The sequence below is a fragment of the Vibrio sp. 1F263 genome (genome assembly GCF_041439035.1).
Lineage (GTDB): Bacteria > Pseudomonadota > Gammaproteobacteria > Enterobacterales > Vibrionaceae > Vibrio > Vibrio tasmaniensis_A.
Window position 1 is genome coordinate 1 of sequence record NZ_JBGONI010000040.1, and the last position, 40,495, is coordinate 40,495.

The 40,495-nt window shown below is 43.0% G+C and carries 42 protein-coding genes and 1 pseudogene; 12 read left to right on the plus strand and 31 right to left on the minus strand.

Going from position 1 to position 40,495, the window contains the following annotated elements:
• Nucleotides 1-136: 136 nt before the first annotated feature.
• The 3 genes and pseudogenes from ACED25_RS19530 to ACED25_RS19540 all read right to left on the minus strand — a co-directional run bounded on the left by ACED25_RS19530 (nt 137) and on the right by ACED25_RS19540 (nt 2,224).
• On the minus strand, nt 137-931 hold the full coding sequence (locus tag ACED25_RS19530; RefSeq protein WP_017098996.1) for a phosphate/phosphite/phosphonate ABC transporter substrate-binding protein: 795 nt from the start codon (nt 929-931) through the stop codon (nt 137-139).
• A gap of 173 nt (nt 932-1,104) precedes the next feature.
• Nucleotides 1,105-1,308, minus strand: coding sequence for a hypothetical protein (locus tag ACED25_RS19535; protein WP_017098997.1), 204 nt, complete (start codon nt 1,306-1,308; stop codon nt 1,105-1,107).
• Between the two features lie 425 nt (nt 1,309-1,733).
• Nucleotides 1,734-2,224: pseudogene (locus ACED25_RS19540) on the minus strand (JAB domain-containing protein).
• 108 nt (nt 2,225-2,332) lie between these two features.
• On the opposite strand from ACED25_RS19540, the gene ACED25_RS19545 reads away from it, so the two are divergent.
• Nucleotides 2,333-2,482: a hypothetical protein gene (locus ACED25_RS19545; RefSeq protein WP_158008844.1), complete on the plus strand. Its 150-nt coding sequence runs from the start codon at nt 2,333-2,335 to the stop codon at nt 2,480-2,482.
• A 429-nt stretch (nt 2,483-2,911) separates the two neighbouring features.
• On the opposite strand, the gene ACED25_RS19550 is transcribed toward ACED25_RS19545, so the two are convergent.
• From ACED25_RS19550 to ACED25_RS19565, 4 genes are all read right to left on the minus strand, one after another.
• The gene (locus tag ACED25_RS19550) at nt 2,912-3,034 is read right to left on the minus strand and encodes a hypothetical protein (protein WP_371695902.1); all 123 of its coding nucleotides are present in this window, start codon (nt 3,032-3,034) and stop codon (nt 2,912-2,914) included.
• A gap of 8 nt (nt 3,035-3,042) precedes the next feature.
• Entirely contained in the window at nt 3,043-3,552 is a 510-nt protein-coding gene (locus ACED25_RS19555; protein WP_102495538.1) for a hypothetical protein, read from the minus strand.
• Nucleotides 3,553-4,046: 494 nt separating this feature from the next.
• Nucleotides 4,047-4,346 carry a hypothetical protein gene (locus ACED25_RS19560; protein ID WP_017099286.1) on the minus strand — a complete coding sequence of 100 codons (300 nt, stop codon included), beginning with the start codon at nt 4,344-4,346 and terminating at the stop codon, nt 4,047-4,049.
• Nucleotides 4,347-4,362: 16 nt separating this feature from the next.
• Nucleotides 4,363-5,136: a ParA family protein gene (locus ACED25_RS19565; protein ID WP_017099287.1), complete on the minus strand. Its 774-nt coding sequence runs from the start codon at nt 5,134-5,136 to the stop codon at nt 4,363-4,365.
• A 60-nt stretch (nt 5,137-5,196) separates the two neighbouring features.
• On the opposite strand from ACED25_RS19565, the gene ACED25_RS19570 reads away from it, so the two are divergent.
• Genes ACED25_RS19570 through ACED25_RS19580 form a run of 3 tightly spaced genes read left to right on the plus strand, consistent with a single transcriptional unit; the run spans nt 5,197 to nt 6,121 of the window.
• Nucleotides 5,197-5,373: a hypothetical protein gene (locus ACED25_RS19570; RefSeq protein WP_017083858.1), complete on the plus strand. Its 177-nt coding sequence runs from the start codon at nt 5,197-5,199 to the stop codon at nt 5,371-5,373.
• A complete protein-coding gene (locus tag ACED25_RS19575; protein ID WP_157937775.1) occupies nt 5,361-5,624 on the plus strand; it encodes a hypothetical protein in 264 nt (87 codons plus the stop codon). The genes ACED25_RS19570 and ACED25_RS19575 overlap by 13 nt, the downstream gene beginning before the upstream one ends.
• The gene (locus ACED25_RS19580; RefSeq protein ID WP_371695903.1) at nt 5,549-6,121 is read left to right on the plus strand and encodes a DUF2913 family protein; all 573 of its coding nucleotides are present in this window, start codon (nt 5,549-5,551) and stop codon (nt 6,119-6,121) included. The genes ACED25_RS19575 and ACED25_RS19580 overlap by 76 nt, the downstream gene beginning before the upstream one ends.
• A gap of 11 nt (nt 6,122-6,132) precedes the next feature.
• Here the strand turns inward: ACED25_RS19580 and ACED25_RS19585 are convergent, their stop codons facing one another.
• The 4 genes from ACED25_RS19585 to ACED25_RS19600 all read right to left on the minus strand — a co-directional run bounded on the left by ACED25_RS19585 (nt 6,133) and on the right by ACED25_RS19600 (nt 9,187).
• The gene (locus ACED25_RS19585) at nt 6,133-6,369 is read right to left on the minus strand and encodes a hypothetical protein (RefSeq protein WP_017100246.1); all 237 of its coding nucleotides are present in this window, start codon (nt 6,367-6,369) and stop codon (nt 6,133-6,135) included.
• 172 nt (nt 6,370-6,541) lie between these two features.
• Nucleotides 6,542-7,708, minus strand: a complete 1,167-nt coding sequence (locus tag ACED25_RS19590; RefSeq protein ID WP_017100247.1) for a replication initiation protein — start codon at nt 7,706-7,708, stop codon at nt 6,542-6,544.
• Nucleotides 7,709-8,332: 624 nt separating this feature from the next.
• Nucleotides 8,333-8,881 (minus strand): phage regulatory CII family protein, encoded by a 549-nt coding sequence (locus tag ACED25_RS19595; protein ID WP_371695905.1) that lies wholly within the window; start codon nt 8,879-8,881, stop codon nt 8,333-8,335.
• Between the two features lie 93 nt (nt 8,882-8,974).
• Nucleotides 8,975-9,187: a hypothetical protein gene (locus ACED25_RS19600; RefSeq protein ID WP_017100065.1), complete on the minus strand. Its 213-nt coding sequence runs from the start codon at nt 9,185-9,187 to the stop codon at nt 8,975-8,977.
• A gap of 90 nt (nt 9,188-9,277) precedes the next feature.
• Here ACED25_RS19600 and ACED25_RS19605 point away from each other — a divergent pair, with 90 nt between their 5' ends.
• Together ACED25_RS19605 and ACED25_RS19610 are read left to right on the plus strand one after the other, a co-directional pair.
• Nucleotides 9,278-9,904 carry a phage repressor protein CI gene (locus tag ACED25_RS19605; RefSeq protein WP_017100064.1) on the plus strand — a complete coding sequence of 209 codons (627 nt, stop codon included), beginning with the start codon at nt 9,278-9,280 and terminating at the stop codon, nt 9,902-9,904.
• Nucleotides 9,905-10,468 carry a hypothetical protein gene (locus ACED25_RS19610; RefSeq protein WP_017100063.1) on the plus strand — a complete coding sequence of 188 codons (564 nt, stop codon included), beginning with the start codon at nt 9,905-9,907 and terminating at the stop codon, nt 10,466-10,468.
• Between the two features lie 40 nt (nt 10,469-10,508).
• Here ACED25_RS19610 and ACED25_RS19615 read toward each other — a convergent pair whose 3' ends face one another.
• From ACED25_RS19615 to ACED25_RS19635, 5 genes are all read right to left on the minus strand, one after another.
• Nucleotides 10,509-11,423: a hypothetical protein gene (locus ACED25_RS19615; RefSeq protein ID WP_017100062.1), complete on the minus strand. Its 915-nt coding sequence runs from the start codon at nt 11,421-11,423 to the stop codon at nt 10,509-10,511.
• Nucleotides 11,424-11,425: 2 nt separating this feature from the next.
• Nucleotides 11,426-12,580, minus strand: coding sequence for a DUF3696 domain-containing protein (locus ACED25_RS19620; RefSeq protein WP_017100061.1), 1,155 nt, complete (start codon nt 12,578-12,580; stop codon nt 11,426-11,428).
• A gap of 2 nt (nt 12,581-12,582) precedes the next feature.
• Complete coding sequence (locus ACED25_RS19625; RefSeq protein WP_017100060.1) at nt 12,583-14,496, minus strand: DUF262 domain-containing protein; 1,914 nt, start codon at nt 14,494-14,496, stop codon at nt 12,583-12,585.
• Nucleotides 14,497-14,621: 125 nt separating this feature from the next.
• Complete coding sequence (locus ACED25_RS19630) at nt 14,622-15,743, minus strand: DNA cytosine methyltransferase (protein WP_017100059.1); 1,122 nt, start codon at nt 15,741-15,743, stop codon at nt 14,622-14,624.
• Nucleotides 15,744-15,914: 171 nt separating this feature from the next.
• Nucleotides 15,915-16,295: a hypothetical protein gene (locus ACED25_RS19635; protein WP_017100058.1), complete on the minus strand. Its 381-nt coding sequence runs from the start codon at nt 16,293-16,295 to the stop codon at nt 15,915-15,917.
• 133 nt (nt 16,296-16,428) lie between these two features.
• On the opposite strand from ACED25_RS19635, the gene ACED25_RS19640 reads away from it, so the two are divergent.
• Nucleotides 16,429-17,460, plus strand: coding sequence for a tyrosine-type recombinase/integrase (locus ACED25_RS19640; protein ID WP_069591724.1), 1,032 nt, complete (start codon nt 16,429-16,431; stop codon nt 17,458-17,460).
• 124 nt (nt 17,461-17,584) lie between these two features.
• On the opposite strand, the gene ACED25_RS19645 is transcribed toward ACED25_RS19640, so the two are convergent.
• The 5 genes from ACED25_RS19645 to ACED25_RS19665 form a co-directional block, all read right to left on the minus strand.
• Nucleotides 17,585-18,628: a GMP reductase gene (locus tag ACED25_RS19645; protein ID WP_371695906.1), complete on the minus strand. Its 1,044-nt coding sequence runs from the start codon at nt 18,626-18,628 to the stop codon at nt 17,585-17,587.
• Nucleotides 18,629-19,485: 857 nt separating this feature from the next.
• Complete coding sequence (locus tag ACED25_RS19650) at nt 19,486-19,923, minus strand: PAS domain-containing protein (protein ID WP_009844817.1); 438 nt, start codon at nt 19,921-19,923, stop codon at nt 19,486-19,488.
• Between the two features lies 1 nt (nt 19,924).
• Nucleotides 19,925-20,929 carry a response regulator gene (locus tag ACED25_RS19655; protein WP_012600962.1) on the minus strand — a complete coding sequence of 335 codons (1,005 nt, stop codon included), beginning with the start codon at nt 20,927-20,929 and terminating at the stop codon, nt 19,925-19,927.
• A gap of 399 nt (nt 20,930-21,328) precedes the next feature.
• A complete protein-coding gene (locus ACED25_RS19660) occupies nt 21,329-21,574 on the minus strand; it encodes a hypothetical protein (protein ID WP_009844815.1) in 246 nt (81 codons plus the stop codon).
• 221 nt (nt 21,575-21,795) lie between these two features.
• Nucleotides 21,796-23,148, minus strand: coding sequence for an MATE family efflux transporter (locus ACED25_RS19665; protein ID WP_371695907.1), 1,353 nt, complete (start codon nt 23,146-23,148; stop codon nt 21,796-21,798).
• A gap of 100 nt (nt 23,149-23,248) precedes the next feature.
• Between ACED25_RS19665 and ACED25_RS19670 the strand changes: the two genes are divergently transcribed.
• Nucleotides 23,249-24,259: a LysR family transcriptional regulator gene (locus tag ACED25_RS19670; RefSeq protein WP_371695908.1), complete on the plus strand. Its 1,011-nt coding sequence runs from the start codon at nt 23,249-23,251 to the stop codon at nt 24,257-24,259.
• Between the two features lie 42 nt (nt 24,260-24,301).
• Nucleotides 24,302-25,201 (plus strand): DMT family transporter, encoded by a 900-nt coding sequence (locus ACED25_RS19675; protein WP_371695909.1) that lies wholly within the window; start codon nt 24,302-24,304, stop codon nt 25,199-25,201.
• 214 nt (nt 25,202-25,415) lie between these two features.
• Here ACED25_RS19675 and ACED25_RS19680 read toward each other — a convergent pair whose 3' ends face one another.
• Nucleotides 25,416-25,832 carry a VOC family protein gene (locus ACED25_RS19680; RefSeq protein WP_009844811.1) on the minus strand — a complete coding sequence of 139 codons (417 nt, stop codon included), beginning with the start codon at nt 25,830-25,832 and terminating at the stop codon, nt 25,416-25,418.
• Between the two features lie 379 nt (nt 25,833-26,211).
• Between ACED25_RS19680 and ACED25_RS19685 the strand changes: the two genes are divergently transcribed.
• Nucleotides 26,212-26,478 carry a DUF3081 domain-containing protein gene (locus tag ACED25_RS19685; RefSeq protein WP_371695910.1) on the plus strand — a complete coding sequence of 89 codons (267 nt, stop codon included), beginning with the start codon at nt 26,212-26,214 and terminating at the stop codon, nt 26,476-26,478.
• A 30-nt stretch (nt 26,479-26,508) separates the two neighbouring features.
• Nucleotides 26,509-27,129: a CIA30 family protein gene (locus ACED25_RS19690; RefSeq protein ID WP_371695911.1), complete on the plus strand. Its 621-nt coding sequence runs from the start codon at nt 26,509-26,511 to the stop codon at nt 27,127-27,129.
• Nucleotides 27,130-27,279: 150 nt separating this feature from the next.
• On the opposite strand, the gene ACED25_RS19695 is transcribed toward ACED25_RS19690, so the two are convergent.
• Complete coding sequence (locus ACED25_RS19695; protein ID WP_371695912.1) at nt 27,280-28,305, minus strand: zinc-binding alcohol dehydrogenase family protein; 1,026 nt, start codon at nt 28,303-28,305, stop codon at nt 27,280-27,282.
• Between the two features lie 206 nt (nt 28,306-28,511).
• Between ACED25_RS19695 and ACED25_RS19700 the strand changes: the two genes are divergently transcribed.
• Nucleotides 28,512-29,444 carry a LysR family transcriptional regulator gene (locus ACED25_RS19700; protein WP_371695913.1) on the plus strand — a complete coding sequence of 311 codons (933 nt, stop codon included), beginning with the start codon at nt 28,512-28,514 and terminating at the stop codon, nt 29,442-29,444.
• A 144-nt stretch (nt 29,445-29,588) separates the two neighbouring features.
• Here the strand turns inward: ACED25_RS19700 and ACED25_RS19705 are convergent, their stop codons facing one another.
• From ACED25_RS19705 to ACED25_RS19740, 8 genes are all read right to left on the minus strand, one after another.
• Complete coding sequence (locus ACED25_RS19705) at nt 29,589-29,975, minus strand: hypothetical protein (protein ID WP_009844806.1); 387 nt, start codon at nt 29,973-29,975, stop codon at nt 29,589-29,591.
• Between the two features lie 152 nt (nt 29,976-30,127).
• Nucleotides 30,128-30,892 carry a Fe(3+) dicitrate ABC transporter ATP-binding protein FecE gene (gene fecE, locus ACED25_RS19710; protein ID WP_020477206.1) on the minus strand — a complete coding sequence of 255 codons (765 nt, stop codon included), beginning with the start codon at nt 30,890-30,892 and terminating at the stop codon, nt 30,128-30,130.
• Nucleotides 30,893-30,894: 2 nt separating this feature from the next.
• Nucleotides 30,895-31,866, minus strand: coding sequence for an iron chelate uptake ABC transporter family permease subunit (locus tag ACED25_RS19715; protein ID WP_371695914.1), 972 nt, complete (start codon nt 31,864-31,866; stop codon nt 30,895-30,897).
• Nucleotides 31,866-32,921, minus strand: coding sequence for an iron ABC transporter permease (locus tag ACED25_RS19720; protein ID WP_029225348.1), 1,056 nt, complete (start codon nt 32,919-32,921; stop codon nt 31,866-31,868). Before ACED25_RS19720 ends, ACED25_RS19715 begins: the two co-directional genes overlap by 1 nt.
• The gene (locus ACED25_RS19725) at nt 32,918-33,895 is read right to left on the minus strand and encodes a Fe(3+) dicitrate ABC transporter substrate-binding protein (RefSeq protein WP_371695915.1); all 978 of its coding nucleotides are present in this window, start codon (nt 33,893-33,895) and stop codon (nt 32,918-32,920) included. Before ACED25_RS19725 ends, ACED25_RS19720 begins: the two co-directional genes overlap by 4 nt.
• An 87-nt stretch (nt 33,896-33,982) precedes the next feature.
• Nucleotides 33,983-36,106: a TonB-dependent receptor family protein gene (locus ACED25_RS19730; protein ID WP_371695916.1), complete on the minus strand. Its 2,124-nt coding sequence runs from the start codon at nt 36,104-36,106 to the stop codon at nt 33,983-33,985.
• A gap of 224 nt (nt 36,107-36,330) precedes the next feature.
• On the minus strand, nt 36,331-38,367 hold the full coding sequence (locus ACED25_RS19735) for a TonB-dependent receptor (RefSeq protein WP_371695917.1): 2,037 nt from the start codon (nt 38,365-38,367) through the stop codon (nt 36,331-36,333).
• Between the two features lie 629 nt (nt 38,368-38,996).
• Entirely contained in the window at nt 38,997-40,190 is a 1,194-nt protein-coding gene (locus ACED25_RS19740) for an acetate/propionate family kinase (protein WP_371695918.1), read from the minus strand.
• Nucleotides 40,191-40,495: the final 305 nt, after the last annotated feature.

Here is a 40,495-nt window from a genome sequence, read left to right on the forward strand (position 1 = left end):
AGCTGATCAGATCGTAGGTTCTTGATTTAGTTCCATTGAATTACGCAACAAAGCCGCGAAAATCACCAGAAGAGCAAGAAAGAAAATTTCTATAAAAGCTATACCTAGGAAGGTTTTTGTTTGAAATTTCATAATGCTACTCTTCGATGAAGAGTTGTCTAACGTCATCCCAATCGCTGTCTTTTGCTTGTTCAAACCCTTTAATTTTTAGAGGAGACAAAAGTTCAGGGTGAGTGTCATCAAGAGTTATGATTGCTTGTTGAATGCGTTCTACAACATCTTGAGGGACATGAGGACTGACGGCAATAGCATGAGGGGTGTAGCCTTGACTCTCCCATAAAACAATCAGATTATCGGAAACTTCACCTTGCATAGCGTTTAAGGTTCGATAGATACCACCACCTGCCACAAAATTTCCTTGAGCGATATTATGATAGACCGAATCATGCGAACGTACATAAACGGGGTCAATATTGATATTGTTCTGCCCCAAGAAGCCTTGAGTTAAGAGACTTGCAGCAAAAGCGTCAGGGGAAGGGAACGCCAACTTTTTGCCAGCTAACTCTTGTATCGTTGATATACCGCTATCTTTTTTTACAACGATAATCCCCTTTATTTTTTTGTCTTCGGCTTTGGTTATTGCGATATAACCGTTGGATTCGCTAAATACGGTATAGTGATAAGGGTTCATATAACTTATATCATATAAACTCTTTGACAGTTCTTTTTCAAACAGAGGAATTGATGATTTGGTGGCAAACCTTACCTCCTGTCCAATTTCTTTCGAGATATATTGAAGAATTGGGAGCCACTGTTTGGCTAATCTTTCGGCTGATTGCTGCGGGACAATTCCAAAACTCAATGGCTTATCCGCGAGGCTAGGTTTAGAGATAATAAGGAGGCTTATTAATATAATTCGTATAGGAGCCATAGGGTTCAATTCTTGTTAAATGAAAAAATATGCCAGGACTATGAATGCCTAAACCAAGCTAGCCATGACCTATATCAAAACTTAATTTAGTTCTGGCTAAGTACCTATATCTCGATAAATTCTTAGAGAAACATCTATTTGAAATATAGATACTTAGTTTGATGAGGGGCGCCCTAGAGGTTCATGAGGCTTTCAATGGACTCCTCAACCGAGTCAAAATTATAAGAGTGAATATTATAACCATCGCTAGCATTGATTTTAACTTTAGAAATTCCATTGTTAATTTCAGCGTCTAGAAGGTCGAGAGAAATTTCGACCGATTGGCTAATCATAATTTTTTGATTCATTAAAGTGATGCTACATGATTGTAAAACCATAGTTTGTCCCTTCCTAGCCGAGGCAACAGAATCTTAATGTTCTGATTGCCGATTGATGACGTTGTTAGAAGAATCCCTTCTATTTTTAACAGTAGACTAAATTGTAAAAAAGCATATTTTATTTTTAAATGGGAACCAAAATTGTGACATTGAAAATATAAAGGCTCTGGTATCATGTGACTTAGCACTTTGTTAAACGAAGCTCCATTCGATTAACTACCAGTTAATGATATGAGAGGTGGCGATTCATTTTATAAGGCCCACAGTGCAATGGAGGGGCTTTATGATGCATGCTTAGGTTTACAAGACCCTAAACAATCCATTAATTGCTAATTTAGCAAAATCATTGACTCACTTTTTTTCCAAAGGTTTATTAAAGGATAGTCCCCTACCCTGTTTCAATCAGCGGCCATCAGCAGCTTTTTTTAAAAAATCCAGCCTAACTCAGAAAAAGACACCACACGCTCAAACGAAACCACAAAGTGGTCCAGCCAGCACTCAAATATCAACCAATGCCAACGCATCCGTCAGTTGAGGGTAATGCGTCGGTCAGCTTGACTTGGGGTGGCGTCGCTACTTGGGTGGTTATGATAGAGAATAACCACACTCGCATTCATGGCCAGTGACGCTTTCACGACTTCACGCGGATAGACCGAGGCGGCATTAACGGTACCGTAGAACATCTCTTTGGTGCGCACACTCGATGTTGATTATCAAGGAAGATAATCCCAAACACTTCAGACTCACAAGCGGCCAAGGACGTTTGGCAGAACGATTTCACCAATTCAGGCGAGGTTAATGGCGTTGGTTCTGAGATAAACAGTTTGGATCTGAGAATGCTTGCGGCCTGATCAAGGATGCCCTTTTCTTCTGAGTTGAATAACGAAACATTTGAGTATTGAACAAGTGCTGAGATGGTATTTCCTTTCGGTCTTGGTGAGCGTCTGACTGTCCGTACCCAGTTGCAGGTTCTGTAGCGCAAGGGCGCGCAGCGGCGAAGCCTCCCTAGCGCGAGGGTTCTCAAATGGGACGGTTTAAAGGAAGTCGCGACAACAAGCCAAAAGGACAGCCTAAGCCAGTACCTCAACCCAAAGCACGTCGCCCAGTTAGAAAGGTCCCTTCCCCACCAAGAAGGCGCCCTACTGGTTACTCGACTTACGCCACTCGATATTAATGCCTGCTCGTGACGAGCGCTTTTCCCGGTTTACTTGACTGGGTGATAACACACCGAATGTTCGCATCCCCCTCAACCAAGGACTCCCCCTCCGACGACGCGATCATATTTGTCATAAAAGGGCCTCAACACGCACACTCGATAACCTTGGTCACTTAAGACAAGACCGAACAAGGCGTTGCTCGTCGAAAAACATAACCCGTTTGAATGCCGCTAACGGCTAGAATATCGAAACAAAATCCAGACACACTAATGACCTTCTCTTATGAGTGTCTGATGACGTACACAATAAGCAGACTTCAGTCGTCATACAGACAAGAGAGTAAAGCCTTTGCCGATGCACGATGCTCGGAGGTTGTTTCTATCGTCCTTTCCGTTTTCTTCGCGTAAGCGTAGTCTTCTCGCATCTGCTTAATGGTGGTAGTGTTATCACACACACTGATACTCACCCCCCTTCCCTCGGTTGCCTTGCTCTAGTATTAAAGAGTCGGTTGAATTCACCCAAATCACGTGCATGGATATGTCAGCGGATACCGTAGAACGAACTGTCATGTGACCCCCTAAGCGCCAAAACGCACATCGAAACAAAATCCTGAGCACTTAAACGTTCCTTCCCCCGTTGTCACAAAGCGCAACGCTGGAAACACAGACCCGTAAGTGGTGTACAGAATGATGTGATCCGCTCGCTCGTGAAGAAACCATTCCCCAAAGCCAGCGCCATTTAATTCGATGAAAAAGTCACGGATTTCATGGAAAGCAAAACGACGCGATCCCAATAGCGGAAACTGCTGCTTGATAGCGTCAACGAACCCTTGCTCTTTTAACGCTGCAATATCAGCCTGTTGCTCTGTCGACTGACGACGACTGAACATTTTCAAACGCTGAATTCTGGAAACAAAATCAGACTTTCTTTTCGTCTCATCACGACACTTTTTGACTTGATAGCGTAACTTCAAGACCGCCAAGGGACTAGAGGCATCATTTTTTGGTGAGCTTTCGTGCCCCAGCGGCGAAACGCTGGTCGATGAATTTGAACTAGAGAGAGTTGGGGTTGAGTTTTGTTGCGCCATGAGAGTTTCCTTTCTGTTTGAGTATCACTTTTCGGAGCCGCTTGGCGGTCCGCTCTCTCAACATCGTTCTGCTTTGCAAGGGCGCGCAGCGGCGAAGCCTCCCTTGAAAAACAGGTTGTGGGGAGAGACGGTTAACAGCCTGCGAGCCCGAAAATGAGGCGAGTGAAAGAAATCGGCGCATAAGAAAACAAGCCCTTATTCGAACTTATTCAAAGACAGAGAGATCAACGAGGAGGGAACGACAAGGCGCTAAGACTCTTAGGACAAGCAGGCCTAGCCCACAGAGTGACGCCTAAGGCAACGATAAGAATCGTGATAAGACACATTTAAAGTGTTTGTCTTTACAAGGAAATGAGGCTCAGAACAGGTTACAAGATTCTTCAAGTTTCATGTTCATCAGTGTTTGAAGTTCAGTCCGAGGTAGGCCCTATGACATCGCTTAAAGTATATAACGAGCCTTTATATAAGATATGTAGTACATAGGTAATACATGTTTAATTCATTTTGTTGATCAACTCAATGAGATCTTCATCATCGATCTTATCTCGATATAAAGCCAAGGCTCGGTACAGTTTCGCTGCAGACACATTTCTCTCTGTCTGCTCTTGCAGATTTGCTACCCAATCAGATATCCGTTCTTTATCCGTCAATGACATTCTAAGAGTCAGAGGAGGCACCTTATAAGATGTCGTCACTTTCTTTTTGACAGTCGTAATTCCAGTCGACTTGCTTGAGCCTTCGTTCTTGTGAGTGGAGATAGTTGTTATAGCTCCTCGTTTCTTTAACTTACTCATGTGTATTACCTATGTATTACATTAAATTTAGAAGAAATGCAGCGAGTTTACGGTAATCATTATTAACAAGAGAGCCCGATTTATAAAAGCGCACAGGAGAGGAAACGGCATTAGCTTGTCCGACATGCTCAGAACGACGGACAGATACTGGTAGCAATTTATCTTGTACTACCTCCAATTCCTCATCAATGAACTCATTAATAAGAGTGTTTCTTGAGTCGACCTCGTTCCTCAGGATCAGATAATTGCATTCGTCCTCCTTAATTTCAGAGACAGCTTCGAGTAAAGGGCTAATGCCGTCTAATGAAAATGCACCTGAATCAACAGGGATCAAAATAAGGTCTGAGGCCTGGATTGCGTTAAGAGTCGTTAGGGATAAGTTTGGTGGCGTATCAAGAAGAATGAAATCATAGGTATCACCTAACTTCGCTAATTGCTTTTCTAAAATTCGTTCACGATTAATCTTTGTCAGTGATGTTTCGATGACACGTGACAACTGAACATCAGCGGGAACGACATAGAGGTTTTCAATAGAGTTCCCATTAATCTGTGCAGGTTGAATTAAATCGACAATGGACACAACTTTAGGCTTATCAAACAAAGCAGCCACCGTCTCTTCAAACTTAAAATCACGTTGTCCGGTTAACGTTTTAGAGCAGTTCCCTTGAGGATCGAGGTCAATCACTAACACTTTTCGTTTTCGTGCAAGCTCAGCCCCTAAATTGACAAGAGTCGTGGTTTTTCCAACGCCACCTTTTTGGTTCGCAGCGCTGATGATTTTAGTCTTCATAACAAACACCTCATGTATTACATGTGTAGTACACAATAAAAAACAAAAGGCGCCCTGTCAATGTATTACATATGTAATACACTTCTTCTATCAACGCCTAAAGTTATCCCTCCGTTACCAATCGATGATATCGAGACAGTAAAAATCCTAAAGAAAGTGACACCAGCAGCGAAAGCACTATCCGCGGAATTCAAATTATTAGGCTCCTCAGCAACCAAAACTTCTTGGTTAAGTTAATCCCAATACTAGAATCAAAGTCGAGTTCTGAAATTGAAAATATTGTGACTACGATGGGTACACGGTTTAAGCATAACAACGAACAACTAGCAAGTTACGTCATTTTGCTTTCAGCCTTAGAGCCTTGCTATTTTCATGATAAGATACCCTCATCAATAAATAATCCATGTGAACAATGTCAGAACCTTCATACCACCAACTTCTTAAGTCGACCTTCGAAAACACTCTTCTTCACCTTTACTTCAAAGTAAACATTGCCAGTCACTTTGTTAAAGAAGAGCAACGAAACAAGATCATCATTGACTTCTTGAAGCCAAAAATCAAACAAGCTCGATATAGCCTTATCAAGAAAAAGCTTAAAACGGTTTGTTTGATGAAGAATAAGTTTGGCTCAATCGAAAAACACTTAGAAAGCGTTCTATCTCAATATTCAGCGATAGAAAGTCAAAACGACGTTGATAAGCTTTATGCCTTGTTAGAACGCTTTGAGAAGAGCGGATTAGAAACAAAACTGATTGAAGAGACCCCTAAACAGGAAATGGACGTTGTTTATATCGACAGAGCACATATTGATAACTGCTTCGATAATGAAAACCGTCAGATTGCACCCATTTCGTTGTTTATACATACGAATGAATTAGACAGGTTCACTCAGTGTTTAGTCACCCAGCCTTATTTCACATTTGAATTGTGCCAAGCAAGTGAAGAGTTGAAGAACTATCACTATCAAGTTCACCCAATTAGCTAACACAACCAAATCTAAAAAGCAGGGCACTTCCAACCCATATCAAGATGTGTTTGACGCGATTTACCAAGTGGTACTACCACCCTTTTCCTTCTATCATCACAATCAAGGGAAATCTTTTGATCTTCGAGCAGTAAGCTGATCAGGTATAAACCTAACGCTGAATGATCTTGGCCATTTGTCTTCACCGCCACGGCTTCAACAATGAATTCAATTCCTGTCGACAGTGTCTCTGTATCTTTAAAAGACATAACTCCCCCTCCTATTTTACTGTATAAATATACAGCAAAATAAGGTGTGTAAATCCATATTTGCGCGAATTGAGACATTAATCGCATAAAATGGGTTATGTCGACTCAAACTCATTATTGAATTTACCAAGAGAGCTTATTTTGACTCGATAGTTACTCATTATTATTCAACTCAAGGAAAAGCTGACTCAAGTACCGCCTTCTTTTTCCCTACTTCATACTCCACCCAGTATAACGTTATAGTGGCAGATATCTGATGAACAGCATAATTACCACGATGCTCTGGCCCATTTTGCCTACTTTCGGATAAAGCAGACTTGACCCATTCAAACAAATAGACGTAACGACTGACGGTCTGGCGACACAGGTCCGCATTACGTGCCACCAAACCAATCGTGAGCTCCTGATTTTTGCGTAACAGAATCTGACATGCGCGGATAATTCGACGAGTGGTCTTCGTCCGACGAAGGTTATGGGTTCTTCTGGCCGCTCTACGCTGCCTTTCCTGTAAACTTAATCCACTATCCAATCTCATCACACCTCGCTGGCAGTCTGACCGTGCACAATATTTATCCCAGGTCCAACGAGAAACGCTTTTCACCACCGCCAACACCTCACTGCACTTCAAAGGCGGCTTATCCGCAGTCTCGGTATTTTTGTAATGAGCGAAACTCTCTACACGGCGTTTAAAGTTCGTATAACTGCCCTTTTCTCTTTCTTCGTCGACGATGTCATACGCGTATCGACGAGTGTGTTCGAATAAAGTACAGTTTCGAGAATAAGAGACATCAATATCTTGACGAAGCCATGGCCGCGTTGTCTCCAGCTCAAGAGAATCCGCTAACTCATTGAGTTCATAGACACTGCGGTGGAGTTCAGTTGTCTGCCACCAAGGATGAAAGGGCGTTTTGGCAACAGGTCCTGAATAACTTAAGTCCGCCTCAAGTCGTAAGGCTAAGGCGCGATAAATGGCTTTGAGGTACTGAATGGGTTTGGATCGGGCTTGATCGCTGGTGCAAACCGGCACAATAGCGTAAAAAAGGTGGGCTTTATTACTGGTGCGGTTTCGAACGATTAGATTAGGGGGTGGCAAGCCTTCATCTTGCCAAATATAGGGGTTGGGGACAGAGCGATGGTCATGATCGATGTCAAACACCATCCACGCCTGCATCTCTTTACGATTAACCTGCATATACGGCCATCTGACCGCGTAGTTTCGAGGTCTGATAAGCATCGCGGTTTTATTGTCACTGCACCTCGACAAATAAGGCGCTTCCTCAAGTAGCCTACTCAAACACGAAATGGATGAAGACGCAGCGTATTCAGAATGAGCCGTCATCGCCTCCCCCTTAAAGAAAAAGCAAAGCAAGAGAGATTGTCTTGAGCGTTGAGCGTCGTTACTGAGTCAGTACTCTTAACTCTCTCTAATAAGGTTCGAGAGTCGGTTAAAGTCGCTCCTTTCAAGCTTTCGGAGTCGCCACGGATGTCAATTTTTATTGCACCCCTTTTAGGATGACAACTGACTGCATCACACCACTCTTCTTTACTTTCTAAAACTAAATTGAAGACAGCTTCAAGACTGCTTTGAATGACCTTACCCTGTACGACCGCAAACACATGATGACTCATAAAGTAACCTCGGCTAAAAAACGCTCCCCTTCGGAGAAATCGATAACGCAACTCTGGAAGAGGAAAATGCGTCAAAGCCAACGTTGTCTGATTCTTTGTATTCGCTTCTCAAGGCCGAATAAACGAATTCGCAGTCGCATTTGTTCAAACACATGATTCGAACGCCTTAATTGGGTCATTAACCTCGCCTGCTCAACCCATAAGGAAGAAAGTTGACGATCGCATAACTCGCGTCGAATGATCCTGATATACCTAAGGCCTCTACGCTTATCTTCCTCCGTCAATCCATGACCAGACGTTTCTGGGCATGACTTATGGCACGGAGTAACAGACATCACTCCTCCGAATTGATCTGTGAAGCAGAAAAACCATTAGTGGCCGCCTCATCCTCTATGGCTTTATGCAGACAACCACCTTGATTCAGTTTTTCTAGGCTCCTGATGAGTTTTACCTGAACGCTGATACTGGCGTGTGCGTTATGAATAATCTTATGTTTTTGAGTCCTTGTAAGACGATGCTCTCCTGCATAATCCAACGCCATTCGAGACAATTCACCCGAATGGACCGAGTTCTCTAATACGCTTTGGACAAAGGTGTCATCCGTGTTCTCAGATGTTATATGAGCGGTGACCACGCCCAACCCAAGAAGCAAGCTGTTTACGATGGTGTGATTACCGCTTACTTTTGCGAGAGTAAGCGCGTCTACACAACTCAGAACATGAGGCTGAGCAGGATTGAGCTTATTGCGTAGAATAGTCGGGGTCATCCCTATTCCAGCAGCCAAGCTACTTATATTCTCTGAGGTTGCAAAGACACAGCACGCTTCATCAAAGGCTAATTGCTTTGTGCGATAAAATTCGCTTATCAAGTCAATGTCATTCATAACAAATACTCAATTGAAGAAAAGTGGAACAAAACGAAGCCCAACCGGGCAACGCTCTTTGGTCGAAATAAGGGAAGATAAACGCATGAGCGACTAACCCATTCTCTCCATCGTTTCACGAGTTGCCATTTCGTGTAGTGCGATCATATTAATTAATGGTGTTTCTTTAGCTTTTGCTTTCTTTTTAATAGGTAAGCGACCATCTTTAACCCAATCTATGATGGTGCGCTTTGGCATACCAGAGAATTGAGAGTATTGGTCGTACGTCATGAAAGGCGTATTTAGGACTACTTGATATGAGAGCATAATGATATCCTGTCTAGTCATTGATGTTTAATTTCGAAATGACGAGTTGCACCTCACCATTTCGACCTCAATTGCGATTATTGATCACATATGAATGATAAGCAACTTAAAATAGACCAGATATCGTATTTGGGAGGTAAAGATATTATCAAGAAATTGATAGATATCACGAATTCAGACCGTCAACAGGACGTTGCAGACGTGTTTGGTATCCCAAAATCAACAATCGCAACTTGGCGACAACGAAATCTAACTCCATTCGAGATTGCAGTAAGAACTCATTTGAGCACAGGCGTCTCACTTGAATGGTTACTTCTCGATAAAGGCGACCCGTATCCTAAAACACCAACTCAAAAGCACATTAATAAGAAGAACGAATCGAAGACTCTCTTCGATATAGACTGCTTCTCTATTGATGACGGTAAATTGGTTGGGAAAGGGATACTTGCATTCGATAAAGCTCTCCTAGACGAACTTGGCGTTATCAATGTGATGGCAATTAAAGATGGAACTACTACGTTCCTTATAAATAAAGAATCCCATCAAGCAGTAAGTGGCACATACTTAGTGGATATGGATGGCTTACTCTCGTTAAACGACATACAACGTTTACCAGGCAAGAAACTAGCAATCAGCTTTAATGGCTCGACTCTAACAGTCGAGGAAGATGAAGTAAGGGTTGTCGGTAGAGTGGCGTTAGTGATGGAGAAGAAGTGAGTGGAAGAAAAGCTAACAACACTTGCGGCCTATAAAATCGCAATTGAGACTCGTAATTTTGAAATTGACCTTTATTGGAAACGCTCTTTATTCTTTTGGGGATTCATTGCGACAGCATTCATCAGTTATGGCTCTCTTACCGTTGAATCGAAACATAATTTTGCTTTAGCGACAGCTTGTTTTGGCTTCATCTGCTCCTTATGCTGGAGCTTAGTTAATCGCGGTAGCAAATATTGGCAAGAGCACTGGGAAACAATGGTAGCCAAACTAGAATCAGACCTAGGAAATATTGACTTATTTCGCGCTGAAGATACACAACAACATAAGTCACATTGGTTAAATTCACGGAAGTTCTCCGTAAGCCGGACTGCCATTGCCCTTAGTGATTTCACAACCCTTATTTGGTTTGGCTTAATACTAAACCACCTCAGTACAATGTTTTTCGGCCACGTTTCAGTGAGTTCTCAAACAAAGGGTATTATCCTGATTATATTTACTATTATTTATGTTGGATTGATACTAAAAGAATGTGCGTCAGGCAAATGGAAAAAGTTTAGTGATTAGTGTGAGTTCGCATAAAAAAGCGGCGGTATGCCGCCCTTTTTTATAAATGATCACCTATATGCGCTATGGCAATTTTTGGTTTATCAGGATCGATTCGATTAAAAAAGCCAAAATATATACGATTAAAATAATACGTACCGTTTCCATTAGCACCATCTACTCGTTCTAGCTTGTAATGGTACTCACAGTTAACATTTTTGTACTCGATCTGTTCAATAAAAAAATCTCGCTTTAGAGCTGCTATTTTTCTTTTATTTTTACCTTTACCTTCAGGGGTAACAGGGAAATCCAACTCTGCATTAAGATTGTCAATGTTCCTTTGTGAGTCATGAGGAGTAATTTCGTACTGATCCATAAACATGAGGCTACCCGTGATGCCATCAATAAAAGATTGGTAGCCTCCCTCGATTTTTCGAATACTGTCGAAACTCTTGTTCACTGCATGCTCAGGATAGTCTAAAAAAATCAAATTCTTATATAGATGAACAAAGCTTTCAGCATATTGTTTATGAGTCCTTGGATTCTGTACTAATACATCAGAACCAAACTTAACTAAAGTCTCTTCATCGACGACATTACGCAACGGTTGTGTAGTTAAGCTAATACTTGGAACCGATGAATATAGAGACAACCATGCCCCTTCATGCTCAGGCCTATCGGTATCAACCAAGCGAACTATCTGTATAGAATCTAACTCGTTTATGGTGCTAGCCCTTCCCATATTGGCATCATAGAGTAGGCTCATGATAGTACCTGCATCTAAATGTGCAGGTTGCTTGAATAGTTCAGTGGCGGCATTAACATCAAAATCACTTGATTTGGCAAATGAAATAAAGCCTTCATCTTCAAAATATTTTTCAATTATATCTGAGGACGCCTTAATCGAAAGAGCTACAGCATCTTGCTCTTTCGAGAAATCAAAACTTTGAGGTACAAAACAAATGTTAGCTTTCATGTTCAATCCCTTTTAGGCGGAAGCTGTTCTTGCCCTGTCATGATCATGAACATATCTTGAGCTTGTTGATCAAAAAAGCCATCTGGCCAGCTAGACAATTTACCATCTTTAGTGATAGTAATTTTCTCTACATTACTCTGCTCTTCGCCTTGTGATATGTAGTAAAGCGTAAACAATTTTGGATCAAAGTCTTCTTTAAGCCTAGTGATCACACGTATACCATTGAGTAAGTGATCACTGTGTGTTTCAACTACCACTTGAACATCGGCTTGAGCTGTCAAGGCAATCAGACGCCCTAGAAAGCTTTGACCTCTCGGGTGCAGGTGCGCTTCAGGATTCTCAATAATAACCAACCCACCTTTTGGGGTGCTGAGAAGCGCAGTTACTATACCCAATACATAACTGATACCAAAACCTACATTCTGAGGCTTTATTGAATTGCGATAGTTCTGTCCAAAGATATTAATTGAAGCTACTGCCGCCTCGATTAAGTCAGGATTTAATTCTATTCCGGGACTAATTTCATTTAGCCAAGCATTAATTTGACGAAGTAATCCATCTCTAGCTTCTGATTCATGCATTCGTGGATCTGGATTGTTTTTTACTGGAGTACTAGAACCACCTATATAAAGACGTTTATATTTTTGAGACCTAGCAAGTACCTCTGAAGTAAATTCTCCTTTTGCCCCTAACCAATATTCATGAAAACGGCTACCTTCTATAAGGTCAAAACTACTTTGCGGACCTAACCTCTCGGCCTGTAAATATTGAAAGTTTGAAACTAGATTATCGAAATTTTCAGGTAACTCACCTGTATAACCGCTCAATAAATGTAACTCATCGCTTGAATCATCTAATTCATGATATCCCCAATTGAGGATGTGTCCATCAAGATTAATTTTTACAGACAGACTTAGATCTTGCCCAACTTGCCCAGTATTATCTTTATGGTGAACATCATTTCCAAAACCTACTGAAACCAATGACCCATTCAACTTGGCTACTTTTTCAAATCGAGATTGCAGAGGTATTGAAAGTGCTTGAATAGCTGTACTTTTACCCACTGAATTAGTTCCACAAAAAACGGTTAGCGCAGAAAAATCAAATTCACGATTTTTGTAACACTTAAAATTTTCTAGAGCGACAGACTTAATCATGATTAGTTAGCTCCTAATAAAATGGGACATAGCTCTACATCAACACCGGTGCTCTGTTTTAGGATCTCTCTAAATGAATCAAAACGGAATCGAACCGTTACATTCTTACCTGTAGATTGACTAATTGAATACAAGAAGCCTCGACCTTCTTTTTCATATTTTTTCGATTCCCAGTCAGCGTAATCCGAGGAGTCTCGATCTATTGCTTCATACAACATATCGATCAACTCATCGCTATGCGCCATAACTTGTTGCGCCTGCTCTTCACTTAATTCAGAAAAATAAGTCACAATTAATTCAAATAGAGGCTTACTTAAAGGTATTTTTCTCGCGCTATCTGGCACTTTTTTAAATGCATAATCGCCAAATACTTGCTCTGAGATTTGCAAACCATTCTTAAACTTATTAGCAATCAAACTGTAAACTGGATTTTTATCTAGAGGTAGCTCAGCACTTCCATCATCTAATAGTTCTTCGTTCGCTAATGTCAAAGAATGCACATTCATACCTTCCATCGCTTCGGATAAATACTTATTGTACTGATTATCGAAGCTCATATAACCGCGCAGCATAAACGACAGCGCAGATAGACAAAGTTCCATGTCTTTTTGTCGATCAGACTTGATTTTCCCATGTGTCGCTGATTTAAACTCAGGCGTTGCAGCTAGGAACCTTAAAAACTTAACACTTGAACCTTGATTAAGGGCAGAACGAATTTCTTGCTCACTCAACTTCACACCATAAGTGTTAATTCGGTGAAAAAGTTCAACAATAATATTGTCTTTGTCTGTCGCCATATCAATCAGGTGAGCTGTCAAAGGATATTCACGAATTTTCCTTTGCTCTGCTCGTTCTAATTCACTAAAACTAGTACCATTGAGTTCATCTAATACTTCCAATCCATTAAGCTTAAACTCACCACGCATAAAATCGTATATAGTGGTAATTCGCTGTAAACCATCGACAATTATCCAGTCACCATTAGGCTTTTCAGCAAAATAGAATACAGGTAAGGGCAAGCCCATTAGGATAGACTCAATTAACTTTGATTTCCTAGGTTCAGGCCAAACTCTATCTTTACGTTGAAAGTCTGGCTGCAATTCAATTTCACCAAAACTTAAACGGTCATAAATCAATGAAACAACTGGTGTTAACTGACGAATCTTAGTTTTTCCTTGAAGAATTGGACCATTTGCTTCCTTGTTGTTGTCGTTTTCAATACCCGTTAATGACTCATCATCAATTAACTCATCTATCGACTTATCAGGTTCAGGTTGCTCGTAAGCATCATCATTTTTGCTGGAATATATAGCTCCATCCAGAGTCACAACTGCGTCGGTGACTTGTTGGTTAAGACTACTTAACTCACTTAAAGCCTTAGTAGCATCTTCAACAATCACGTCTCCAGGATATTTTTTCGTAACAGCATCGAAGGCAGCCTTTAGCGTCTGCACGATTGACGCTTGGGAATCCGCAATAATCTGATTAGATAAAGCTGTATAGTTATCTATTTTCTTACGAACTGCGCGAAGTTCTGCTGATTGAAGTTCCGACAAAGTCCCTAACTCATGGACAGATTCATTCCGCAATAGAAGATGCTTACGATTTTTATACTTGAAGTGTTGAATACAGGGTAAATGTGCAAAAACAGTTTCTGGTTGATTTCGACTACTACCTCCTCCATATAAAGCTTGATCCACATTACTGAAGCCTTTCACAGTTAATTCATTCCAAATATCTTCTAACTCACGAAAAGATCGAGCAGACCCCTTTGCATTAGGACTATTAGCAACAAAGTACTTATCTAAATTTCGATCTAACGAAGTTATGTAAATTGAGGAAGTTTTTGGGTTGATAGAGTGCAGCTCTTTACCAACTAACTGTTCGATATATTTTAAAACATCTTTAAAGTGCATGAATGACGCCTAATATGAATTACTTTTACTAGCGTCAGTTTACCATGGGTTAATCAACAATGTATAAAAACGGGTCGTAACGTTGTGAAACGTATAAAAAAAAGGAGCTAAATAGCTCCTCTTCTTTATAGTAATTTAAGATAGTTTTGTATGGTTTGAGCTATTCCTTCAGCCGCTAAGTATGGGACACCATTACCAATAGTTTTGAACATATCGGACAGAGTCATTGTCGATGGGAAACAAAACTCTTTTGGCAACGACTGAATAGCCAACGATTCGGCAGCACTTAGGCGCCTATCTTTATACGGGTGAAGGTGAACCTCATTGTTTCCATATGCTGCTGTAGGAGAATAACGCCACCTATGAAGACGTTTAAATGACTTTTTACTGTCATCACCTTCTAATATTGTTTGAAATCGATGCATTGACTTAGGCTTGAAGTGATGCGTCGAATTCGGGTGGTTGTATACGTCATTCTTCTTAAACCAGTGTTCAACAGCCAACTCGTAAAACTCAGAAAGCGACTCAGGAAGCTCTTTCTTAGAGTCTTGCTCATATTCTTCATGCCCAGGCCACATACCTTTATTAAGCACGACAGTTCTATCGAACTTAACTTTGGCTTCCCAGTTAAACTGCGTTTCTAGCTCTTTGCTTGTGATACCACCGGCACGGGATTCATGAATACCAAAAAGTAAAATACGATCCCTATCTTGAGGGACTCCATATTCAATACAGTTGGTTAAACGGTCAGTAAGAATATAACCTTCCTGTTCTAATCGTTCTTTCATTTCATCGTAAAACGCGCGGTGTTTTATGGTTCTCCAAAGCCCTTTTACGTTCTCGAACAAAAAGAAATCAGGCTTATTCTGGATAATCGCATCAATATAAACGCGGCTTAGCTTACCGTTTTCGCCTTCAGAACCTTTGTTTTTCCCTGCTACCGAGAAATCAGGGCACGGTGGTCCACCAATAAACCCGACCAATGAATCAGCTTTTGCATCTTCCACATACTCTCTTAGCTCTTCAGCTTTATCGCCAGTGACAAAGTCTTCAATGCTTCCAAGGAAATGACCATACTTAGGTTTTGGTAATTCCATTACACCTCTAGAGTGCTCATAAGCATCTAAAAATGGTTTATGAAATTCATTGACGAAACGAACATCAAACCCTGAACGTTCAAAGCCTAAGTCTAAAAATCCACTACCAGAGAAGAATGAAAATATGATTGGTTGTTTTTGAGGTGACAAATTGAAGCCTTTCTTAATTGTTAATTCTATCGGTAATAGCTAGCGAGCTTGTCATAATACATCATCACAAGAGCTGCTAACACTTGATTCTACTATAGGTTGGAGGTTTAGCCGTTGTTCCAAGTTTATGGAATAAAACATTGAGCTAAACGTCACCACTTTTCCGCAAAACTAAAACAACCCAAACACATTGTTTTTCCCATCTTGTTCAAGGCCTTTTATCTGATGGTGTTTTGGCTCTCCACCAAACAATAAAATGTACAACTTTCGGTCTTGATACGTTCCCACTACATAGTGGTCTTTTTGTATCACGTACTCGATGGTTTCGGCTTCCTCATCGGTGCACAGATACTTAATGTCGACCAGCTTCACCCACTTCAAACCCACTACGTTCTCTGCTTCTATAAACCCACCAAATGGCGCCGTAAAGCGATTACCTAGTTTCAACAGCGCATCAATCACCCCTTGGTTCTTCTTACTTACCCCAATGGGACCATCACTGTTGATTTTGAAATGACTGTACCCAGCAGTCACATGAATTGAATGATACATGGCAAAAACCTATTAACTTTCTTAGCACTTTGAGAAAGGTGTCTAACCTGTGCTTTTTGTCCGATATAAAACATTGCTCTGCGTTTTAACTCAATTTATACTGTTTTTATATACAGTTATTTTAGGCTTTATTATGTCTATCCGCAATTTAAAAGATGGCTCAACCAAACCTTGGATCTGCGAATGTTACCCAAACGGGCGAACGGGGAAGCGCGTTCGGAAGAAGTTTACTACTAAGGGTGAAGCTAGGGCTTTTGAGCTTCACACAATGAAAGAGATTGACGATAAGCCATGGATGGGAGACAAACCGGACCATCGCAGGCTTTCTCAACTTATTGAGCTTTGGTACTCACACTATGGTGCAACCCTTGCCAATGGCAGTGTCATTCATAGTAAATTTCTAAGAATGGCTAACGCGATGGGTGACCCTGTAGCGACCGTTTTCGTTGCAAAAACATACTCTGAATTCAGAAGTAACCGAATGAGTGGACAAATTAGCTTTGTTGATGCGCGCTGGCAAAAAGGAGCACCTAGTATCGCAACGCTAAATTCAGAACTCGCGCGCTTCAAGGCTATGTTCAGCAAGTTAAAAGAATTTGGGGAGTGGAAAGGACCGAACCCATTGGAAGAAGTGAAGCCATTTAAAGATCACGAACGTACTATGTCTTTTCTTCATAAAGAGCACATTACTTTGTTACTTGAGCATGTGTCTAAACACAGCCGAACAGATATGCAGAAAATAGTGAAGCTATGCCTAGCCACTGGAGCTCGCTGGAATGAAGCAGCTCAGCTGAAAGGCTCTCAATTAAGCAAATATAAAGTTACGTTCACCAACACCAAGACTAAGAAGAATCGCTCTGTACCCATCTCAGAGGGACTTTATAACGAGATATACAAACCAACCTCAGGGAAGCTATTTGAAGAGTGCTATACACCTTTCTGCTACATATTAAAGAATAAACTGGGCATCACCCTACCCTCAGGGCAAGCCTCCCATGTTTTGCGTCATTCGTTCGCAAGTCACTTTATGATGAATGGCGGCAATATTTTAGTGCTAAGGGACATTCTAGGCCACGCCGATATCAGCATGACAATGCGCTATGCCCACTTCGCACCTGATCACCTATCTGAAGCCATTATCCATAACCCTCTTTCAAACCTGTAACCTGCCGCCACAAAATTTTTGGCGCGGCTGTCGCCACTTTGTCGCCACTTGCTAAATTTCAGGTAAAAAGAGAGCCACTCTAAAGTGGCTCAATTCTTAAAATTTTAAACAAGTGTTTTAAACGTTACTCTCGACCGAATACGTTGTTCTCTTGCTCTTGTACACGGATGAAAGTCGTACGCTTAGTTAGCTCTTTAAGCTTTGCTGCGCCTACGTATGTACAAGTTGAACGTACGCCGCCAAGGATGTCAGAAATTGTGTTGTGAACTGAACCACGGTATGGAAGTAAAACAGTTTTACCTTCCGCAGCACGGTACTTAGCAACACCACCTGAGTGCTTGTCCATAGCCGACTGTGAAGACATTCCATAAAATTTCATGTATTGCTTACCGTCTTGCTCTACTACTTCGCCGCCTGACTCAGAGTGACCAGCTAGCATGCCGCCTAGCATTACGAAATCAGCACCGCCGCCGAACGCTTTAGATACGTCACCCGCACATGAACAGCCACCGTCACCGATGATCATGCCGCCAAGGCCGTGTGCCGCGTCGCCACACTCGATGATTGCAGAAAGTTGAGGGTAACCTACGCCTGTTTTAACACGAGTAGTACAAACAGAACCAGGGCCGATACCAACCTTAACGATGTCTGCGCCCGCTAGGATTAGCTCTTCAACCATGTCACCCGTTACAACGTTACCCGCAGAGATAACTTTAGTCGGGAATTCCGCACGTACTTTCTGTACGAACTCAACAAGGTGCTCTGAGTAGCCGTTAGCGATATCAATACAGATAAATACAAACTCTTCGCTAAGAGCCATGATCTTCTTAACTTTCTCGAACTCAGCTTCAGACGTACCTGTTGATACAAAAACGTTGTTCAGAGTTTTCTTGTCTGCTGTTTTAGCAAACTCAGCCCACTGCTCTACTGTGTAGTGCTTGTGTACTGCAGTCATAACACCGTGCTCTGCTAGAGCAGCTGCCATTTCAAAGCTTGCTACCGAATCCATGTTAGCTGCAATTACTGGAGTACCAGACCATTGACGACCGCTATGCTTGAATGTAAAATCGCGGGTTAATTCAACTTGAGAACGGCTTTTAAGGGTAGAACGCTTCGGACGGAAGAGTACATCTTTGAAACCTAACTTAAGTTCTTGTTCGATACGCATGGTGTTTTCCTTGATTCATAAAATTATGTGTCTCTCGCGAAATGCGTAGTAAAACCGTTGGCAGACGAGTTTACTTTTCTTCGGACACAAAAAAACCGGAGCGTTGGCAGACGCTCCGGTTTTCAGCATTATAGGTCGTGATTTAGTAACAGCAAGTCTGATATTTCATTTTTTTTTGTGCTATCCTCTCGAAGATTCCATATCTGGTAAAAGCTCCCAAGTAACACTTCCCCACTAAATTCTTACTAATTAATAACTTAGCTAACCAATTACGCAAACGCTGTCGGTTTATTGCGCAATCGTTTTCCTCCCTTTTTTACGTAATATCCCCCTCACAAAGCAAATATGTGAAGAAAGTGCCTCGAAATCACATAAAAACCACACTTTTCTCCAACAAAAAAATGCCTTTTTTCTTAAATAAATTCGATTTTTTTCCAATTTTTATCGGTTTTTGACCAAATTGGGCAGTCTGGTGACGTTTCTGTTTTGCGGTCACTTGGAAAAATAGAGTGAAAACGACTCAATCTAGAGGCCAATACTCACTTGGGTTTGATAATTCAGCCCTCGCACTCCATTAAATGAAGCTTTCAAACTCAAACTTTATAAATCCACTTTCTATTCACCCGTAGCATTGCCGCGCCGAAAGCACATTTCGTGGCTGCCCTTTCTTAGATTTAACCTAAAACATTCAGTAAAGCGCATGGAAAAAGAGAATTGGTTAACGTGAAAAGCTAGGGGGAAGATTAGGTTTGAAGATAAAAAACAAAAAAAATGGCTAAGGTAATTAACCTTAGCCATTTTTATTCGATGTTTTGAATTGTTCTTTACAAGCTATGAGTATCGAATTAAGACAGGTGCTAATTCTTTTGAGCGCTTAACGCTTCTGCAGTCGCATCTTGAATCGACAAGAACAATGACGTGATTTGTCCAGTAGGCGAACGCATCGGGTTTAGCGTCACGTTCTGGTACATGAAATCAGCTTGTTGAGTGACAGGGCGAACATTGCGGCACTTGAACAAGTAAGGTCTTTGTGGCCATGTAATAAAGCTGCGACAACCTAAATCATAGACTGGCTTGGTTTTCAGCCTAAACCACTCTTCTGGGATTTCAGGGAATAACTCAAAGATCGACTTACCGATAGCATCATGTGATTGCTTACCGCTATGGTGAGTCATGAAGCCATTCCAAACTTGCACCTCAAAATCGCGATTAATAACCACCAGCCCCATATCGACGTTCTGAACCATGTCCACCATCCAGTGGAACTGTTCAAATTCAGCAGGAAGATTCAACATATTAAAACTCCTCCATTAGGTAGGCCAATTTATTATCTAGAAGTGGCAAAGATTCATCAACAAACATGAATAGAAGGTCACAACGGATTGAAGTGCCATCTATGTTATAGCTGACTTCGAAAGTCATCGTTTTCTTGAATGAGCCGCCGGTATTTTCAATAACGGAATCGATTGAGATGTGTTGACCCAGCAACACCGGAGAGCTCTGGAAGAAACGAACTTCTGACTGCTCACCTAACCCATTCAGGAATGAACCCACAAGGATGTTAGATACATCCATCAACAGCTCTAGTTCTTCTAACTGTTCGCTTTCTGTTGGCACCTTCATGAGCTTTTTAAGATCGCTCACACTGGAATCACTCAGCAAGACTAACGCTTCACCTGCAATACCTTCTCCACTAAAGCCTTGGCAAACACCCGACACTTGGTCGTTGTCTGCTAAGTCGCGAAGTGCCATGTGCAATTCACTCACTTCCAAAATATTCACGTTCGGTAGTGGTAAATGGACAAATACATCAAAATGGCGCGCCAGTGCATCGGCGGCGCGGCCGATTGCTACGTTCGCCACTTCCATGTAGATATCGCGTCTGCGTAGTATTGGAAGATCTAAAGCGGTAGGGGTAACAACCTGAGGCTGTGTTGGCGGCTCAACAAGTTCACGTAAAATGCCTTTTAACGCTTCTTTATCGATCGGTTTTTGTAAAAACGCTTTAGCACCGAGGTCCATGACCCTCTGCTGCGCTTTTGGCTGGATGTCACCGGAAACAACGACAACAGGTGTGTTATCACCTAAGCGTTGCATCTCTTCCAATGTGCCATAGCCATCTAGCTCAGGCATGGTCAAGTCGAGGAACATCAGTTTAAACTGGTTTTGAGCTAACTCTTCAAGTGCATTAAGCCCATGAACAGCAAAAGTTATATCTGCATTTAGAGAACTAGGCAGTGATCGAGCCATCTGCTTCCTTGCTAATGCAGAATCATCACATATAAGAACTGGGAACGACATAAATGCACCACCGACAAATTAAAGCTAATTTCGAGGAGTGTAACAGATCATTATCGTATCAGGTACGGGGTGAATGAATTTATATGTAGATTATTAGTCAGATTGATGGGAAAAGCGGATATTCGATTATCTCTGATTATTCTTTATGAAAAACAATATGCTACAGAGATAGTAACAAGCCTTTTTATAAAGTAATTGCACTATTTCATGAAATGACCGCGACAATTTATAGAATAACAGCCTTAATAAGTAGCCTACTAAGGCTCGACTTGCCGATTCACGCAACAGCCATACATGTTTGCTCAACTATACATGTTGCTCAACTGTTCGTGTTGATCGCCTACTACGCGTTTATCAGGTTGACGTTTTTATCCGTTTTACATAATGAGTACAAGGGAGCTAAAACTGATATGTAGGCCATAGAATCAGTAATGCGAAACGAATAACCACAGCAAACACCAGTAAAGCGATGCCCAAACGGTACCATTTGTATTCCGCAATATTCATTGGGATACGCTTATAAAACATAGTAATCACGCCTTTCCAATCACTACTGCGTCTTCCGTACTGCATCATGCTCGTCAAAACAAACAGAGCGCCAAGTACTAGCATTCCTTTCTCAGCCCAAAACAATCCAACTTCCATTTGTATTTTCCTTGATAAAACGGTGAGCGACTTAAATCATTCTAGCCACCTTTGCTTACGGTTTCTGTAAGACCAAGGTCTAAATTACGAAGTCCGCAATTCAGGGCTTTTAGCTGATAGCTCATTGTCGGTAATTAGAAACTGGTAATTGATAGTTCTTGGTCAGTATTACAAAGTTCATCGTTCAAGATTTCATGGTAAAGGCGAGCATCACAAGCAGATCACGAATAAGCATGAGTCGAGAGATCCGGAGACTGACTGTTCTTTTGAATGACACGCATCAGCTGGATAAGCAGCAGAATACCTGTCACACCTAAACCAACACCGATTCCGCCCCAGATCCCTGCCAATTCAAACTTAGACATCAAATACCAAGCCGCTGGCAAACCAAATACCCAGTAACCAATGGCTGTCATTACGGTTGGCATTGAGACAATCTTCATCCCTCTCAACAGGTTAATGGCCAGTAACTGCCAGGCGTCTACAATAAAGCACAACGCAACCACCCAAATAACAGAGGCCAATAGCGAAGTCATTGCGCCCGTACCATCGTCTAACTTGAAGATAGACGCGATCATTTCTGGCCAGATGATGAACACGGCAGACAAGGCTACACTCAACACAGACACCAAGATAAAGCTTAGAATCGAGGTTCTTTTGATGCCTTCGTAGTTACCCGCACCGAAATCACGGCCAACCAAAATCGCCGCAGCTTGTGAGAAACCGAAATTGAAGTTCCAAGTAAAGCTTAAGCATTGCAGTAGGATTTGGTGCAGTGCTAGAGAAGCAATACTGATCGTCCCCGCCATCAGAGTTCCGCCGTATATCAAGCCATGTTCAAGTAATGCAGCGAGCCCAATAGGCAAACCCATCATCAATAAAGGGCTCATTAATTTGATTGAATACTCTTCTGTGTTTAACCAAGGGGCGAACTGCTTAAACTCGTCACGCTTAAATACCCAAACAGTGTATCCAACCATCACGATAAAGGCCGCGATAGCCGTACCTAGCCCTAAACCGGTTAAACCCATGTCTAATTGGAAAGTTAAGAAGTAGCTCACTGGCACATTCAGAATTACGGTGATGATAGACATCACCAGAATAGAGCGCACATTACCAAACGCACTGGTTAATCCACGCAGTACCAACAAAATAAGCGAAGGCAGCATCACCCATTTCAAGGCATGCACATATTCCATTGCTAAAGTAATCACTTCTTGGGGCTGTTTTGCTGCCTCTAATACCAACGGAGCAAACCAAAAGCTGGCCATTAAGGTCACACTCAACACAAATGCCAACATTGTTGCGCCTTTAACGGCTAATCTAATTTGTGTGTTACCAAACTCAGGGCGAGCCACTCGCTGACCGTAAGCGATCGCAATCAAGTTCGCGACACAACCCACGGTGCTGCTCGCAATAATAAAGATGAAAAAGTAGATAGAGGCGCCTAAGCCACCAGCCGCAAGGGCTGACACACTGATACGCGACATCATCCAAACATCAGTAAGGACTAAAGCCATAGAGATCAGCTGTGAAATGATCAAAGGGAATGCGAGTGTGAGTATTTTTTTCATGAGCGCCTCAGGTAATTTCGCCCAAAATACGATCGATGAGGCTGGCGTTCAATTGATAAATTTGCGACTCTAACATTCCATAAACTCATGCGAACGAATTATGACCCCATATCCTAGCTTGCCATCATCCCATAATGGCTTAAAAGCCTTCGAAGCAGCAGCAAGACTGATGAGCTTTACTCTGGCCGCCGATGAACTGCATGTGACACAAAGTGCGATCAGCCGTCAGATTAAACAGCTTGAAGATGAGTTAAACGCATCATTGGTTATTCGTAAGCATCGAGCGATTGAATTAACAGAACATGGTCACGATTTGTACGTGGCTTTACGTGAAAGCTATGCCAATGTCGAAACGGTTATTGCTTCTTGGGGTGAACCAAAGCAGAAACGTATTGTGATCAAAGCGACTTTGAGTTTCGCGACGCGCGTATTGATCTCTAAAGTCCGGGAGTTAAACGAGCGTTATCAAGATTATGAAATCGTCATTGTGCCTGTGATTGAGGAAGACGAATCGATCAACAGCAGCGAATATGACCTACTGATCTTCCATACACGCTTCAAAAAACGCTATGACAAGGCACCTAACATCACCTTCTTACGTGAAGAGTTTATGGCGCCGGTCTGTTCTACTAGTTTAACGAATTCTGCTAGCTTAGGTAATTCTACCAACTTAACGAACCAAGATACTGACCTCGATTCAATATTAACCTTACCAAGGCTCCACCCAACCTTAGATCATCACGACTGGAAAGTGTGGCTTGCTGATGTCGAGTCCCCGCCGAAAAAGCCCGTTAGAAATACCAGCTTCTTGTCTTTGGATATGGCACTCAGTGCTTGCTTGTCGGGTGAAGGGGTCACGGTGACGGATTTACTGTTGGTTTTGCAGGATCTACAACGGGGCTTCTTGTACTGCCCTAAGGATGCAAAGATTCAACACAGTGCTTGGACTTACTTCATGCACCAGCGTACACACACGCCTATCATCAATGACCTTATTGAGTGGCTGAGGGAAGAGACAGCAAAAGAGATCGAGTTGCTGAAATCACTCGCACAGCAATATCAGTGGTTTGGTGTAATAGAGCAAGACAAAGGCTTTGGTCGACTCTCTTAAATTAAGCTATGATTCCCCTTCCCTCACCCGATTGATATTTTTATGCCTTCTTTCTCTGTTTCAATGATCCCTGTTGGGGTTAGGTTCATGATTCTCTCCGCTTTTGGGTTCGCACTGATGTCTGCTTGTGTGAAATACATTAGCAACTACGGGATACCTGTCTTTGAAATCGTTGCAGCAAGGGCTTTGGTCTCTTTGATCATCAGCTACATCGACGTAAAACGAAAAGGCATTTCGATCTGGGGTAATAACAAACCACTCTTGTTCGTGCGTGGTGCTGTCGGTACTGCGGCGTTAATGTGTGTTTACTACGCTGTCACCACCTTGCCATTAGCAGAAGCAACCATTCTACAATACGTACATCCCGTGTTTACCGCGTTGCTTGGCGTGTTGTTCCTCAAAGAGCGCGTGCACAAGTCGACCATGATCTGCATAGCATTCTGCCTCGCGGGATTACTAGTGATGGTACAACCGAGCATGAACAGCGGCGTAAACAGCGAGTTACCCATGTTCAGCATTATGGTGGCGTTATTGGGCGCGTTTGGTAGCTCAATTGCTTATGTAATTGTGAGAAAGCTTAGCCAAACTGAAGATAGCTCGGTGATCATCTTCTATTTCCCGCTGGTTGCTCTTCCAATCTCAACAGCCCTGATCTGGAACGACTTTGTATGGCCGAGCTTATTCTTAACCGTTATGTTGGTTCTGGTCGGGATTTTCACTCAGATCGGTCAATACGGTTTAACCAAAGCGATGCAAACTCAAGCTGCCGGTAAAGCTTCGGCTTACTCATACGTTCAAATCGTATTCTCAGCGCTGTTAGGCGTGTGGATCTTCAATGAGATTCCATCAGTTTGGACTTACCTAGGTGGTGGTCTAATTGTCACGGGCGCACTCATTAACGTGTTTGGCAAACAGTTGTTAGTGCCATTCAAGGCTAAGTAACCAACTAAGCGACCAAGCAACCAAGCAACCAAGCAACCAAGCAACCAAGCAACCAACAGAGTAAAGATCAGTTAGCCAATCAGCTAATAGATATAAAAAGGGCATTGCGGAATATTCCACAATGCCCTTTTCTGTAAGTCTTCCTAGCACCCTTTCTTAGACGTTTTATTTCGAACAATCTCGCTCTAGCACACCAACTCGATTACGAGTTCTACTACGTGGCATTGCGCAGCTTGGGATCATCACTCAAGTACTCTACAAATTCGATTTCAAAGCCCGCAGGATCAACAAAGTAAACGTTTTTGCGATAAGGTTCTTCAGCCCCAGGTTTGGCAATAGGGAAACCCGCATCAATAAGGCGCTCAATCACGCTCTCGATATTGTTGGTTACATAAGCAAAATGCGCGAGACCGACAGAATGCCCAGCCAAATCTCTGTTTTCTCCTTCGCCGTGATCGCTCAACGCGATGTATTGATATTCATCACCAAAATGTAGCCAGTTACGTGGCTTGCCAGACCATTCGCCTTGCCCTTCATCACGCACATACCAGTGAGGGAAAGCTGCTTTATAGAAAGTCAGCATCTCTGGGATATCTTTAACCACTAAATTTACATGTTCAAGTTGGATCATTCTTCTCTCCTTAAAGTATTCTCTTAAGCAACGTTGCATATCCTAATACCTCAAGTTAAGTTGAGGTAAAGAACTAATTTACGTTTATTTTCGAGAACGTCTTTAGAGTCCAAATGGCTCTGCTTTGACTACATACAAACAGTAAGTTTAGACGACCTAATCCAATGTAACTCTCTTGCCTCGTATTATGTTCTTTGTACTTAATACCAGTCAAAGTAAGTAAGTGTTCTATCCAAACTACACCTCCCACAAAGTGAACCGATGAAATGGATGTTGTATACAGGCCTCCCCTCAGTGATCGCAATGCAGAACCAAACCGTAGTTAATTGAAATACAAGCACTTAGTTTTTTTTAGTCGACTGCGTAGCGGGAGTGATACATGGACAGCAGAATTACCATCAAAGAATTTCTCAGAGTGTTCGATTACCTTCGTTCAACGGGCGAACAGCTGGACAATAAATATCAATTAGGTGAGATGTTTGCTTGGCACGATTACGACGGTTACACCTGTTGGCTAAGCTACAGAGACGTTACGGTAACCCTGATGTTCCACGGTTCATTAAAAATCGAATACGACAAAACGTCGAATTATGAAGACTTCATCAACCATTGTCTGACTATGCTTGCTACAGAGCCTTCTCCGTAAGTACGAAAGGTCAACACGCCCTAATAACTAATGGAGAAAATCATGCACGAAACTGACTTTAAAACGCACTTACTGCCTAAACGAATCACTTCTTTGTGCCTAATACTCAGCCTTTCTTTTTTATGGTCTCAAGTATCTGTAGCAGGAATAGATATGATTGATTTTACACAAGCGAACGAACAGAAGAATTGGACAGCGACCAACGACAATGTGATGGGCGGCATCTCAACAGGCGGTCTTATTCATGATGGCGAGACGAGTCAATTTAAGGGCGAGCTATCGTTAGAGAACAATGGTGGCTTCAGTTCAATCAATCGCTCTGTTAAAACACTAAGTTCTGAAACGGACAGCGTAGAGTTGACGTTTGTGGGTGATGGTCGTACTTACCAATTAAGGTTCACAACGTGGATAGATGGAAACAGGACCAACTACAAGCACAACTTTGAGACAATTAAAGGTGAACAACTCAAGAAAATCTTCCGACTAAACGACTTTCAAGCGGTGTTTAGAGGTCGGCTACTCAACGGAGCTCCGGGACTTAAAGCTCAAGACATTAAACAGATCGGCTTTTTGATTGCAGACAAAAAGCCTCTGCCCTTCGAGCTAAACTTACTTCAGATTCAATTCAAAACCTCGCAAGAAACGGAGTAACGCTTTGTTGGAATAAGTTAAAGTCTGAATAAACCACAGACGAACAAAAGCCCCTGATATCTTACCGATTCGCGATAGATATCAGGGCTTTCTATTCAAGCGTTCAAAAGATCAATGCTTCAAACCGTCAAAGATCTAAATCATTAACTATTAATATTTAATGGCTGTTTTTCCAATCGACGTACTACTTTCAATACGTTGGTGCGCATCTTTCAGAGTCTCAACATTAAAGCCATTCAACGTCGTCGTTAGTGTCGATTTAATGCGGCCTGCATCAATCAAGTTCGCAGCTTGGAATAAGATGTCCTGTTGCTTCTGGATATCGTCTGTGTTGAACAGTGAACGGGTAAACATCAGCTCCCACACAAAACCTACAGACTTACCTTGAAGCGCCGACAGATCAATTCCACCATCGAACTCCACAATCGAACTGATCATGCCTTGTGGTGCAATCAGCTCCACCATCGATTCCCAGTGCCCTTTAGTATCCGCAACATTAAAAATGTAATCGACATGCTGGATGCCTTGCTCACGTACAGACTCAACCAAGTTACGGTGATTCACCACATGGTCTGCACCCATATCCCTTACCCACTGCTCGGTTTCAGGTCTTGAAGCCGTCGCAATGACAGTCAGGTTAGTCAGTTGGCTCGCCAATTGAATAGTGATTGAACCTACGCCACCAGCGCCACCAATAATCAGAATCGACTTTTGCTCTTCAGGACGAACACGCAAGCGGTCAAACAACGCTTCCCACGCAGTGAGTGTCGCTAGCGGCATCACAGCAGCAGCTTCATCAGAAAGGCTCTTTGGTGCTTTCGCCGCAATACGGTAATCAACGGCTTGGTATTCCGCGTTAGCTCCCATACGAGTGACGTCACCAGCGTAGTAAACACGGTCACCTAATTCAAAACCTTCAACGTCAGAACCTTTGCCAACAACTTCACCGACTGCGTCATAGCCCAGCACTTTAGGTTGTTCGAGTGTTTTATCCTTAGCATTACGAATACGAATTTTTGCGTCAGCAGGGTTGATAGAAGTCGCGCTCACTTTTACCAGCAAGTCATTATTTTTTAGTTCTGGCAGACTCGTTTCAAACTCAAATAAACTGTCTTGCTCTGTAATCGCAAATGACTGAGTAAATCCAATAGCTTTCATTTTTGATGGTACTGACATTGTGCTTTCTCCTTGAATTAGACGAGTTAATCTTAGTCAATTCTCACTCTAGATAAACCGTCTAACATTTGAATGATTTTCAAATATATTTTGATAATTAAGCGTATAAAGTTAGCTTAGAAGAGGTAAATAAGGGTTAACCCGCTTTGTGATTAGCAAAGATTTCAATACAATGTTTAGAACATTATCAAACACAGGTAGATAAGATGCTTCTTGAAGACTTACAGGTCATTTTAAAAGTGGCGGAGTTTCGCAGCATCACCGCAGCAGCCACCAACCTAGACATGCGTACTGCAACCGCGAGTGCCGCCGTCAAACGAGTTGAAGCCGCACTAGGCGCTGAACTGTTTGTAAGAACCACTCGCCATTTAAGGCTATCTTCAGCAGGCGAACGCTATTTACCTGAGTGTGAACAAGCCTTGAAAATATTGGAGCAAGCCAAGCTCAGCATGCGCGAAGAGCTTGGTATTATCGATGGAGAAATCCGCATTGCGCTTTCATCGGATCTAGGCCGCAACCTCATCACACCTTGGCTTGATGAATTTCTGCTTGAATACCCCAAGGCGACACTTCGCACCAGCATTAGCGACAGTAATATCGATTTTTACCGTGATTCTGTTGATATGGCGCTACGTTACGGCTCTCCGACTGACGCCAACATGTATGGTTTCAAGATCTGCGATGTGCCGAGAATATTGTGTGCGGCTCCTGAATATTTGGCTGAAATGGGAACACCAAAACACCCGAGTGACTTAACTCAGCATAATGGTTTGCTTTATCAGCTACATGATATGTTGCAAGACGAATGGGTGTTTAAGGATGGTAAGCAGGAGCACAAAGTGAAGCTGAAAGGGAATCGTGCATCGAACGATGCTGACCTTGTTAGACGTTGGTGTGTTGCCGGTAAAGGCGTGGCGATAAAGTCTTGTTTAGATATGTCGAAACATTTGCTTTCTGGCGAAGTGATTAAAGTTATGCCTGAATTTAAACCAACCCCAACCGAGTTGTGGTTAGTCTGCCCTAGTCGTCAATCCATCACACCAACGGTTCGCTTATTAAGAGATTTATTCCGCGAGAAAACCGCAGAGATCCTTTCTCAATTGGGAGACCAAGGTATTCTAGAAAATAAAGCATCATAGGATCTAATGCTGCTTAGAGATAAGACGCAGAGATACAAAAAAGGCGTTAGTGAACTTTGAAGCCACTAACGCCTTTCTTCATTTGAACATCACCCTGTATTAATGGATGTATCTACATTAATACTAATACTTAAATGCGAGTACTTAGTTTGACTCTTCTTCTACATCACAATCAGCACAGCACTGAAGAGCAATTTCATGTTCGAAGGTGATTGTATCTTGGCCTTCTTCTAGAAGTTCTGCAATTTCATCCGCGACTTCTTGCTCATCATCAGCTTCAATTCCGCTCGCTAACTCTTCTTCTGAATAACCGAAGAAATTCAGTAATAGATACTCGCGAGCTTCGTCTTTGGTACAAACCACATTTGCTGAAAGATCAGGCGTAACTTCACCTTCCGCAAGTGTCTTTGTCACTTGCTCTAGAGCAGTATCTTTCATCGCAGGCGTTAACCAACCAAGATCAGTACTTACTGTCGTTTTTTTACAGTCGAAGCAAGGCAGTTGGTGAAAGTAGTATTGAAAGGTAGTCATAGGTAATTTCTTCTTTAAGTGTTGTATAGCGAGATTATGCGCGTTTTATAGCAAAATACTATCTCAATCAACACCAAAAATTGATTCGCTCTGATTATTTTAACCAGATGCACAGCAAGCCATACTGACAACTTTAATCATCGGCTATTTGCTTAAATCGCCACACACATCGGCGTATTGGATATAGGGTCACGAAATACGCTCGCTTTGAGGTCAAAAACATCATTCAGCAATGTCTCGGTCATCACCTCATCGGGGGTGCCTTCAGCCACTAAACCACCTCTTTCTAAAACGATCAAATGATCGCAGTAACGACTCGCTTGGTTCAGATCATGGAGCACAACCACCACCGTTTTTCCCTTGTCATTCATCTGCTGCATCAAGTTCATTAATTCAACTTGGTGAGACATATCAAGATAAGTGGTCGGTTCATCCAACATCACGACATCTGTGTCTTGCGCTATTATCATCGCTATCCATGCTCTTTGACGCTGCCCACCCGACAGTGACTCAATCGGTTTATCAGCAAACTCAAGTACGCCGGTATCACGCATTGCTTGTTCGACAATAGCTTGGTCTTCTTGCCCTAACCTTCCCCAATGGGACACATAAGGAGAACGGCCATATTCAACCAGTTTTCTGACCGAAATGCCTTCAGGGCTGACCAATATTTGCGGCAGAAGCGACAACGAACGCGCGAGCACTTTATCGCCATAGCTCGACAACGGTTTGTCTTCAAATAACACCTCTCCTGTCACCGGCTTATTGATCCTGACTAACGTCTTTAACAAGGTAGATTTACCACATCCATTGGGTCCAATTAAGGCTGTGATTTTTCCCTTTGGGATGGACACCGAAAGGTTCGGTATGATCGTTTGTTTGCCGTACGCGACGGAAAGATTCTGCGTTTTTAGCATGGTTACCAACCTCGATAGCGATAGAGAAGAAAGATGAAATAAGGCGCGCCAATGACAGAAGTAAGTACCCCTGCAGGCAATTCAATCGGTGGTTGTAGACCTCTTGCCAAGCCGTCGGCACAAGTAACCAAAATCGCGCCCACCAGAGCAGACGCCGGGATTAACAACTTATGATTATGCCCAAACAACAAGCGCGCTAAGTGAGGTGCTAATAAACCCACAAAACTGATCGTTCCAGCCACTGAAACGCTGACGCTGGCAAGCAACACAGCGGCCAATAGCGCAAGAGCTTGTATCTGTTTTGGCTTAGTACCCAATGTGGTGGCACTTTCCTCACCAAGCCCCATCACATCCAATCGCCAAGCAAGCCAAAATGCCATTGGCAACAACAAGAGCAATGCTCCCCAAATAAAGGGAACTTGCTGCCAATTTCGCCCCCAAAGGCTGCCAGTTAGCCATACCATCGCAGTGTTGATCTCGATGGGGTTAGTGACAAGCAAGAAGTCGATACAACTCGCCAGAAACGCACTCATTGCAATACCAATCAAGGCCAACTTGGCGGGTGTTGGCCTTGACCACCATGCCAATAGCGCAATCAGCCCAGCAGCCAATACCCCACCGAACATCGCCACCACAGGCAGTACGCTAACTGCCGCATTAGGGAACCACACTAAACTCGCAGTCGCAGCAAGCCCTGCCCCGGCGCTAATGCCCATAAGATCAGGCGATGCTAACGGGTTACGTATCACACCTTGCACTAATACGCCGGATAGCCCCAACCCTGCGCCCACGCTTATCGCGAGTAACATACGTGGTAGCCGATACTGATGGATAACAAAGTCGTCACTGGAAAAGGCGACCAAATGTTCGATGACTTGAGGAATAGAAAGTGACGCAGCACCGACAAACAAGCCCGCAGATGCCACTAATATGAGAATCCCTGATAACAAAACTATCTTAGTGTGATGGTGCATTAAGATCTCCTCGTCGCAATCAAAATAAAACAAGGTGTCCCAAGTAGGGCTGTAATAACACCAACGGGCGTTTCAGTCGGGAAAGCAATCGATCGTGACAACGCATCTGACCAAGACACTAATGCTGCACCTGCCATTGCGGAGATAGGAATCAGTAGATGGTAATTGTGCCCAACCATGGGCCGAACCAAATGAGGAACCAACAATCCTACAAAGCCAATGGGACCAGCGATAGCGACACTGGCACCCGCAAGCAACACGATAGCCAATCCACTCATGAGGCGAGTAAGCCGGATATTACTGCCCAACCCCACAGCCACTTCTTCACCAAGCGCCAATAAGTTGAGGTTACGAGCAAGGCTAACAGCCAACACCAAACCAATCACTGCTGGCGGCCAAAGCTGTTGCCACTGTCCCTCATCCACGCTAGACAATGAACCGGTAAGCCAATGCAGCACGCTATAAGCCATATCATCAGCTAGAATCAACGCTGCTCGAGTTAACCCAATCAATAAAGCAGTAATGGCGATACCCGCTAAAACCAAACGTAACGGATGAGAACGTTCGGAGAAGAAGCCACCGAGGAGCATCACAGCACCACCGCCTAGCAATGCACCAAGAACAGCATTAAGGATCGGGTTTAAATCACTCACCACAGGTATGCCTATCGCAGCTAAAGCCATAAAACAGGCTGCGCCAGCGTTAATACCTAAAATTGATGGAGACGCAAGTGGGTTACGTGTTAATCCCTGCATCAACAGTCCGGCGACGGCTAAGCTTGCACCAATCAATAACCCAGCGTGAGCCCTTGGAGCTCTAAGTGTCGCCAATATTTGATGAGTCATATTGCTCTCATCAAACGCAAACCAATAGTGAACTAAGTCACTCAATGTTAGGGAGAAATTCGACCAACCTAGCATCGAGGCCACGTAACCAGACATCGCCAAACACGACACTAAAGCCGTAAATAACGTGACTCGCCACGACACTAATACCGTAAGCCACGACACTATAAGCGAACGTCGCTTACCTCTAGAGAGCAACATCGAACTCATGAACGATCCAAGATCTGCTCTAGATTTTTCGCCATTTGTTCCGCGGCCAACATGCCTCGATTCAATGACCATAGTGCTGGTGACACTTCTACCACTTGTTGATTCTTCGCGGATGTTAAGACATTAAACAGTGGGTTTTTCTGCCAATCATCAACGATATTTGGATCTGAGTAAGCACCAAGGAGCAACCAACCTGGATTCGTTTTCAACAACAACTCAAAGCTGGTTGGTAAGTACGCCTTGTCTGTCGGCTCCACTATTGGGCTAGCAATACCTAATGTGGTGAGTACACCTCCGGCATAAGAAGCAGGGCTATGTAGCCACATTCCTTTTTCCGACACGACAGCAAATTGGACAGTTTGTTTAAGCGAGAAATGACTTTTAAATTCCACCATGGCTTGTTGATGTTGGTGAATTCTTTGTTCCATTGCCGATTGCTTATCGAGGGCGATACCAACCTTAAGCGCAGATTCCAAGTTCTCTTGATAAGTCTCTCCACGGCTTTTGAGCAGCAGAGTTGGTGCGATTCGCTGTAGATCTTGATAAACCGTACGATGACGCTCTGCATCGGCAATGATCAGGTCGGGCTTTAATACCGCAATGGCTTCTAGACTAGGCTGCGAACGCATCCCAACCGATTCCCATGGTTGCACTAATTCACGCACCGCCGGAATCACTCGCGAAGTATCATTGTCATCGGCAACACCAACCGGAGACACGCCTACCGCAGCTAACGCATCGACAAATGAGAACTCCAACACCACAACGCGTTGCGGGGTAGTCGCTATCTCAAACTGACCTTGCTCATCTTGAATGATCCTCGTTTTTGCTGAACTGGAGAATGAGAACAAGCTTAAAGCCAACAAAGCTAAGGTTATCGCTATCCTGCTGAATAAAAAATGCCTTTTGAATGACAGCAGTCCGTTCGGCAGCAGCCATTGATTCGAAAATAAAAGTCGAGAACTGTTTTCCATATTTACTTTTCCTTAAACACTAGAACCGTGAAAGTCGCCAATAATATTGGCGACTTATATTCGTTATTATTTTTAATCAATTACCGATTAGAACTGATAGTTCAGATCCAAAGTGTATGAACGCCCTGGCGCTGGATAGCGGCCAACCGGACTGGTATCAATACCGCGGAAGTAGTAGTCCTCAGCAAACAAATTGTTCACTGCAACATTCATGCGTAACTTACTGTTTTCATCTTTATACAAGTCTGAGCCTAGGTTTAAGTTCCATACCATGTAAGCAGGTACTTTGCCTTTCGCACCCGATGCATCTTCAGCACTGGTATTGGCATTGTCAGAATAAGACTCACTGAAATAGTAACCAGATAAGGTCGTATCTACCTTGCTAAAGGCGTAAGTCGCATCCCAGCTAAGTTGATGCTCCGATGTGTAAGGAAGTTGCTTACCTTTGTTTGCACCTTCTGCCTCTATCGTCGCATCCAAATAGTTATAACCCGCGCCTAAACTCAGAGCTTGCATAGCCTGCGGAACATAACGACCTGAAAGCTCAATACCTTGATGAAGCGTTTTACCAATATTGTCAAAGGTCTGCGTTCCGCTTTGCCATTGGAGTTGGTCTTCAAAATCAATGCGGTAGAGCGCGACATTAAAGCTAGTTGAATCTTGATTGTAACGAGCACCCAACTCGTAGTTCCATGCTAGCTCACTGCCCTCTTCACCCTTGCCTCGGATGTAAGCGACTTGTGGTGCGCGCAAAGATTTCTGCGCATTGGTGTACCCAACCCATTGCTCAGTTAAATGGTATGCCACGGTTAAGCCCGGCAACCACTCCGTCACTTTGTTGTCTGTTCTCTGAGCTTTACCCTTATCATTAAAGGTCATATCAATCGATTCGTAACGAATACCTGGAGTAACCTTTAGCACGTCGTTAAACAGGCCAACTTCATTGCTGATGTAACCTGCGAATGCATCGGTATTCAAGTTCCAATCACGTGGCACTTTTGTTACTCCGCCAGCAATTGGCGTTTGCGTTAGCTTGTAATCGATATCTTCATTTACATAGCGAGCACCTACAATCAAGTTTTGCGTCACCGTATTACCGTCAAAGTACATCGCTAACTTAGGTTCCACACCATAAACCGCGAATTCACGTGGTGAGGTACGAATATCTGTTGATGGTAGTGCTGGATCCGCCCAATGACCACCTGCGCTATTAAAGCCCCATTGGAAGAAACGCTCAGAGTGGTGACCGAATGTCAGAACCTCTAACTCTGCGCCATCTGCAATATTCAAATCATGCAAATACTTCAGGCTCCAACGTGTTGATGTACCTTTGTATTCGTCATATGGTCGCTTCGATTGAGTACGATCTTGCTGGTAATCTTTTGGCGACAAAGCGCCCGGCATTTGGGTATCTGCATCGTAACGCTGAACGAATGCTTGTAGCTCCTGGGTATCGCTGAGTAACCATTGCAACTTCGCTTGGAAGTTTTTTACATCTGTATCTGAATGATCGCGGAAACTTTCACCTTTTAGGAAGTTACCTTCCACTTGAAGTGCCAGCGTATCGGTTAACCAACCACCCGTGCGTAGGTAAAAGTCATTAAGCGGTGTATTACCATCTTCAAATACCGTAAAGCGATTACTGATTTCCGTTTGCCATTGGTGTGGAATAGGCTTAGTCACCAAGTTGATCACACCACCCACGTTGTTTGGCCCATACTGCACAGCCGCACCACCACGTACGATATCAATTCGGTCAAGCATCGATAGCGTTGCTGGGAAAATAGATTGTCCGGTATGACCATAAGGCGCAAGAGTCAGTGGTACACCATCCATTAGAAATTGAGCATGACCACTGCGGCTCGCTTTCAAGCCGCGCACCGAGATGTTAGGCAATACACCCGTGCCCGTTTCGTCTTGAACCTTAATGCCCGGTACACTTTGAAATGCTGAATCAATAGAGAGTGCGCCAGTCTTTTTAATTTGTTCGTTAGTTAGAACGGTACGCGCTCCCGGATACTCTTTCACATCTTCTAATTCTGAATTACCGATCAAGCTGCCCGTCACGACAACCGTTTCCATGGTCGTCGTTTGCGGATCAGACGCAGCGAATGCACTCATGGAAGTCACTGAAGCGATGGCTGTTGCAAGTACGGTCAAGCGCAGTTTATGTTGCGCGTGGGGTTTACCATCCAAATTCTGGTAAGGCATGAAAATCTCCTAAGTAGGCAAATTAGGGTCAAAGGCTGTGCTTTTAAGTTATACCAACGCTTTGACCCATGGGGCTAAACGACCTCAAAATGAGGCCAACTGTTCACTCACTCGTAGCGAACAAATCAATAGTTTTTTCAGTTGAAATAGCTTTTAGTCACGTACTAGCTCTTAGAAACGTAATAACGCTTAAAAATTAACGACTCTTAGAGCTGAACTCGCTTTTAGAACTGATAGCCGTAGCTGAGCATGAATTCAGCTGGCGCTCCGTAACCAATCTGGTTAGTACCCGACTTACCACTGGTTGCCCCAAGAATGTATTTCTCGCCAAGTACGTTATAAGCGTTCGCTTGAACTTTGTGACGACCCGTGGTGTACGCTGCCATCAAATCAACAGTGGTGTAATCACCTAATGCGACGGCTTCATTGTTACCTGCGTAGCGGTCCCCTACGTATTTCACACCACCGCCCAAACGCCAGTTTTCGTATAATTGGTAAGTACTCCAGAGTGAGAACAGATGATCGGATACATCATTCGGCTTTTTACCTGTATCTTTATCTTCTGCATCTAAGTAGCTATAACCAACTGAAATATCCCACAACTCTGTAATCTGACCGCGAGCTTCCAGTTCAATACCTTGGTGACGTGCTTCAATCTTATTGATAACGTCGCCATTAATATTGGTTTGTGGTTGTTCTTGATCAATTTGGAAAATAGCGGCATTGAGCATCAAAGCGTTATCGAGTAAGTAAGCTTTCGCACCCACTTCTTTTAGATCGGTATGGAAGAATTCAGCCAGTTTAGGGTTGATATAAATACCGGAGTAAGGCAATTGCCACGAACGAGCTAAGCTTGCGTATACCGACATATCGTTGTTGATACGATAGACCAAGCCACCACGGTAGCTCACTTTGTTATCATCTAGCTTCTCTTGGGCTTTCCCGGCTTTTTGCTGCTCAAGTTCCATAGAGTCATAGCGCACGTTACCTATCACCGATAGATCACCCAAGGTGTAAACGTCTTGAAGGTAAATACCCGTCGTCGTCGTTGTGTTATCACGGAAAGGTTTGAAACCCGGATCAGGTGTTGGGCCTGCTACAGGGTTGTAGATATCTTTTGGAGGTAAGGTTTCATCGCTTGCGAGCGTTAAGTCGATATTGATCTGATTATAATCCGCACCGATTATCATTTGGTTCGAATCCGTTTCCCAAACTAGCTCAGATTGAAGAGTCGTCGTGGTACGAGGGTCATAACCGAAATTGTTCACGGTTTGAGAGACTTTATCTCCCGTCACAGTGCCTTGACGCGTGCCCTTTTGCTCAAGTTCAATATGATTGTATGCCGCTCGGTTTGTCCATACCCACTCGCTATTCAAGCGCCACTCATAATTAATGCCAACACGCAGGCTATCGGACTCTTGATAATCGTTAGTGCCACCGTAGAAAGAACTCTCAGAGACATCGACAGGTTTGCCATTTTTGGATGGAACACCACGATATGGCACCAGCTCTTGGTGTGCATATTCGACATCTAAGTCAACGGTATGCCCTTCAGCTGGCAGCACTCGAATGGTTGGTGCAATAAAGAAATCATTAGAATCGACATGGTTTACATACGAATCAGCCTGTCGGTGTTCCAGGTTAATACGTCCATTGACCTTATCTGAAAACGCCATTGAGCTATCCACCTGCCCTACAAATTGGCTGTTACTGCCAACACTGCCGTTTACATTGGTAAAATTGTCGCCATTCGCTCGTTTGGTAACTAAGTTAATGATGCCGCCAGCAGAGCCCCTACCATACAGAGCACCTGCAGGGCCTTTTACCACTTCAACACGCTCAATATTGGATAGGCTTCGATACGACTGTAAAGTTCCATCATCACGCATGCCATCACGATACATGTCATTCAGTGCATCAAAGCCACGAATTACAAATTGGTCTCGACTACCTTCACCTAAAGTATTATTAACACCAGCAACACCATCAAGAGCATCCACTAAACGGACCGCACCACGGTCTTCCATCTCTGTTTTAGTGACCACTGAAACGGCTTGTGGGACATCGAGCCATTCGACATCCGTTTTGGTACCCGATTGCGGCATGTGCTCCGCGTAGCCTTCGTACTGATGACCAATAACTTGCACGGTTTCATCCACCGTTACTTCTTCTGAAGCCATTGCATTCGACACGGTAGCCACTGTGGTTAATACACCTCCAATTGCCAAAGCGAGGGGGGTGAAAGCCAATCTAACGTTCATATTCTAATTCCGGTTTAGTTTATAAATCACAACGGACGCGAATAAGAACAAATATCATTTATATTTGCAATATATATTTTACCGCCTACCCCTCCAGCACGATATGCAACATTGCTATTTACAAAACAATCAATAAAAACAAAATCATAAAAAGAACAAGCCTCTTAAGACATTGGATAATGTCGTATAAAAGTAGGTAAAAACGAGGTTCGACGGTTGGGAATACTCAGAAAAAAGACTTTTCGATAGGGAGAAAGACAGCAAATAAATAAAGGTTTGAGCCAGGTAACGGATGGGATTAATACCCTTTAGCACGGCGTGTCTATTAACTGGTCATACCTCAAAATAATGTTCAATAATTCAAGACAACAACGGAAATGTAACTGGAGTTGATTGTATCTACAAAGAACCAAGCTCAGTAGCCTATGTTGACTAACAAGTATGACTAGCAAAGAAACAATTCCATATTCTCATAATTTTGCGTTCTCGCAGAAACGGTAATTAAATTAACGAAGGTCTACCTGAATAGAGATGATGATTAGCGTGTAGTTTCATGTAAGGGACCCCGAACAAGAAATAAAAAAGCGAGCCACCAGGGCTCGCTTTCAAATCGTCTATATTTACTTAAATTACAGAAGCTCTACCGACTGTTGAGCAATTACGAACTCTTCGTTGGTTGGAATAACCATTGCTACTGCGTCTAACATCTCTGATTTAGCGATGATACCTTCTGCGCCAAAGCGAGCGGCTTCATTCCCTGCTACGTCTTCAACAAAACCAAGAATCTTAAGGTTGCTTAGGATCTCACGACGAATTGGTAGAGAGTTCTCACCGATACCACCAGTGAAGATGATGCCGTCTAAAGAGTCTAGCGTTGCAAGGTAAGAAGCAACGTATTTAGCAACGCGGTAAGTAAACACCTCGAAAGCAAGCTTAGCGCCTTCGTGGCCCTCTTCCATCGCTTCTAGGATGCCACGAGCATCGCTCGTAAGACCAGACACGCCAAGGAAGCCAGACTCCTTGTTTAGAGAATTAAAGACTTGCTCTTGTGACCAACCTTTTTTAAGTAGGTATTCGATGATACCTGGATCTAAATCACCACAACGTGTGCCCATCATAAGGCCAGAAAGCGGTGTGAAGCCCATTGACGTATCAACACTGTTACCGTCTTTGATAGCACATACAGATGCACCGTTACCTAGGTGAACAGAGATGAAGCTAGCTTGTTCAACTGACTTGTTGACCATTTTCGCAGCTTCACGGCTAACGAAGTAGTGGCTCGTACCGTGGAAACCGTAACGACGAACACCGAAGTCTGTGTATAGTTCTTTTGCGATTGCACCAGTAAATGCGCGTTGTGGCATTGTTTGGTGGAAAGCCGTATCAAATACAGCAAATTGAGGTAAAGAAGGGAAAGCTTCAATCGCAGCGCGGATGCCGATAGCACCTGCAGGGTTATGAAGTGGAGCTAGGTCAGATAGGCTCTCAATCTCACTCGTTACTTCTTCAGTAATTCGAACCGTTTGAGTGAACTTCTCGCCACCGTGAACGATACGGTGACCAATAGCCACTATATCAGCAGTGAAGCCTAGATCTTCCATCAACCCAACCAGTTTGCCAATGGCAATTTTGTGGTGGTTATCTTCACCTTGAATGGCAATTTCAGTTTTCTGACCTTGATACTTCCAGCTCATACGAGCATCTTCAAGACCAAAACACTCCCCTAAGCCACTCAATACGGCTTCACCAGAAACAGAATCAATAACAGCAAATTTTAGGGATGAACTACCCGAGTTAATAACCAGAACAAACGAATTAGACATTGGATATGGATCCTGTTTCAGTACGAATTGGATGAAGTGTTTACTTCAATTTTAGTTAAGCCCATTATTCAATAATTTTTGAATCTTTCAACTTTTGTTTTGCAAAAAGCACCAAATGAACACGATTAAGTTGATCTGAGTCATTAGTTTATTTATTTCGAGAGCGAAATTAAAAAATAGTTGAATATGACAGTTGGTTAATAAACGAAGTAAAGGACTGCTCACACTAGGGCGTGTTGACCTTTCGAGATTAAATTTTGTTCGAGATAAAAGCGTTTTAATCGCGGCGAGGGGGAAGTAGCCTA

Bases quoted from the DNA above. Each gene is read 5' to 3' on its own strand.
- ACED25_RS19715 (WP_371695914.1), bottom strand. From the start codon at position 31,866: ATGCACCATCACACTAAGATAGTTTTGTTATCAGGGATTCTCATATTA.
- ACED25_RS19700 (WP_371695913.1), top strand. From the start codon at position 28,512: ATGCTTCTTGAAGACTTACAGGTCATTTTAAAAGTGGCGGAGTTTCGC.
- ACED25_RS19535 (WP_017098997.1), bottom strand. From the start codon at position 1,308: ATGGTTTTACAATCATGTAGCATCACTTTAATGAATCAAAAAATTATG.
- ACED25_RS19600 (WP_017100065.1), bottom strand. From the start codon at position 9,187: ATGCTCTCATATCAAGTAGTCCTAAATACGCCTTTCATGACGTACGAC.
- ACED25_RS19645 (WP_371695906.1), bottom strand. From the start codon at position 18,628: ATGCGTATCGAACAAGAACTTAAGTTAGGTTTCAAAGATGTACTCTTC.
- ACED25_RS19695 (WP_371695912.1), bottom strand. From the start codon at position 28,305: ATGTCAGTACCATCAAAAATGAAAGCTATTGGATTTACTCAGTCATTT.
- ACED25_RS19580 (WP_371695903.1), top strand. From the start codon at position 5,549: ATGTCAGAACCTTCATACCACCAACTTCTTAAGTCGACCTTCGAAAAC.
- ACED25_RS19560 (WP_017099286.1), bottom strand. From the start codon at position 4,346: ATGAGTAAGTTAAAGAAACGAGGAGCTATAACAACTATCTCCACTCAC.
- ACED25_RS19720 (WP_029225348.1), bottom strand. From the start codon at position 32,921: ATGAGTTCGATGTTGCTCTCTAGAGGTAAGCGACGTTCGCTTATAGTG.
- ACED25_RS19545 (WP_158008844.1), top strand. From the start codon at position 2,333: ATGGGACGGTTTAAAGGAAGTCGCGACAACAAGCCAAAAGGACAGCCT.
- ACED25_RS19685 (WP_371695910.1), top strand. From the start codon at position 26,212: ATGGACAGCAGAATTACCATCAAAGAATTTCTCAGAGTGTTCGATTAC.
- ACED25_RS19605 (WP_017100064.1), top strand. From the start codon at position 9,278: ATGAATGATAAGCAACTTAAAATAGACCAGATATCGTATTTGGGAGGT.
- ACED25_RS19705 (WP_009844806.1), bottom strand. From the start codon at position 29,975: ATGACTACCTTTCAATACTACTTTCACCAACTGCCTTGCTTCGACTGT.
- fecE (WP_020477206.1), bottom strand. From the start codon at position 30,892: ATGCTAAAAACGCAGAATCTTTCCGTCGCGTACGGCAAACAAACGATC.
- ACED25_RS19665 (WP_371695907.1), bottom strand. From the start codon at position 23,148: ATGAAAAAAATACTCACACTCGCATTCCCTTTGATCATTTCACAGCTG.
- ACED25_RS19625 (WP_017100060.1), bottom strand. From the start codon at position 14,496: ATGCACTTTAAAGATGTTTTAAAATATATCGAACAGTTAGTTGGTAAA.
- ACED25_RS19615 (WP_017100062.1), bottom strand. From the start codon at position 11,423: ATGAAAGCTAACATTTGTTTTGTACCTCAAAGTTTTGATTTCTCGAAA.
- ACED25_RS19735 (WP_371695917.1), bottom strand. From the start codon at position 38,367: ATGAACGTTAGATTGGCTTTCACCCCCCTCGCTTTGGCAATTGGAGGT.
- ACED25_RS19530 (WP_017098996.1), bottom strand. From the start codon at position 931: ATGGCTCCTATACGAATTATATTAATAAGCCTCCTTATTATCTCTAAA.
- ACED25_RS19675 (WP_371695909.1), top strand. From the start codon at position 24,302: ATGCCTTCTTTCTCTGTTTCAATGATCCCTGTTGGGGTTAGGTTCATG.
- ACED25_RS19680 (WP_009844811.1), bottom strand. From the start codon at position 25,832: ATGATCCAACTTGAACATGTAAATTTAGTGGTTAAAGATATCCCAGAG.
- ACED25_RS19730 (WP_371695916.1), bottom strand. From the start codon at position 36,106: ATGCCTTACCAGAATTTGGATGGTAAACCCCACGCGCAACATAAACTG.
- ACED25_RS19725 (WP_371695915.1), bottom strand. From the start codon at position 33,895: ATGGAAAACAGTTCTCGACTTTTATTTTCGAATCAATGGCTGCTGCCG.
- ACED25_RS19570 (WP_017083858.1), top strand. From the start codon at position 5,197: ATGTATTACATATGTAATACACTTCTTCTATCAACGCCTAAAGTTATC.
- ACED25_RS19670 (WP_371695908.1), top strand. From the start codon at position 23,249: ATGACCCCATATCCTAGCTTGCCATCATCCCATAATGGCTTAAAAGCC.
- ACED25_RS19620 (WP_017100061.1), bottom strand. From the start codon at position 12,580: ATGATTAAGTCTGTCGCTCTAGAAAATTTTAAGTGTTACAAAAATCGT.
- ACED25_RS19655 (WP_012600962.1), bottom strand. From the start codon at position 20,929: ATGTCGTTCCCAGTTCTTATATGTGATGATTCTGCATTAGCAAGGAAG.
- ACED25_RS19595 (WP_371695905.1), bottom strand. From the start codon at position 8,881: ATGAATGACATTGACTTGATAAGCGAATTTTATCGCACAAAGCAATTA.
- ACED25_RS19555 (WP_102495538.1), bottom strand. From the start codon at position 3,552: ATGGCGCAACAAAACTCAACCCCAACTCTCTCTAGTTCAAATTCATCG.
- ACED25_RS19740 (WP_371695918.1), bottom strand. From the start codon at position 40,190: ATGTCTAATTCGTTTGTTCTGGTTATTAACTCGGGTAGTTCATCCCTA.
- ACED25_RS19640 (WP_069591724.1), top strand. From the start codon at position 16,429: ATGTCTATCCGCAATTTAAAAGATGGCTCAACCAAACCTTGGATCTGC.
- ACED25_RS19550 (WP_371695902.1), bottom strand. From the start codon at position 3,034: ATGACAGTTCGTTCTACGGTATCCGCTGACATATCCATGCACGTGATT.
- ACED25_RS19635 (WP_017100058.1), bottom strand. From the start codon at position 16,295: ATGTATCATTCAATTCATGTGACTGCTGGGTACAGTCATTTCAAAATC.
- ACED25_RS19660 (WP_009844815.1), bottom strand. From the start codon at position 21,574: ATGGAAGTTGGATTGTTTTGGGCTGAGAAAGGAATGCTAGTACTTGGC.
- ACED25_RS19585 (WP_017100246.1), bottom strand. From the start codon at position 6,369: ATGTCTTTTAAAGATACAGAGACACTGTCGACAGGAATTGAATTCATT.
- ACED25_RS19590 (WP_017100247.1), bottom strand. From the start codon at position 7,708: ATGACGGCTCATTCTGAATACGCTGCGTCTTCATCCATTTCGTGTTTG.
- ACED25_RS19690 (WP_371695911.1), top strand. From the start codon at position 26,509: ATGGAGAAAATCATGCACGAAACTGACTTTAAAACGCACTTACTGCCT.
- ACED25_RS19565 (WP_017099287.1), bottom strand. From the start codon at position 5,136: ATGAAGACTAAAATCATCAGCGCTGCGAACCAAAAAGGTGGCGTTGGA.
- ACED25_RS19650 (WP_009844817.1), bottom strand. From the start codon at position 19,923: ATGTTGAATCTTCCTGCTGAATTTGAACAGTTCCACTGGATGGTGGAC.